Origin of the sequence: Maricaulis sp. (assembly GCF_034670125.1) — a bacterium.
Taxonomy (GTDB): domain Bacteria; phylum Pseudomonadota; class Alphaproteobacteria; order Caulobacterales; family Maricaulaceae; genus Maricaulis.
Map to the genome: position 1 here is coordinate 514,091 of NZ_JAXMOC010000001.1, position 53,700 is coordinate 567,790.

A 53,700-nucleotide genomic window follows, 5' to 3' on the forward strand; every position below is an offset into this window, starting at 1 on the left:
GGCCCTGGATCGTTCGATCTTTGCGCGCGGAGCCCTCGCCGCCTTGCGCTGGATGGCCAATGACGGTCAGGGGCGGACGGCTGGCCAGTATTCAATGCAGGACGTGGTGACCGGATAGGCCCGTCACAGCCGGCCGCCGGCATCCGGGCAGGTCCAATCACGTCACTATCCTGACATTATGACCATGTTGCACGTGAAACACCGTGACTTGTCCCGCCTCACAAATCCTGACATCATCCCGACAGTCCGGTTTTCAGGAGGTGTCAGTGCGCCGCGCCGAGCGTCTCATCCGCATTGTTCAAGCCCTGCGCGAAGCCGCGCCGGGTGCGGTGACCGCCCATGAAATGGGCCATCGCTTTGATGTGTCAGAACGAACGATTTATCGGGACATCGCCCATCTGATCGGGTCCGGAGCGCCGATCGACGGCGAGGCCGGCGTCGGCTATGTGCTGCGCCCCGGTTTTGACCTGCCGCCGCTGACATTCTCATTCGAACAACTCGATGCACTGGCGCTGGGAGCGCGCCTGGTCAAGGCGACCGGCGATCGGGATCTGGCATCGGCTGCGAATGAGGCCTTGGCCAAGATCGAACACGCCCTGCCGGACAGCCATCGGCAGCGCTTGCGCGACGTTCCGCTGTTTGCCGCCTTCCTGGACGATACCGTCCGGCCGGAAGCCTTTGGTCCGGTTCGCAATGCCATCGCCAACAAGCGCAAGCTTCGAGTGCGCTATCAGTCCCTGGCCGATGACACGACGATACGCGTGATCCGCCCGCTGGCGCTGACCTGCTTCGGCCGCGTCTGGCTGTTGTCGGCATGGTGTGAATTGCGTAATGATTTCAGACACTTCAGAACAGATCGTGTCGAGCGCCTGACCGTGTTGGCGGAGAGTTTCGAGGACGAGCCCGGCAAGCGCTATGAGGACATGCGTCGGGCCGCCTGACCGGTTACCAGCTACCCGTATTCTCCATCGACGCCCAGGGTTCCTGCGGTGGCAGATTGTCGCCGCGCTGGAGCAGTTCGATCGAGATCCCGTCCGGTGAACGGACAAAGGCCATATGGCCATCGCGGGGTGGCCGGTTGATGGTAACCCCCATGTTCATCAGGCGCAGGCAGGCCTCGTAAACATTGTCCATCCGATAGGCGAGATGGCCGAAATTGCGGCCGCCCTGATAGGTCTCCGGGTCCCAGTTATGGGTCAGCTCGACGCAGGGCAGACCGTCGGGGATCTTGCCACCCGTATAACCGGCCGCTTCGACATCTTCCGGTGTGGCAAGAAAAATCAGTGAGAAACGGCCTTTTTCACTGTCATAACGGCTGATTTCCGTCAGTCCGAGGCCCTCGCAGTAGAAACGCAAGCTGGCGTCCAGATCGGCAACCCGGACCATGGTGTGAAGATAGCGCATGTTCATTCCCCGGCCGTCAGCTGTCCGATGTCGACGAAGCGTCGGTTTTGGTGCCCGAAAGGGCGTCTACCGCCCATTTGGGACGTTTGCGCGGAATTGCAACATCGTCGAGGGGTTCGCCGCGCGCCCGGGCCAGGGCCGGGTTGAAGTTTTCCGGCGTCCGGGCGTGATGGATGCGGGCGACCACGGCACCGGCCAAGGCCCAGCAGCCACACAATCCGAAGAACATGTAGAACATCCACGGATAATAGCCGACATCATACCAAGGCCCGCCATCCAGCATCATGACGATATAGGGCCACAAGGCGATCAGGCCGATCCCGGCCGGCGGCGTGATGACAATCGCAAAGACCAGCGCCGCCGCGATATAGAGCGCGCCGCGCGGCTCATGGGCCGAGACATATATCCGTTCGAACGTCTCCGCGTCGACACCCCTCACCGTTGCCGGCTTGCTGGCACACCGCTCGGCATATTCCAGCCGCGCGTCTTCCATCAGCGACCGCCGGGCCGCCAGCCAGCTCAGGAAGAAGGCGGCCGCCAGGACCAGGGCGATACCGGCGGCGTAGAGAAAGGGATTGCTCATCCCGCCAATCTAACCCCTCGCGGTCTCATAGGCGAGCATCGCCCGCTTGCGATCCACACCCCAGTGATAGCCGGTCAGCTTGCCATTGGATGCCAGGACCCGGTGGCACGGGATCAGCCAGGAGATCGGGTTGGCGCCCACGGCCGCGCCCACGGCTCGCGACGCCTTGGGCGATTGCACGTGCTCGGCGATCGCCTTGTAGCTGGTGGTTTCGCCGGGCTGAATCGTCAGGAGCGCCCGCCAGACCTGGCGTTGCCAGGGCGTTCCGTAGAGCGCCAGGGGCAGCGTCTCGCGCTCGCTCGGGGTGAAAATGCGTTCGGCCCACTGACGCGTAACACCGTCATCACGTGTGTAGGCCGCAGCCGGATACCGCGCTTCAAGATCGGCGAACCCGCTTTCAATATCGGGGTCCGCAAAGGCCATGGCCGACAGGCCACGCGGCGCGACCAGCATCACAGCATCGCCAAACGGCGAGGGTGCGACTCCCCAGGTGAAGGTCAGACCCGCACCCCGCCGCTTGGCATCTCCGGGCGTCACCGCCTCGTGGGCGATGAACAGGTCGTGCAGGCGTCCGGGACCGGACAGGCCGGCCTCGAAGGCCGCATCCAGCATGCAGGCACCGTCATCCAGGGCTTCACGAGCGGCATCATGGGCCAGGGCGCCGACGAATTTCTTCGGCGACACTCCCACCCAGCGGGTGAAAACCCGTTGGAAATGATGCGGCGACAGGCCAGCCGCCCGGGCGGCCCTATCCAGGTCGGGATGATCCCGCCAGTTGTCACCCAGATAGGCCAGGGCACCAGCGATGCGGTGATAGTCCTTGGACGAAGCGTCGAGAGTGTAGAGTTCAGCTGTCATGAGACGGAGTGTACGCGCTCGCTGGCGCTGCTCCACCCGCTTCTTGCGGTCGGCTGTCGGCGCAGGAAGCGGGATGACTTGACCGATGGCCTTGCTATAGGTGACGCCATGACCAAGCCTCCCGCCCGGACGAAGACACGCACCAAGCGCCAACCGCGTGGCCTCAATCGCGAACAGGCCCACGACCTGATGGCCCGGCTGGCCCAGGATCGACCTGATCCCAAGACCGAGCTGGACTACACCAATCCCTACACGCTGCTGGTCGCTGTCGCCCTGTCGGCCCAGGCCACCGATGTCGGGGTGAACAAGGCAACCCGTCTCTTGTTCCAGGAAGCCGACACGCCGGAAAAAATGGTCACGTTGGGCGAAGACCATGTCCGCGACCGGGTCAAGACAATCGGCCTGTTCCGCACCAAGGCCAAGAATGTCATCGCCCTCTCCCGCCTGTTGATCGAACGACATGGTGGCGTGGTTCCGGCCGACCAGGCCGCGCTGGAAGCCCTGCCCGGCGTCGGTCGCAAGACCGCCAATGTGGTCATGAACGAGGCGTTTGGGGTCCCGACCATCGCCGTCGACACCCATATTTTCCGCGTCTCCAACCGAACCAGGCTGGCACCGGGCAAGGATCCGCTGGCGGTCGAACTGCGTCTGGAAAAGATCATGCCGGACGAATTCCGCCAGGGCGCGCATCACTGGCTGATCCTGCATGGCCGGTACCTGTGCAAGGCCCGCAAGCCGGAATGCTGGCGCTGCCCCGTCGAGGATATCTGCCAGTTCAAGGACAAGACACCCGCACCGAAAGGCGCCTGATCCACGCACCGATGGCGCCACGGCGCGATCGCCTGGCGTTTGGAAGGGAGGGAGCGGGATGTCGGCCGGAGCCGATAAAGCGCTGATTTTAAAACGGTAGGCTTCGACAAGCATCCCGCTCGCGGAGATTTCCCGGACGCTCTCGCCCCCGATTCCAATGCGTCAGGTAGATGGGGTCGGTCGTTTAGTGCCCCGCGACCTGGTCGCACGCCCTGCCGGAGTGTCGGGCTGTCATCCCCGCACGCGGACAGGCTCCGCTCGTTTCCGGGCACAAGTGACTGAGCTCGTGCCTCCCGTCCCGAAAACCAAAGCCATTATCGCCTGGTGGCGAGGGGTGGGGATAAGTTTGGTGATTTTATTTGCCAAAGCGCACTTTCCCTCTCCCTTGGGAGAGGGTCAGGGTGAGGGGTAAATCCCGGTGAGTGCAGCAGGAATCCCCCTCATCCGGCCTCCGGCCACCTTCTCCCAGGGGAGAAGGAAAGGGGTGCGTGGGCGGGGATAGGGTTTGGGTTCAGGCGTGTTTGTCACCCCATACGCCGCTTCGCCGCTCAAGGCCCGATCAAGCCGGTTGGCGTGCCAGGATTGCCGTCAGCCCCCGGGCAAAGACCTCGCCAATCCGCGGGCCTTGCTCGGGATAGAGATAGGGTTCGATCAGCTCGATCTCGATCAGGGCGAGTTTGCCGTCGAGGCCGCGCAGCATGTCGACCCGGGCGTAGAGGACATCGCCCTCGATACAATCGAGCACCGAGCGCGCCAGCACCAGTTCGTCGGCACTGGGCGTATGGACCTCTTCATGGCCGCCATATTCGGATTGGACGCGATAATCGCCGGTCGCCGGGATCTTGCGGGCGCAATGGGAAAATTCCCGGTTGAAAAAAAGGAAGGCGTATTCACCCTCTTCCGCCACAGCCGGCAGGAAAGGCTGAATCATGCAGTCGGCCGGCGGCAGCAGGTCCGCCGACGGAAGCGCATCGCCACGTTGCAGGCGGGCCTGACGCCAGGCGCCGGCACCGAGCACCGGTTTGACCACGATGTCGTCGGCCCCCAGCGTTTCGAACGCCGCCTGGATCGTGTCCGCATTGGCAGCGTCAGCCCACACGGTCGGGATCATCGGCGCGCCGCGCGCAGCCAGGTCCCGGAGATAGGTCTTGCGACTGTTCCAGCGCACGGTATCCAGCGGATTGAGCAGCCGCGTCTCACGGCTGCAACGCTCCAGCATCGCCAGGAACGCCTCGGGCTTCTCCATATAGTCCCAGCAGGTTCCGATCACGACAGCGTCGAAGGCCGACGGGTCGAAGGCCGGTGCGTCCCAGATGACCGGTTCGAGATCCAGGCCGATCGCCTTGCAGGCCGGCTGCAGGGCCGCAATTTCAAGCTCGTATTCCCAGTAGTCCTTGCGGGCATCCGGGTGGTCGCGCAGCATGCAGCTGGCGGTGAGGAAGGCGATCCGGGTCATGGAGTGCTGGCTAGCCGCGCGCCGGCGTGACGGCAAGTCTTGTTCTGGAGCGGCGCTGCGTTTAACCCTGCCAAGGAAACCAGCCGAAATGGATGACCCCGATGTCCGATGCCCGTTTTGACGTGCTTGCTGTTGGCAATGCCATCGTCGACGTTCTCTCGCCCGCCACCGATGCCTTTCTCGCCGCAGAAGGAATCGCCAAGGACGCGATGACCCTGATCGATGAAGATCGGGCCCGGACACTCTACGCCAGCATGCAGCCCGGCAAGGAAGCATCGGGTGGTTCAGCTGCCAACACGGTGGCCGGCATCGCATCACTGGGCGGAAAGGCCGCCTATATCGGCAAGGTCGCGGCTGACCAGCTGGGTGAAATTTTCACCCACGACATCCGCACCATCGGTGTTCATTTCGACACGCCGCCACTGACCGACGGTCCCGCCACGGCGCGTTGCCTGATCAATGTCACACCGGATGCCGGACGCTCGATGTCGACCTTCCTCGGCGCCGCCGCACTGGTCACGGAAGAGGATGTCGCAGCTGGCGCAGCCGCCCTGCAGGCCTCTGAAATCATTTATCTTGAAGGCTATCTCTTTGATCGCGAGGAAGCCAAGCGTGGTTATGTGGCAGCCGCTGAAATGGCCGCTGCCCACAAGCGCCGTACGGCGTTGACCCTGTCGGATGTATTCTGCGTCGAACGACACCGGGCCGCCTTCCGCCACCTGGTCGCCCACCATATCGACATCCTGCTCGCCAACGAGGCCGAGATCATCGCGCTCTACCAGGCCAGCGACTTCGATGCTGCCATGGCCCAGGCGCGCAAGGACGTGGCCATTGTCGCGGTGACCCGCTCGGAGAAGGGCGCCGTCATTGCCCGTGGCGATGAAATGGTCACCATCGCCGCCGAACCCGTCGCACAACTGGTTGATACCACAGGAGCCGGCGATCTTTTCGCGGCCGGTTTCCTGCTCGGGGTCGCGCGGGAAAAACCGCTGGCCGAAGCGGGCCGAATGGGGGCGATTTGTGCCGCCGAGGTGATCTCCCACTACGGTGCGAGACCGGAAATCTCACTGAAATCACTGGCAGCAACAGCCGGAATTGCCTTTGAATAAAGGGATGCCGACGATTTACCTCAAAACTTAATGAAACAATTCCGACATTTTAACCACAATTCAAGTGCTTGCTGACATTCTGGACGCTGAGAACGGGCGAGTGGCGACATTCACCCGGTGTTTGGTGGCGAATGCGCGACCCTCTCTGGGGAGCGTTCAGGGGTTAACATGGCACCCATCCGCAAAGCGGTTGCGCGAGTAATGCGGTCTCTGGTCATGAAGTTCACGCTTCTGACCGGCGCGTTGATTTTCGCAACGACACTCATGCTGATGACGTTGGAGAACGTGTCCGCACAACGCGAGACGCGTAATCTTCTGATCGAGCGGTCGGTTGCGACCTTGCAGGCGACCGCGAGTCGCCTCGCCAATCCGATCTCGACCAATGACGCCACCTATGTCGACATTTATGTCGAAGAGCTCATTGCCTCCATTGGTGCATCCCAGATGTATGTGCTCAACAATCGGCGCGAAGTGCTCGGCGAGGCCTATGATGATGGCCGGGAACAGGGCCATCTGCGAGCCGCCGACATCGCCGTGATGTCGTTGGGCGCAGGTGATCTGCGCTATGATCTTCACGACAGCATGCTGGAGGTTGCCGCTCCGGTTTACACCCAGTCCCGCCGTCTGGTGGGCGTGGTCTACATGCGGCAGCCACTCGTTGAGCTGGTCGCGTCGCGGAATGCCGCATTCCAGCGCCAGACACTGATCGCGCTGTTTGCCCTCGGCATCTTCCTGCCGCTGGCGGCGCTGGTCGTGGGCCGGGCCTTGCGCCCTGTGCAGACCCTGACGGACGCGGCCCGGCTGGCATCGTCGAAAAATCTCGACATGCGTATCTCGGTAAAGACCGGCGATGAGCTGGAAGTGCTCGCCAATGCCTTCAATCGCATGTTTGCCCGCCTCGATGGCAATCTCAAACGCATTCACCGACTGGCCTATGTCGACCTGGTCACCGAACTGCCCAACCGGGAACGTTTCCGCAAGGAAACGGAACGGGTGGCGCGCAAATCGCTGGAGGACGGCGGCTCGGGTGCGGTTCTCTTCCTCGATCTCGACCGGTTCAAGCGCGTCAATGACTCGCTCGGCATAGGCGAGGGCGACCGCCTTCTGGAAATGGTCGGACGCCGGCTGTCGGAAGTGACGCGTGGCTGTGACATGGCCTCGGGCCATACCGATGAACCGTCCATGGTGGCGCGTCTGGGCGGCGACGAATTCACCGTGCTCCTGCCAACCATCGAGGACAGCGCCGACGCTGCCAGGATCGCCAACAAGCTGGTCGACGCCATTCGCCTGCCGTTCGAGATTTCCGGCCACCAGGTGTTCCTGGGCGTGTCGATCGGTGTCGCGGTCTTCCCGCAGGACGGAGCCGACCCCGAAACCCTGATGCGGCACGCCGATCTCGCCATGGCGCACGCCAAGCGGGCCGGGGGCTCTGCCGCCCAATTCTTCGAACCGTCCATGAACCAGTCCGCTTTCGAGCGCCTGGTCCTGGAAAATGAACTTCGCGATGCTGTCGCCCAGGATCAGCTGGTGGTCTTCTACCAGCCCAAGGTGCTGATGACGGACGGCACCTGTGCCGGCTGCGAGGCCCTGGTGCGCTGGCAACACCCGACGGCGGGCCTGCTGTCGCCGGGTGCCTTTATCGAGGCCGCCGAGGAATGTGGCCTGATCGGCGAGATCGGAGACTGGGTCTTGCGCGCCGCCTGTCGTGAAGCGGCCGCCTGGCGTGATCTGGGGCTGGAAATTCCGGTCGCTGTCAACGTGTCAGCCATGCAGTTCGAGCGCGACGGTTTTGCGGACTCGGTGCTGGAAGCCCTCGCCGCCGCCAATCTGCCGCCACATCTGCTCGAGCTGGAGCTGACCGAATCCATTGCCATGGAAAACCCCGAGCGGGTGATCGAACAGGTCCAGCCCTTGCGCGATCGTGGCGTGAACTTCGCCATCGATGATTTCGGCACCGGCCACTCCTCGCTCGCCTATCTGACGCGGATGCCATTTGATGTGTTCAAGATCGACCAGAGCTTCGTGCGCGACATGACCACCGACCATCACGCCCGCATCGTGGTCGAGACGATCCTGGCGATGGCCAAATCGCTGAAGCTGGAAACGGTCGCCGAAGGCGTGGAGACGCCGGAACAGCACCAGATGCTGCGGGCCCAGGGTGCAACCCTGGCCCAGGGCTTCCTGTTCGCCCGTCCGATGCCGGCCAGCGACTTCGTGGCCTTTGCCACCGAGAGCCATTCCCGCCGCGCCGTCGGCGAGTAATTACCCCGGCCCGGCAGCTTGCCCCCTTGATCCGCTCCGCCGGGTCGGCCACATCGTGTGGACGACATCCTGCGGAGACCGGTCCATGACTCAACCTTCCCCACCCGACTATGCCGACGCCAGTCACTGGCGCGGCACCACTATCATCGCCGTCCGCAAGGGTGGCCGGCTGGTGGTTGCCGGTGACGGCCAGGTCTCGATCGGTCCGACGGTGATGAAGGGCAATGCCCGCAAGGTCCGCCGACTGGCCGGTGGTGACGTGATCGCCGGTTTCGCGGGCGCAACGGCCGATGCCTTCGCCCTGTTTGAACGCCTGGAAGCAAAGCTGGAGCAGTATCCCAAACAATTGGCGCGGGCCTGTGTTGAGCTGGCCAAGGACTGGCGAACAGACCGTTATCTGCGTCGTCTCGAAGCAATGCTGATTGTCGGCGACCGTAGCGAAACCTTCCTGCTGACCGGCGCCGGCGACGTCCTGGAACCCGAAGACGGCGTGGTTGCTGTGGGATCCGGCGGAAACTACGCCCTGTCAGCCGCCCGCGCGGTCTTTGACTATGAAGCCGATCCGGAAATCATTGCCCGCAAGGCCATGGAGATCGCCGCCCGGATCTGCGTCTACACCAATGAAAACCTGACGGTCGAAACCCTCGACGCGTAATCCGGGACCAGGCTGGCGTCCGGCCCTGTCCCAGACCCGTCCCAGACCCGTCCCGGGCTTGGTTCAGGCCTGGATCAAGTTCGGCCTGGATCAGGTTCGGCCCGGCCGCGCGCGGAATGCCGGCCGGTCGAAATACCCCTCGCCCCACAGCAACATCAGCGCCAGAAGCAGGGCCAGTTGCAGGATCAGCATCGGCGCAAAGGTCTCGAAGCCTCCGACGCCGTTGAACAGGTCATTCAGCGTCAGGAAGAAGCTGTCGAGGCGGTACAGGAAATAAGAGACGAGAAAGACCGGGATGATCAGTGCGCTGCGCTTGAAATGCAGCCAGATACTGAACTGGGCCAGGACGGTCGACGAAAAGAAGGCCACTTCCTGCCACACAGCCAGCGACGCGAAGAACGCCTCGCCGTCCCAGCCCCACAGGCCCGTTGGCCAGACACCCACGCGAACCGCGATATCAACCACGGCCCAGCCGGTGACATAGATCGTGTGAAGACCCAGCAACAGTAACGAAAAACGGGACAGCCACCGGACATAGGGTGACCGGCCGAGGTCATTCCGATCCATCCGGTACCCCTTTCGTCAGACTTGCGGAGCCGGATCACCACTGTCGGCGGATTCCACCCTTCACCGCAAGGGCGGGCCGGGCGCGATCAACCGGCGAAAACGTGCGCCTCATCTCGGAAAGTCTTGAATTCCAGTGCGTTGCCGGCCGGGTCACGAACGAAAAACGTGCCCTGCTCTCCGGCTTCGCCGGCAAATCTGACATAGGGCTCGATGATGAAGTCCTGCCCCGCCTCCCGCAGGCGTCCGGCCAGCGCCTCCCAGTCGGCCCAGTCGAGCAGGAGTCCGAAATGCCGGACCGGGACCTGCTTGCCATCAACAGCCCCTGTATTCACGCTGCCGCATTCCTGTGGCGCGAGGTGGGCCACGATCTGGTGGTCAAAAAAGTCGAAATCGACCCAGGTTTCGCTGGACCGGCCTTCCCGGCACCCCAACAGGTCACCGTAAAACTGCCGGGCCGCAGGCAGGTCATCGACCGCAAAGGCGAGGTGAAATCTCGGTCGGGTCATCGGCAAGTGCCTTTCAGGTCTGGTTTTGGAGCCTGCAGCTCATTACATCAGTTGGACGCGCAAGCAACGCAAAGACGATAATGACCGATTTTACCCCCCGCGAGATAGTCTCCGAACTCGACCGCTTCATCGTCGGACAGGCCGACGCCAAGAAGGCTGTCGCCATTGCCCTGCGCAATCGCTGGCGTCGCCGTCAGCTGGACGATGCGCTGGCCGAGGAAGTCACCCCGAAGAACATCCTGATGATCGGGCCGACCGGTGTCGGCAAGACCGAAATCTCGCGCCGCCTGGCCAAGCTGGCCGGCGCCCCCTTCATCAAGGTCGAAGCCACCAAATTCACCGAGGTCGGCTATGTCGGTCGCGACGTCGAACAGATTGCCCGCGACCTGGTGGAAATAGCCATCAACATCGTGCGCGAAACCAAACGCGAGAATGTGAAGGCCAAGGCCCATGCCGCGGCCGAGAACCGGGTGGTTGACGCCCTGGTCGGCCCCAATGCCAGCGAAAGCACGCGCGAAAGCTTCCGCAAGCGATTACTGGCCGGCGAGCTCGACGACAAGGATGTCGAGATCCAGCTGGCGGACACCGGGTCGGGCATGCAGATGCTCGATATTCCGGGCATGCCGACCGGCGGCGCGGGTGTAATCAATATCGGCGACATCCTGGGCAAGGGCTTCGGACAGAAGACCAAGACCGTGAGGATGAAGGTCAAGGACGCCTACGAACCCTTGATCAATGAAGAGGCCGACAAGTTGCTGGATGACAGCCAGATCACGGCAGAGGCGATCAAGCTGGCCGAGAATGACGGCATCGTCTTCCTCGACGAGATCGACAAGATCGCGGCCCGCGCTGACGCCCGTGGCGGCGACGTCTCCCGCGAAGGCGTGCAGCGCGACCTTCTGCCATTGATCGAGGGCACCACCGTTGCCACCAAGCACGGCGCCATCAAGACCGACCACATCCTGTTCATTGCTTCCGGGGCCTTCCATGTTGCCAAACCGTCGGACATGTTGCCGGAGCTTCAGGGACGCCTGCCGATCCGCGTCGAACTGTCTGCCCTCAGCGAAGCCGATCTCAAACAGATCCTGGTCGAGCCCGAAGCCAGCCTGATCAAGCAATATGTCGGGCTGCTGGCAACCGAGGGGCTGACCCTGACCTTCACCGACGACGCCATCGACGCGCTTGCCAAGCTGGCGGCAGACGTCAATGCCAGTGTCGAGAATATCGGCGCCCGGCGCCTGCAAACGGTGATGGAAAAACTGGTCGAGGACATCTCCTTTACCGCCTCCGACCGGTCAGGCCAGGAGATCACCATCGATGCGGACTATGTGGCCGAGCATGTCGGTGCGCTCGCGAAGAATGCCGACCTGTCAAAATTCATCCTGTAGCCGGTTCGCTCAGTCCCTGGCCCGGACCCTCAGCGTGACATAGAACGCGCCGCTTCCACCGTGCCGGGCGTGCGATCTCGCATACCCTGACACATACTGACTGAATTCTGGAAGTCCCAACCATTCCGGTAATTTGCGCCGAAGTACCCCCGGCTCTTCAACCTTTTCCCAGGGCGCCACTTCACGCTCACGGGATTTGAAGCCCTTGCCGGTGATGACCAGAACCGTCCGGTAACCGGCAGCGTGGCCCATTTGCAGGAAGTGACGGAGCGAACGCAGCGCCTGGTCCTGGGTCAGTCCGTGCAGGTCAATCCGCCCATCAATCGCGAGACGGCCCCGCCGGACCCGTTTTTCCCCGGTCCGGTCATGCGGGGTCGGGGGATCATAAGCCGCCACCGGACGGTCCCGCGGTGCGGGCTGGATGCCGGTATTGTAAGCCCGCGCCGCCGTATCCATCGACTTCTGGCCTGAGGGTTTTGGGGCTTGCGGTGCGGGCGGCACCGGGTCTTCAAGGGACCGAAGCCGATCCTGGGAGATCGGCTTCACCGATTTGGCAACGCGACTCCAGAGCGCTCGCTCCTCCGGGCGCATGGTCCGTTTGCGGCTCATCGATCAGTTCGGCTCAGGATCGGCAAACAGGCGCGCCACAACGGTATGGGGCAGCAGGATTGTCCACTCTGCACGGGCTCGTGTCGTGCCGGCACGTCGCTCGGCGGTTTCGCCCCAGCCCCAGAAGAAATCGCCGCGCAGCGGTCCGTTGATGGCGCCGCCGGAGTCCTGCGCGATCACCAGACCGGTCCACCCTTCCAGTTCCGACAAATCCGCCGACAACCAGACCGGCACGCCGTGCGCCATGACCCGGGTGTCCACGGCGAGGGATGCCATGGGCGTCAGAGCGACACCGGATGACCCGCGCGGGCCGAGCTCGGGATTGGCGAGACTTTCACTCTGGAAGAACACATAGCGCGGATTGACGCCAAAAAGTTCTGCGGTGGCTTCCGGCCCCCGGGAGGCCAGCCAGGCCTCAATGCCCTGTTTCGACGCGGCATGGGCTTCCAGCTCGCCGCGCTGGACCAGTTCGCGCCCGATCGACCGGTAGGGAAGGCCGTTATGCGCGGCAAACGCGGCGCGTTCTTCATGACCATCAGCGAAAACCAGCCGACCCGAGCCCTGGATCTGCAGGAAAAACACATCGACCGGGCGGCCCCAGGCGAAAATTTCACCGGCATTGTCAGCCTCGATCCGGGCTCGGTCCTTGTACAGGACCAGCTCTCCGTCACGGACCTCACCCACGATCCGGCGCCCCGCCAGGGAGTCGTCAAAACGCCCCAGATCCACCGTCACGAGGTCATCGGGCCGACGTCGCAAGGGCTGGATGAAGGCGCCCTGTCGCTCGCGCCGGACTTCCACATAAGGCTCGTAATAGCCGGTCAGCAGCCCGTCGGTCCGGGTCTCGGCCGTTTCCGCATCGCGAGCCAGCAGCCGGACCGGCGTGAACACGGCTTCCAGGCTGGCTCGCGCCGCCTCGGGACCGGGAACCGTCATCGCTGCCGCGGCGCAGGCGCCGCGCCAGTCCTCCACCCGACCAGCCCACCGGGCCTGGGGATTGAGCGGATCGGCATCGGCGCGCCGGTCAAGACGCTCGCAACTGCGCCGGAACGCCTGCAGGGCCGGCGCCAGGTCACGGTCCGGCCAGGCCCGCATTTCGGACCAGTCAACAGGTTGGAAATCCAGGGTTTCCGGTCGCTCGACAGCCGGCGGTTCCGGCTCGGGCAGCGGGTCAGGTTCCATCGGGCGCGGCTGGCATGACGCCAGCAACACAGCACCGATCAGGAGGCAGCGATCAAACCGCGGCAACACGGGTCAGCACCCAGTTGGGATCACCCTTGTTGGTCCGGCGTTCAAACACCCAGTCCTCGGTGACAGTGGACAGGCGGCCGATATCGCCGGCAATCACCACGTCATCACTGTCACGGGTCTCGGTCGCGATCTCAGCGACAAAGCGGACCTTGATACGGGCGGTATGGTCGGCGTGACCCGCCTCGATGATGTCGATGTCTTTCAGGCGCTCGACTTCCGTACGAACGCTTTCGCCACGATCAGCACGCTGGTCGATTGCCGTGGTGTAGCGCTGCAGGACATTCGGCGCCAGAAGCGGTTCGAGCGTCTTGCGGTCCCCGGCGGCGAACGCCTCCACGATCATCACATAGGCGTTCTGGGCGCCGTCCTTGAACGCGGTCGGGTCAAAATGCGTATCGACGGCCGCGATGGCCTCCAACCCGGCGGCGGCCGGTCCCTCGAATGCGGGTCGCAGATTGGGTGTCTTGTCGGAGTCAGACGCTGTTGCAGGCTTTGCCTGCGGGGTCGGGGCCTCCATATGGCCTTCCCGCCGCCCCAACACGGTATAGAGGCGATAGGCGAAGAAAATCGCGGCAACACCACCAATAAGGGTCCAGATATCCATGAGGACGGTCGTACCTTTGCTGAGCCAAACGCGCGTGACGTCCGCACGCGCGGACATGTCATCGCGTAAGATATAGGCTCAATTTGGTCGCGCGTCAGCCTTTGCACTGTGGTCTTGCCTGCTTGCCGCTGGCCGGTGGCCATGCTAACGGGCGCGCTCTCATTGACCCGGCCGTTCCAGGCCAGCCGTTTACAGACCCATCCGGGGAGTTCCATGACCGACGCACCCAACACGCCCGCCGACAATGCTGCAGCCCAAGCGCCGCAGCTGCGCGTTCTCGCGCAATATGTGAAGGACCTCTCCTTCGAAAACCCGGGTGCCCCGGAAACGCTGCGCCCCGGCCAGCCCGCTCCGGCCATTGACCTGGCCATCGACGTACAGGCTCGCACCGCTGGCGAGGACACGTTCGAAGTCGTCCTGACGGTCAATGCCAAGGCCTCGCGCGACGAGTCGGTCGTTTTCATCGCCGAGCTGTCCTATGCCGGCCTGTTCCAGCTCGCCAATGTGGGCGAAACCGATCGCGAGCCTTTCCTGCTGATCGAATGTCCGCGGCTGATCTTCCCGTTCGCACGCCGGGTTCTTGCCGACACCACGCGCGACGGAAACTTCCCGCCGCTCATGCTTGATCCGGTTGATTTCGCGGGCCTCTACCGCGCCCAGCTCGCCAAGCGCGCCGCTGCCGCTCCGGGCTCGGAAAGCAATGGCAATGGCGATCCGGCCGCTGCCAACTAGACCCGTTGACTGACCGGACGTTCCTACTGGATCGTCAGTTTCTTCCAGAGCGCGTTCTCGCCCATTTCGTCAACAAAGGCGGCATGGGCGGCGCGCTCTGAGTCTGTTTGGCGTCCGGGCAGGGGTTCCGCTCGCGGCGGCCTCGCCGGAAATTCAACCTTCCCGGCACCGCCACTTCCCTGGCCGCTGAGATCCAGCGCCCGGGTCCGCCCTCCCATCAATTCAAGATAGACCTCCGCCAACAACAGGGAGTCGATCAGGGCGCCGTGCTTGTCACGCGTGTCGAGCGATATGTCGAAGCGTTTGCAAAGTGCATCAAGCGAGACGTAGGAGCCGGGGAACTTGGCCCTGGCGATCCGTGCCGTGTCCTTGAAGCGGTCATCGGCATAGGTCTCCAGGCCCAGCCGGGCCAGTTCCATATTGATGAAGCCACGATCAAACGGCGCATTGTGGGCGACCATGGTCGCATCGCCGACGAACTCGACGAATTTCGGACCGACCTCGTCAAACAAGGGTTTGTCAGCGAGGAATTCTGTGGTCAGGCCGGTGATTTCGACCACTTCCTTGGGAACGGAACGCTGCGGATTCACATAGGCATGGAAAGTCCGGCCGGTGGGAATGAAGTCGACGAGCTCGACACAACCCAGCTCGGTGATCCGGTCACCCGAATTGGGATCGAGACCGGTGGTTTCCGTATCGAAGACGATTTCCCGCATAGCCCTGTCCCGCCTTGCTTTCCTTGCCTGTCCGGGTCACGTCGCCGATCCGGACCGGATCGTATTCAGGTCCGACTGGCCTGTGCTTTCAATAGTTTGAGGATATCACCGACCTGGCGTCTGGCATCGTCCATGCCAGCGGACGTCTCAATGACATGGTCAGCCCGTGCCAGCTTGGTCGAATCATCCATTTGACGGGCGATTATGGCGTCCAGCCTGGCTGCCGTCATGCCGGGCCGCTGCAATACCCGGGCGCGGCGGACATCATCGGGTGCGTGCACGACGATCACGCTGTCGACCTGCCTGTCACCGCCTGTCTCGAACAGAAGCGGCACATCGAAAACGACCAGCTCGTGCCCCAAGGCAGCCTCGGCGATGACAAAACGCTCGCGGGCTTCGTTGACCAGCGGATGGACAATGGTTTCAAGGTGCCCGAATCCGTCCGGATCGGCCTTCAGTGCCTCGGACAGCCTGGCCCGGTCAATCGCCCCGTCGACCACCACGCCGGGAAATGCCTTGGCCACCGGCGCCACCGCCGCGCCTCCCGGCGCGTAAAGCGCATGAACGGTCGCGTCGGAGTCGAAAACCGGTATGCCGGCATCCCTGAATAGTTGCGCCGTTGCCGATTTGCCCATGCCGATCGACCCGGTGAGTCCAACCCGCAACATCAATGCGCCTCGAGATGCTTGAGCAGACGGGTTCGCAGGTCGGTGAGGGCCGGGGCCGGGCGCTTGAAGAAGGCCTCGAAACTTGGACGGGCCTGTCCGATCAGCATGTCCAGCCCGTCGATCGCGGTCAGGCCACGCGCGCGGGCGTCGACGAGAAAGCGTGTTTTGACAGGCGTATAGATGCTGTCGAACGCAACACTACCGGGTCCGACCCGTTGCCAGTCGAGCATCAGATCGTCGCGACCAGCCAAACCGAGAGAGGTCGCGTTGACGATCAGGTTTCGGCCTTGCAGGGCATCGTCGCGGGCTTCCCAGGGAATTATGCGTGCCGCCGGGACAATGTCCCGCGCCAGCCCCTGGGCGCGGGTAATATTGCGGTTGCAGATGGCGATGTCTGTCACGCCGACTGTCAGCAGGGCATAGAGCATGGCCCGGGCGGCGCCACCCGCGCCAAAAACCAGCGCCCTAGCCTGGCTGAACTCAACATTGGCGGGAGCGAGGGCGTACAGAAAACCGGCAATGTCAGTATTGTCAGCATGGATTCCGGATGGCGTGAATGTCAGCAGGTTGGCGGCCCCGACCGCGCGGGCCGGACCGGACGCTGTCTGCGCCAGTTCCAGCGCCGCTTCCTTGTGCGGCAAGGTGACATTGAGACCGCGACAACCCGCCCGGGCCAAGCCGCGAACGACACTGTCAAAATTTTCGGCGCTGATCGGAAACGGCGCGTACAGCGCATTGATTTCCGCAGCATCGATCCAGTGGCGCATCACAACCGGCGACAGGGAATGCGCGATGGGATCGCCAGTCACACCGGCGACCAGGGCTGCTCCGGTGGGGATCATTGTGGCAGCACTCCGTGTTCGCGCAGGACCGCCGCCAGGGGCAGGAGCGGCAAGCCAAGAACGGCGTAGTAATCACCATCCACCCGGTCGAACAATTGCGCCCCCAAGCCTTCATAGGCATAGGCGCCAACACTGGCGGTGAGGGCAAATCCGGCCTGCTCGAGATACTGGTCGAGGAAGGCGTCACTGAACGCGCGGACATGCAGGGTCGAGGTTTGTTGATGCCGCCAGACCGGCTCTCCCGCCTGCAGCAGGGCCAGGCCCGAATGCAGGCAATGGGGCCGGCCGCGCATGCGTTCCAGCCGGGCCCTGGCCAACGCCGCGTCGGGTAATTTGTCCAGCAGGTCGCCATCCAGCTCCATGGTCTGGTCTGCGCCCAGGACCAGGGCGTCAGGATTGGCAATCGAGACAGGTTCTGCCTTGGCTTCGGCCAGGCACAGGGCCATGTCCCGCGGCGACAGGTCTGCCCGTTCAGCCTTGATCACACCTTCATCGACATTCGACTTGATGGTTTCAAACGGGATTTGCGCCTGGCGCAGGATGTCGGCTCGGATCTGGCTGCCCGAGGCAAGGATGAACCGGGTCATGCCGTCAGGTTCCGTTTTTCCATGAGCAGATTGATGATTTTGGCGGCTGTTTCCTCGATTGACCGCCGGGTCACATCGATGGTCGGCCATTTGTGCTTGGCGTACAGCCGCTTGGCGAACAGGATTTCCTCCCTGACCGCAAAATCATCAATATAGTTGGTGTCCCGGTCCTCGTTCAGGCTGAGCAACCGATTGCGGCGAATCTGGACAATACGCTCGGGCGACGCAGTCAGTCCCACCACAAGCGGATTGCGCAGACTGAACAATGCTTCGGGGATCGGGACATCTTTAACCAACGGAATGTTCGCGGCCCGGAATCCCCGATGGGCCAGGTAGACACTGGTCGGGGTCTTTGACGTTCGGCTCACGCCGAGCAGGACAATGTCGGCACCCTCGAAATCCTCGCCCTGGCCGTCATCATGGGCCATTGCATAATTGAGGGCGTCGATGCGTCGGTAATAATCGGCATCGAGCGAACGCTGTGCTCCCGCGCGGCTGGCAACCGGTCTGCCCAGATAGGCACTCAGGGTCGCCAGCATCGGGTCCAGGATGGCAATCGCCGGAACCCCGAGTTCGACGCAGCGTGTCTCCAGCTCCCGGCGCAGATCGGCATTGACGATCGTGTACATCACGACACCGGGATAGGCCTCGACCTCATCGAGAACCCGGTCGAGCTGTTTGGACGAGCGGACAAGCGCGTAGAGGTGTTCCAGCGGACTGGTTCCCTCGAACTGGGCAACCGAGGCCCGCATGACTTCCATCAGGGTCTCACCGGTCGAGTCGGACACCATGTGGATGTGAAAGCAGGTTTCAAAAGGAGAGTTGATGGGAGGCATGGGACCGATCACGGTTTGACGTTTACCATTTGTTAATAAGTTGGGCTGTTTTCCCCGCCTCGGCAATCCGGCTCGGACGGTTGTGGGTAGTGCCGGGTCTTACCACGAAAAACCCACATGAGTTTCCACAGTACCGGGATGCGTGGAGAAGGCTGTGAGCAATCCAGACCGACACCGGTTTTGCACAGTTCGTTATCCACTGCCATTCCACAATAGGTCTTGAAGCCTTGGGATTGAAAAACAACAGTGAATCAAACTTTCCCGCGAACCGTTCCTGACAGCCTGTGGATGGATAAACCCGTCAGGAGCGAGACGGGATTGCGGGGATAGTACGGGTCTTCCCCGACATTCACGGCACTACAATCTTCTACAATCCTTAGATTCTTTTTTTGAGAGATGAAGGGCACAGATTGATCCTGTGGGAAGACATGCCTAAGCAGGGCGGATGAATGACATGACACACAAGCCGATGCTCCGGGTCCTGGCCGGAGAAACCGTCTCCCCGCCACCCGTCTGGCTGATGCGCCAGGCCGGTCGTTATCTCGCTGAATATCGGGAGGTGCGCTCACGGGCGAAGAACTTCATCGATTTCTGTTTTTCTCCGGATCTCGCGGCGGAAGTGACTCTGCAGCCGATCCGTCGCTTTGGCTTCGACGCCGCGATCCTGTTTGCTGACATCCTGCTTGTGCCGATCGCGCTGGGTCGCAAGGTCTGGTTCGTCACCGGTGAGGGTCCCCAGTTGGAGCCCTTCGATCCGCGCCAGTTTGAAGCGCTCCGGCTTGATCAGACCGAAGCCGTTCTCGGCTCGATCGGCGAAACCCTCCAGCGCGTGGTTCCCGAACTGCCCGATACCACCACCATGATCGGCTTTGCAGGATCACCCTGGACGGTCGCGACCTACATGGTCGAGGGAGGCGGGTCGAAGGACCGTTTCCGGACCCGGGTCGCGGCCTGGGAACATCCCGAGGCTTTCGACGGCATGCTGGACCGTATCGCCGATGTCACCGCCGAGTACCTGATCATGCAGGCCCGCTGCGGTGCCGAAGTTCTCAAACTGTTTGACAGCTGGGCCGAAGGCTTGCCGGAACCGCTGTTTGAACGGGTCGTTATCCGGCCGACCAAGCGGATTGTTGACGCGGTACGAGCTGCCGGCATCGAAGTTCCCATTATCGGGTTTCCGCGCGGTGCAGGCACTCTCTATCCCCGCTATGCGCGGGAAACCGGCGTGACCGCGATCGCGGTGGACACTGGCGTTGATCCGGTCTGGATTCAATCTGTCCTGCCGGAAGGCATGCCGGTACAGGGCCATCTCGATCCGTCCGTTCTGCGGGCCGGCGGGTCGGCGCTGGATGGCGAGATTGACCGATTGTTGGACCATTGGGCCGGTCGACCCCATATCTTCAATCTTGGCCACGGCATCACGCCGGACGTGCCGGTTGCCCATGTCGAGCAGCTTCTGGCACGCATTCGCGACCGCACCTGATCCGGGAGAACGGACATTGGACAAAGCACGCCAGAAACTCGCTGTGGTCCTGTTCAACCTCGGAGGACCGGACGGGCAGGAGTCAGTTCAGCCCTTTTTACGGAACCTGTTCCGCGATCCGGCAATCATCCAGGCTCCGGGTTTGGTGAGAGAAGCGCTTGCCTGGTTCATTTCGATGACCCGCGCGAAGGAAGCCAAGGCCAACTACGCCAAAATGGGTGGGGGTTCTCCTTTGCTGCCGGAAACGATCCGCCAAGCCAACATGCTGGCGGAGCAGCTGGGTGCTCGCTGGCCCGACCACGACGTCCGAATATGGCCGGCCATGCGATACTGGCACCCCTTCACCGAGGATGTGGCCGATGAGGTGAAGGCCTGGCAGCCGGACGAGACCGTTTTGTTGCCGCTTTATCCGCAGTTCTCGACAACGACTACGGCATCCTCGCTGAAGGCCTGGCGCAAGGCGGGCGGTCCGGAAACCCGGACAGTGTGTTGCTATCCGACCGAGCCGGCTTTTCTGGATGCCCATGCAAGCCTGATCCGCAAATCCTGGGAGAAAGCCGGACGGCCCGACAATGTGCGCTTGCTGTTCTCGGCCCACGGCCTGCCCAAGAAGATAATCGAGGCCGGCGATCCCTATCAATGGCAGGTCGAAAGGACGGTTCAGGCTGTTGTTCGGCAATTGCCCGAGTTTCCGGATTATCAGATCTGCTATCAGAGCCGTGTGGGGCCGCTGGAATGGATCGGGCCGTCAACGGATGTGGCGATCAGACAGGCCGCCGATGACGGCAAATCGATTTTGCTGTCGCCGATTGCCTTTGTCTCCGAGCATATTGAAACCTTGGTCGAGCTCGACGAAGAATATGCGGAAATCGCTGAGGAAATGGGTATTGAAACCTATATTCGGGTGCCGGCGCTCGGTCAGGACCCGGTCTTTATCGAGGGCCTGGCGAATCTGGTCAGCGAGGCCCTGAAACGACCGGCCGGGCTGCATTCCGCTGATGGTGAGCGGATTTGTCCGGCTGACTGCAGCGGGTGTCCGTGCAAATCTGCGGCCTGACGAAACCGGGACTTCATCATCATGCTGCTGGCTGCCTATGACTGGCTGAGAGCCTTCCACATCCTGGCTGTGATCGCCTGGATGGCGGGGCTGCTCTATCTGCCGCGTCTCTATGTCTATCATTGTGCGGCCATTCCCGGCGGCGAGCTGGACGAGACGTTGAAGCTGCAGGAACACCGGCTTTTGAAGATCATCATGAACCCGGCCATGATTGTCGCCTGGGTAATCGGGTTGGCGCTGATCTGGGCCAATATGGAGCGGGCCGGTGGTTGGTCTGTCTTTTTGAGCCTGGCCTGGCTCGGGAAATTTGTGCTGATCAGTGCAATGACAGGCCTGCATCATGTATTCGCGATCCGATACAAACGCTTTCAGGCCGGTACCAATGACTGGTCGGACAAGCGCTATCGCATGCTCAACGAAGCCCCGTTCGTGTTGGCAATTGCCATTGTTCTGGTGGCTGTTGTGGCCTTGAACTGATCGGCGGGGATTGGGGTCCGAGCGGCTTGCGCTTGACGATGGGCGGGCTGCATGGCAAGGGTTTCTCGACTCCTTTTACAGGATCCCTTCTTTCGTGACGTGAGACGCGTAAACCACAGCGCGCCCGTCTGCTCCTCAATTCTCGGGTCTTCCTTGCTTTGGCGGCACCCGGCTTGCTTGATCGCGTAAGGCCTGTCCGGGGCCACGCTCTTGTGCTTGAGCTGATAGTATCATCATGACCGACGAAATTTCCTTACCTGTTCCCGCCTTGCTTGACGGTCTGGAGCGCATGTCGCTGCAGGGTCTCAAGGAGAAGAAGCCGACCGAACTGGTCGAGTTTGCGGAAGCCCTCGAGATCGAGAATGCCTCCTCGCTTCGCAAACAGGCCATGATGTTCGCCATCCTCAAGGCGCTCGCCGAACGGGATGTCGAAATTCATGGCGGCGGTGTGCTGGAAGTGTTGCAGGACGGGTTCGGTTTCCTGCGGTCGCCGGAATCCAATTATCTCGCCGGCCCGGACGACATTTATGTGTCTCCGACCCAGATCCGCAAATTCGGTCTGCGGACTGGTGACACGGTCGAGGGCGAGATCCGCAGCCCGCGTGATGGCGAGCGCTATTTCGCGCTGCTCAAGGTCTCGACCATCAATTTCCAGGATCCGGAATCAGCCCGTCACAAGGTTCATTTCGACAATCTGACACCGCTTTACCCCGAAAGCCGCTTCAACATGGAGCTGGCCGATCCGACGGTGAAGGATCGTTCCGGTCGGGTCATCGACATCGTGTCTCCGCTCGGCAAGGGCCAGCGTGGCCTGATCGTCGCCCCGCCGCGGACCGGTAAAACCGTACTGCTGCAGAACATCGCCCATGCCATCGAAAGCAATCACCCGGATTGTTACCTGATGGTGCTTTTGATCGATGAACGGCCGGAAGAAGTGACTGACATGCAGCGTACCGTGAAAGGCGAGGTGATTTCCTCGACCTTTGACGAGCCACCGACGCGTCACGTGCAAGTGGCTGAAATGGTGATAGAAAAAGCCAAGCGTCTGGTCGAGCACGGCCGCGATGTCGTGATCCTGCTGGATTCGATCACGCGTCTGGGACGGGCTTACAACACCGTGGTTCCGTCCTCGGGCAAGGTTTTGACCGGTGGTGTCGATGCCAATGCGCTGCAACGCCCGAAACGTTTCTTCGGCGCTGCCCGGAATATCGAGCATGGCGGTTCTCTGACCATCATTGCCACTGCGCTGATCGATACCGGTTCGCGGATGGATGAAGTCATCTTCGAGGAATTCAAGGGTACGGGTAACTCGGAAGTCGTGCTCGATCGCAAGGTTGCGGACAAGCGCGTCTTCCCGGCCATCGACATTCTCAAGTCCGGAACCCGGAAAGAAGAATTGCTGGTGGATCGCGGTCAGTTGCAGAAAATGTACGTGCTGCGCCGCATCCTCAACCCGATGGGCGCCCAGGATGCCATCGAGTTCCTTCTCGACAAGCTGCGTCAGACCAAGACCAATGACGAGTTTTTCGACTCGATGAATACCTGATCATCGACCGTTTCAGGGGCCGGGTTGCCGGCCCCTGGCGATCGTTGTCGCATGCAGATCAGCGGTGCGGGATCCGGTCGGCCACCCGGTCGGATGGGTCACAGGGCCGTCCCTAACCACGGCAGGCGGCGATCTGGTTATGCAGGGTCTCGGCACCGCCAAGCGCTCGGACTGCAGTTTCCACATCATCCACAGCGATCAGTTCGATATTGGCGTCGCGCGCTTCCAGATAGAGCTCCGGACGGCCATTCTCGCGGCGAAAGAGGCCTGCTGACGTTTCCAGGCCAAGATCGGCCAGACGGGTATCGGCGACAGGGTCGAGCGAACCGGTTCCCATCCAGACATAGCTGGCGTCCAGATTGAGCCCCGCGCGGCGGAGCGCGGGCAGATCGTTCGGAACGGACAGGAGCAGGCCGGGATCAAGGTCGTGAACGGCGGCTGCATCAGCCACGGTATAGGTGATGATGGCCAGCTGATCGCGGGCATCCTGATCATGGACGAACGCGACAATATCCCCGGCCGGAATTGATTTGAGATCGAGATTGAGGACGAGGCCGGTCCGACGTGCAAGAGCAATCGCGTCTGCGAGGGTGGGCAGGGTTGCGTTGGTCGGTCTGCCGTTATTGTCGTGAAGCCGAAGGCCTGACAATTCCTCCCAGGTCAGCCCGTCAAGGGGTCCCGATCCGGATGTTGTCCGGTCCAGGGTATCATCATGCAGCAGGAACAGGACGCCATCGGCGGTCCGGCGGACATCGATCTCGGCGTAGAGCACGCCCAGCTCGATCAGTCGGTCCAGGCTGGTGAGGGCGTTTTCAGGATAGCCGGGAGCCGGTCCACCGCGATGGGCGGCGAGCATGGATATATCAGCGTCGCGGAAACAATCCATGGCGATGGCGGGCGCTGCCCGTTCCATGGACGGGGCGTTCGCGGCTTGCGTACAGGCAGTCAGCAAGGCCAGGGCGGCGATTGGGGTCTGTCGCATGATGGATCTCCAGGCTGGGCAGTGGTCCGGAATGTCAGTCTGGCAGGACTGTATCAGTGGCATGCGTCTATTCGTGGTGGCTTGCAGGGACGGGTATGCTTTCAATGACAGCCTGTCGAGGCCATCATAAGCGGAAGCTTGTTCCAGAACACGGGGAGAAACATCGTGGTCGATCATTCAGATTTGCGTCTCTATCACGCACCGCGCACCCGCTCGATCCGGGTGCGGTGGTTGCTGGAGGAAATGGGTCTGCCTTACACCCTGGAAAACGTGGCGTTTGCCCAACGGCCAGCTGGTGACGAGGCCTATGCCGACGTGCACCCCCTGCGCAAAGTACCGGCATTGGCGGACAAGGGTCGCGTCATGTTCGAGTCGGTTGCCATCCTGCAATACGTAATGGGTCGGTATGGACCGACGGATCTCGACGTCAGGCCGGACGAGGCGGATTACGATCTTTTCCTGCAATGGCTGCATTTCGGGGAAAGCGGGATGATCATGCCGGTCACCCTTCTGTTGGCGCACACGGTCCTGCTGCCCGAAAAGGCGCGCAATGCGGCAATCGCCAAGTCGGCCAAGGCGGACACCGTCAAAGTGCTCGACCTGTTGGCCAACCATGGTCTGAAGGATCGGGACTATCTGGCCGGTGGTCGGTTCACCGCGGCCGATATCTCGGTTGGATACATGTTGTTCCTGCTCAAGATCATCAAACAGTTCGACGATGCGCCCGAGCCTGTGAAAGCCTATTTTTCGCGATTGACGGCTCGGCCCGGGTGGGTTGCTGCCAGCGCGGCTGAGGCGGTCCCGGCCTAATTGCGGGCGTCAGTGAGGTCAGCCGAGAACGCGTTGGTCAAGGCGCTCGCGGACGTCCGCCCGATACCGGTCCGAGACCGGCAACCGGGCACCATTGGTCAGTTCGACCATGCGAAAACTCTCGCCGCGGGAGCGGGCGACACGGACGCATGACGGATTGACCAAGTGGGAGCGGTGTATGCGGACAAAGCCGGCCCCGGACAAGGCGGTCACGAGTTGGGCCATGGTGGTCCGGTGCAGGACATCCCGATCGTTGAGGTGGAGGGCGATGTAATTGCCCTGGGCCGTGGCGCCCAGGATTTCGGCGACAGGAACATAGTCCACGCGGCCGCTGGATTTCACCGCCAGGGACCCCTTTTGAGGTGTCTGGGCGGTTTGTGGATCCGGGGGAGGCCGCATCTGGCGGCCGACCAGGAAGGCCATGGCGAACAGGACCACGTCCCAGAGGAAGTCCCGGACCCCGAAACTGCTCAGGGTCTGGAGCGGCGTTCTGTCAGTGCCGATTGAAAATGCGATCGCGGCGTAGGCCAGAATGGCGACCATGCTGGTGATGCCGGCCAGAACAGCCGAGCCCGCGCTCTCGCGCAGATTGGAATGGCTGTCGCGGGCGCCGAGTTTGAAGACGATCGGAAACAGGATCAGCCAGGGCAGGAGACCGCGCGCCCAGGCCAGCAGGTAAAGCGTGTAGTCGGCCTGAGGGTCCTGGCGCACCGCGTCGAGCCAGGCGGCGGTCGTGAATATGAGGAGGCAGGCCAGCCACGTCGTTGACGTGATGGCGAGGAAAGGTGCACGGAGCGGGAAGCCGCTGCGTCGGACGTCGCGTATTTCGTCTGCGAAAGCCAAAGTCAAATCCCGCTGTAGGCCGTCCCGGTGTCGAAGCGTCAGGCGGTCAGTCTCGCAGGCTGGGCCTGTTCAGCAAGGGGCCAGCGTCTGACAATTGCGCGAGATGGTGCGGGCCTGTGATCGGGCCAGGCATGACGTTTCAGTCTTGTCGGCGGATACCCCTGCCCACCAGCCGGGGATGCCGCTATGTTGTCGGGTGAACGGGCCTGTCAGGGTGACAGGCCGCAACCCTGTGCAAGCGAGGCCGGTATGAAGGTCAAGATCGATATTGATTGTACGCCTGAAGAAGCGCGGCACTTCCTGGGCCTTCCGGACGTGTCGCGGATCAATGATGCGATGGTCGATGAAGTGGTCAAGCGGACCGAAGCCAATCTGGACTCCATGGAGCCAGAGGCCCTGATGCGCCAATGGTCGGCGGTTGGTGGTCAAATGACCAATCAATTCATGGAGATGATGCGTCAGGCCGGGGGCGTGAGCGGGACCGGTAAGGACAAGTAGTATCGTGAATACAACGGTTTATGCTCTCGCAACGCCAGCCGGGCGCTCGGGAGTGGCGGTTATCCGGCTGTCGGGTCCGGACTCCGGCGGGATTCTGGACGCCTTGGCGGGGCGGCCCCGTCCGGTACCGCGGCAGGCGGCCCTTCGGGCTTTGCGCGACAGTCATGGCTCGGTCATGGATCGGGGCCTTGTGCTGTGGTTTCCCGGACCTGGGAGTTTTACCGGTGAAGATTGTGCCGAGTTTCAGGTTCATGGCGGCCCTGCGGTCATTGATGCTGTTCTCGCCGCTCTGGATGAAGCGGGGGCCCGCCCGGCTGAGGCCGGGGAGTTCACCCGCCGCGCTTTTGAAAACGAGAAGATAGACCTGACCGAGGCCGAGGGCCTGGCCGATCTGATCGATGCCGAGACCGAGGGTCAGCGGGTCCAGGCGCTGGCACAAATGTCGGGGTCGCTGCGTCGTCTCTATGATGGGTGGCGGGATGCGCTGATCACCGCGATGGCCTCGATCGAGGGCGAGATTGATTTTCCCGACGAGGCTGATGTACCGGACGCGCTGTCACATGCGGCCTATGACCCGCTGAGTGAACTCATCGCGTCCATGATCCGCCATCTCGATGACGGGCGGCGGGGCGAGCGGATCCGGACCGGATTCTCCATTGTCTTGATTGGAGCACCCAATGCCGGCAAGTCGAGTTTGCTGAATTGTCTGGCCAGGCGTGACGCCGCCATTGTTACGGACATTCCGGGTACCACCCGCGACATCGTCGAGGTGCAGTTGACCATGGGCGGCTTCCCGGTCGTGATCTCGGATACGGCCGGGTTGCGCGAAGCCGTCGATGCGATCGAGGCCGAGGGTGTGCGCCGGGCGCTCGATCGGGCCGAACACGCGGATCTGAGGATCGGGGTGGCGGATGCTCGTTCGACCGACGATTTGCGAGATCTGGAGGGCCGCCTGACCGATGGAGACCTGCTGGTCCTGAACAAGCTGGATCTTGGGGCAGCGGCGCAGCGTGACGGCGCCTATCGGCTCAGCGCCAAATCCGGTGATGGTGTCGAGGCGCTGGAGGCCCGGATCGAAGAGATTGTCCGGGATCGGTTGTCGGCCAGGGAAATGCCGGCCTTGAGCCGAGCCCGTCATCGGCGAGCGGTGGAGACGGCGCTGGAGGCACTGGCGCGCTGTCGCGATCAGCTGGCCGATGCGCCTGAACTGGCCGGCGAAGATGCACGGCTGGCAGTCCGGGCCTTGGAAAGTCTCACCGGTCGGGTGGATGTCGAGGACATTCTCGATCGGGTGTTTTCCCAATTCTGTATCGGGAAGTAACCCGGCATCAATCCTGGTCGCTGTTTCACGTGAAACATTCGTCGGACGATCTCGACTCAGATGGGTGAAGGCCCTATGTAGGCCGACTTCTTCTTGAGCCTGAACCGAACGGATCGATCCCCATGCAAACCTGGGACGTCATTGTCATTGGCGGTGGACATGCCGGCTGCGATGCCGCGGCCGCGTCGGCGCGGCTGGGTGCCCGGACCCTTTTGCTCACCCACAAGATCGAGACCATTGGTGAAATGTCCTGCAATCCGGCGATCGGGGGGCTCGGCAAGGGTCATCTGGTGCGTGAGATCGATGCGCTTGATGGATTGATGGGGCGGGTCGCGGATGCGTCCGGGATCCAGTTCCGTCTTTTGAACCGTTCCAAGGGTCCGGCGGTACGCGGGCCGCGGACCCAGTCAGATCGGGCGCTCTACCGGTCAGCGATGCAGGGCGAGCTCGCCGATCTGCCGGGGCTGGAGATCCGGGCGGCTGCGGTCGAGGACCTGATGTTCGATGGCGACCGCTGCGTCGGGGCTACCGATGCGGTCGGGAATGCCTATCATGCGGCTGCCGTCGTGCTGACGACCGGAACCTTTCTTCGAGGCCTGATCCACAAGGGTTCCGAGCGTATCCCCGCAGGGCGAGCCGGTGAAGCACCGTCCATTGGCCTGTCAGACACGCTGTACGGCATGGACCTGCAGATGGGTCGGCTCAAGACGGGGACCCCGGCCCGGCTTCTCCGGTCGTCGATTGACTGGGACAGTCTCGAGCAGCAGGCCGCCGACGATGTGCCCGTGCCCTTTTCTTTCCTGAGCGGCCGGATCGATGTGCCGCAGATCAGCTGTGCTGTGACCCGCACCACCGCGGAAACGCACAGGATCATCGCTGACAATCTCGGTCAGTCTGCGGTCTATTCCGGTGCGATTGCCGGTCGGGGTCCGCGGTATTGTCCGTCAATCGAGGACAAGGTTGTCCGGTTTGCAGACCGGTCGGCGCACCAGATCTTCCTGGAGCCGGAAGGATTGGAAGACGACACTGTCTATCCCAACGGGATTTCCACCTCGCTGCCGGACGCGGTCCAGCAGGCATTCCTGGAGACCATTCCGGGCTTGGAACAGGTCGCGGTCAAGCGGTACGGCTACGCCATCGAGTATGATTATGTTGATCCGCGCGAACTGGATACGACCCTGCAGCTTCGCAAACGGGCGGGACTGTGGCTGGCCGGTCAGATCAACGGAACAACCGGGTATGAGGAAGCGGCCGCGCAAGGGTTGATGGCCGGTGCCAATGCCGCGCTTTCGGCGACGGGGCGCGAGCCATTCGTGTTGGGGCGATCGGATGCCTATATCGGTGTGATGATCGACGATCTGATCACGCGCGGCGTCAGCGAGCCCTATCGGATGTTCACGTCGCGGGCTGAGTATCGGCTGACCTTGCGCGCCGATAACGCGGATCAGAGGCTGACGCCGAAAGCCCTGGAGCTGGGGCTCGCCGGACGCGAACGCCGCAAAGCATTTGACAGCAAGATGGACGAGCTGTCCGCAGCTCGGGCCCTGTCGGAGCGCCTATCGCTGACGCCAAATGAAGCGCGGGACAGGGGTTTGTCCGTCAATGCTGATGGCAAGCGTCGGACCGTCAGCGAATTGCTGGCCTATCCCGATGTGAACTGGAATCGCCTGTGCGCGATCTGGCCGGAGTTGGCATCGGTGTCGGCTGGTGTCGCCGAGCAGATCGAGATTGACGCGCTGTATGCGGGCTATATCGACCGGCAACAGGCCGATATCCTCGCCTTCCGCCGTGACGAAGCCGTTCGGCTTCCTCGGGGGCTCGACTATGGCGGAATCGGCGGGCTCAGCAATGAGGCGCGCGAAAAGCTGGAGCGGGCCCGGCCGGAAACGCTGGGGCAGGCGGCCCGGATCGAGGGCGTCACCCCCGGGGCACTGACGGCCGTCCTCGCCCACGTCAAACGGCGTTCGCAGGAGGCGGGCTAAATGGATCGTGAAGCGTTTGGCCGTGACACCGGTGTTTCACGTGAAACACTCGACGGGTTCGAGACCTGGCGCAGGCTATTGGTCGAGACCAATGCTCACACCAATCTGGTAGGGCGATCCACGCTCGACCAATTCTGGGCCCGGCACGCCATGGACAGCTTCCAGCTGCTTGACCATGTCGGGCCTGATGTCAGCAAGGTCGCGGACCTGGGAGCGGGCGCCGGCTTTCCCGGTATCGCCCTGGCCCTCGGATTTCGTGACCGTGGGCAGGCTGCGCATGTGACCCTGGTCGACTCGGTCGGGAAGAAGGTCGCCTTTCTTCGCAAGACGATCGCGACTTTGGGTCTGGATGCGGACGCCCGATCGGTACGCGTCGAGACACTGGACCCTGGCGAAGGCTTTGACCTGGTCACCGCCCGGGCTTTCGCGCCGTTGAATAAATTATTGGGGTATGTCTCACCCTTGTTGAAAAACAGGGCTCAAGGGCTTTTTTTCAAAGGCCAAAACTATCGCGATGAATTGACCGAGGCCCGTAAACACTGGACATTCGATTGTGAAGTCATACCCAGTCGTACCAGTGATGGGGTGATCCTGCGCATTCATGAGGTAGATCGTGCCAACTGACGTCCAGCGTTCCAAGGCGCCCCGGGTAATCGCCGTCGCCAACCAGAAGGGCGGTGTGGGCAAAACCACCACCGCCATCAATCTCGGCACGGCGCTCGCGGCCATCAAGCAAAAGGTCGCGATCATCGACCTTGACCCGCAAGGTAATGCCTCCACGGGCCTGGGCGTGCCTCCTGCCAAGCGCACCCTGACATCCTATGATGTGCTGGTTGGCGGGGATTCCCTCAAGTCTGCCATGGCCCCAACGGTGGTCCCTGGATTGAGTATCGTGCCATCGGACGAGCTTTTGTCAGGAGCCGAGCTCGAACTGGCCGATGACCAGCGTCGCTCCTATCGGCTTAAACGCGCGATCGATCAAAGCATGCAAGCTCTGGGGCCGGATGCTGCCGCGCTTGATTACATCCTGATTGACTGTCCGCCATCCCTGAACGTCCTGACAGTGAACTCGCTCACTGCCGCCGACTCGATCCTCGTTCCGCTGCAATGTGAGTTCTTCGCCCTGGAAGGGCTGTCCCAACTGCTCAAGACGGTCGAGCGTGTCCGGGGTCACCTGAATTCGCGTCTGGATATCCAGGGCGTTGTCCTGACCATGTATGACAGCCGCAACAACCTGTCGGCCGAAGTGGCGGCCGATGTGCGCGAGCATTTCGGCGACAAGGTCTACAAGACGGTCATTCCGCGCAATGTTCGGGTGTCGGAGGCGCCGTCAGTCGGCAAGCCGGTTCTCCTTTACGACCTGCATTGCTCCGGATCGCAGGCCTATATCAGCCTGGCCAAGGAAATCGTCCAGCAGGAACGCAAACGTCGTCGTGAAACACAGGGTGAAATGGCATGAGCGCCAGCGAAAAGAACAAGCGCCTTGGTCGTGGCCTCTCGGCTCTCCTGGGTGAGACCGATACGGGCGGCTATAGCGCGCCCGAAGCTGATGCGCCGCCGTCTTCAGTCCCATCGCGCGATGGCGTCCGGATGATCCCGATCGAACTGATCGCACCGAATCCGGATCAGCCTCGCAAGACGATTACCGAGCCCGAGCTCAATGCGCTGGCGGAATCCATCGCCGACAAGGGGATTGTCCAGCCGATCCTGGTGCGTCCTGTCGATGGCGGTGATCGCTTCCAGATCGTTGCTGGGGAACGTCGCTGGCGTGCGGCGCAGAGGGCGCGACTGCATGAAGTACCCGCCCTGGTGCGGGAACTCACCGATCGGGAAACGCTGGAAATCGGCATCGTCGAGAATGTTCAGCGTGCTGACCTTAACCCGGTCGAAGAAGCGCAGGCCTACCGCCAGTTGATCGATCGTTTCGGGCACACCCAGGAAGATGTCGCCCATGCGGTGTCCAAGAGCCGCAGTCATGTTGCCAACATGATGCGGCTGCTGTCCCTCCCGGATCCGGTTCTTGCCCATCTGGCAAGCGGACAGATTTCGGCCGGCCATGCGCGTGCGATCGCCAATGCGCCTGACCCGGAAGCGCTGTGCGAGCGTATCATCGCAAGTGGATTGTCAGTTCGCGATGCCGAGAAGCTGGCGCGGGACTCACACAGTCCCCGTGCCCCGGAGACCAAGGCGGGTGACCGCGGACCGGTCTCCAAGGATGCGGACACCCGGGCGCTGGAAGCCGATATCACGGCGCGTCTCGGTCTCGCTGTCGAGATCAAACATGGCGCCAAGGGCGGCGAACTGCGCGTGCAATACAGGACGCTCGAGCAACTTGATGATGTCTGTCGACGGCTCAGTGCCGATGGCGGACGCTGATCAGCGGTCCATCTGCGCGGCGCCACGAGCGAGCCGCAACAGCAGATCACCCACCAACGCTTCTGCCGGCGCGCCTGAGGATTTGACGGCGCGCTCAGCGTCGAAGGCGAGCTGGCGGGCATGGTCCAACCTGCGACCACGCCATAGCGATAATTGCCGCCTGAAGGTATCGGCTTGCGGGCCGTATCGGGGCGCGCCGCTTCGAGCCATCGCCCCGTCATTCCCGCCAGCGGCATGGACCGCACCGAGTTGATCAAGTCGCCGTTGCAGGGCCCGCAATATTCCAACGGCTGATCCGCCCGCCGTAATCGACCGGTGATAGGCACTGTCAGCCTTGGTCAGCAATCCGAGCAGGGCTGGAGCGAGAACTGCATCGAGTTGTGCCTCTCCCTGGCCGGCGGCAATCGCCTCAACGTCCTCACGCGTGACCGTGTTGTCATCTTCGGCGCGCTGAAATCGGAGCCCTTTATAGAGGATCAGTTTTTCGATCTCGCCGCGAGCAAGGGCGCGGTCACCCTCCAGTCGGGGCAGCCAGGCCGCGCGCGCTTCGCGTGCAAGCTCAAGACCTTCTACTTTCAGCATGCTTTCACACAGCGATTCGAGTGACTGCGAACTGTCAGCATAACATGCTATAGTAATTGCTTTTTTTGCCGGTTCGAAGGTCTTTCGAAGCTTCCCTCGCGGCGCTAGATCTCCGGATTCGACCACCAGCACAGCTTCGGCCGTCTGAGAGCCACTCTCCAGACCCTCAATCATGTCGATGACCGGCCCGCTTCCGCTCTCACCGGTCAGCCTGACCCGGACAAGCCGCTTTCCTCCCGTCAGTGACATCGCGGCCATGGCGTCAGCGAGACCGGCCGGGTCCGCCTTCAGATCGTCCTCGGTCAATTGGGTCAGAGCGAAGGGGTCGTCCGGATCTTCCAGGATCGACCGGACCAGTGTCTGGGCGCGTTCATGGGTCAACCCGCGGTCCGGGCCGTAGATCAGGTAGGCGCGAATGGACGGGTCGGGATTTTGTACCCGGGCGTCGGCTTCGCGTGCGGAGGCCTTCACTGGGTGTCGGCGTCCCGAAGCGCTCGCACGAGCTGGTTGGCGATCCGTTCAGCTGCGAGCTGGGCCGCGCGCTCGGTCGCGTCACGCTCGGCGGCGACCGAGGCATAGACCGATTGCGGGACGTTGTAGGACGCTTCAGTGCGTACGGTTCCGGCGACGACCGGAACAACATCACCGTCGCGGAACAGGCCATACTCGACGGACAGTCCGATTGCATAGCGCGACACCGCGGCATCAGTCCCTACTCCGAGCGCGGACCGGCTGGTAGTGCTTTCGGTCCGCAGCGTCAGGGGACCAGACGCATGGCGCGCACCCATCCGGTCGAGCAGGGCTTCCTGCAGGTGGAAATCAACCTGTTCGCGACCGGTCTCAATCTGGATGTCGGCCAAGGCGCTGTTGACACCCGCCCCGCCATACATCGGCGAAAAGCCGCAGGCTGACAGGCTCAATCCCGCCGAAACGACGAGACCGACAAGAAGTGCACGGCGGCTGGAACGCATGATTTTATCCTGCGACGATATTCACGATACGATCAGGTACCACGATAACCTTGCGAACGGTAAGCCCCTCGAGGGCGCGCTGGACGGTTTGGTCGGCCATCACCATGTCCTGGACCACATCCTGCGCAGCCCCTTTTGGTGCCGTGATCTCGGTACGACGTTTGCCATTGACCTGGACCGGCAGGGTAACGCTGTCTTCGACCAGCAAACCGGTGTCGACCTCGGGCCAGGCCGCATCGATCACCAGCCCCTCGCCTCCAAGTCGTTCCCAGCTCTCCTCGGCCAGGTGCGGCACGAAGGGCGCGATGATCCGGACCAGAATGCCCAACGCTTCAGCCTTGGCGGCAATACCGGTTTGGTCGGCCGGCTCGAACTTGCGAAGCACATTGACCAGGTCATGGACCTGGGCCACAGCGGAGTTGAACCGGAAACCCTCGATCGCATCGGTGACCGCGTGCAGCGTCTTGTGCGCAGCACGACGGATATCGAGCGCCGGTCCGGTCGCGTCGCTGGCAACAGTGAGCGGGCCGGGTGCTGTATCGGGCAGGGATGTCACGGTCGTCCAAAGCCGCTGAACAAAGCGCCAGACACCTTCGACACCGCTATCGGTATACTCGACGTCCCGTTCCGGAGGGGAATCCGAAAGAACAAACCAACGCACGGCGTCAGCGCCATAACTCTCGATAAAGGCGTCCAGGTCGACCACATTCTTTTTTGACTTGGACATCTTCTCGATGGCGCCGACAGAGACCGGTTTGCCCGTCGCCAGCTCCACGGCGCGCTCCTTGCGGAGGTCCACTTCCTCGGGCGACAGCCATTTGCCTTCTGCCGACTTGTAGGTTTCGTGCGTCACCATGCCTTGGGTGAACAGGCCGGCAAACGGTTCTCCGGACTTCATGTTCATCAGTCCGGCATCATTCAGGGCGCGGGTAAAGAAGCGGGCGTAGAGCAGATGCAGGATTGCATGCTCGATACCGCCGACATACTGGTCAACCGGCATCCAGTGCTCGGCATCACTGGCGAGGAAGGGTGTGTCCTCGGCCCAGGGCGATGTGAAGCGCAGGAAATACCACGACGAGCAGACAAAGGTGTCCAGCGTGTCGGTCTCCCGGCGGGCCGCTTTGCCGCAGGACGGACAGTCGGCATTCTTCCAGGTGGGATGGCGTTCAAGCGGATTGCTCGGGTGATCGAAGGTGACATCCTCCGGCAACACCACAGGTAACTGGTCCTCGGGAACCGGGACGACGCCGCAATCGGCACAGTGGATGACCGGAATCGGGCAACCCCAGTAGCGTTGACGCGAAACCAGCCAGTCCCGCAGACGATAGCTTGTCGCGCCCTTGCCGAGCCCAAGGCTTTCCAGCTCGGTGATCGCGCGCTCCAGCGCGTCCACTGTCGAAAGCCCGTCAAGGAAACGGGAGTTATAGATGGTTCCCGGCCCGGTATAGGCCTCATCCTCGATCACATGCGTGTCGGCACTCGCCTCCGGCGGCAGGACGACCGGCTGGACGGCGAGGTCGTATTTGCGGGCAAAGTCGAGATCGCGCTGGTCGCCGGCCGGTGAGCCGAAAATCGCGCCGGTGCCATAGCCGGACAGAACGAAGTTGGCCGACCAGACAGGCAATTCCCAATTCTTGTCGAACGGGTGGCGGACGGTAATGCCGAGGTCCACACCGCGCTTGGGGGCTTTCTCGATTTCCTCCGCCGTCGTTCCCATTCGGGCGCATTCGCGCATGAAACGATCAATTTCCGGATCGTCCGCCGCGAGCGCCTTGACGATCGGATGGTCGGGTGCAAGTGCCAGGAAGCTGGCGCCGAACAGCGTGTCGGGTCGTGTCGTGAAAACGTCGATCGTGGCACCGAACTGATCGGCCAAACCTGTGTCCGTGAGCGGAAAGGAGACTTCTGCGCCGCGCGAACGACCGATCCAGTTGGACTGCATGGTCCGGACCTTGTCCGGCCAGCGGTCCAGCTCGTCGAGCGCGTCGGTCAATTCGTCGGCGTATTCGGTGATCTTGAAGAACCACTGATCCAGCTCGCGCTGCACGACCAGGGCACCGGAGCGCCAGCCGCGACCGTCGATCACCTGTTCATTGGCCAGCACGGTCTGGTCGACTGGATCCCAATTGACCTTCGCCGTCTTTCGGTGGAGCAGACCGCGCTCCATCAGCTTCAGGAAAATGGCTTGCTGGTGTCGGTAGTAGGACGGATCGCAGGTCGCGATCTCGCGGCTCCAGTCGAGCGCCAGCCCGAGCCGTTGCAGCTGGCCGCGCATGGCGTCGATATTGTCGTGGGTCCAGGCACCGGGATGCACGCCGCGATCCCGCGCAGCGTTCTCGGCCGGCAGGCCGAAGGCGTCCCATCCCATCGGGTGCAGAACGTCGAATCCGCGCGCCCGTTTATAGCGGGCCACCACGTCGCCCATCGTGTAATTGCGCGAATGGCCGACATGGATCCGCCCGGACGGGTAGGGAAACATCTCGAGGACATAGTATTTCGGTTTGTCGTTCGACGCGCTGGGGCCAATGGCCTTGAACGCATCACAGGCGTCCCAGGCCGATTGCCACTTGGGTTCGGCTTCGCGAGGATTGTATCGTGTCATGTCTGGCCCGCGGCCGCGCCGCGCCCCCGGTATGCGATCAGCCTGTGCAGCCGGTCTAGTTGTCCAGTTGCGAGATACGCAGCTGGCGTGCACGGGTCAGGATCGCGTTCTCGATGTCGTACGCCGTCTGGGCGCCGGTTTCGGCATCAATCCACTCGCCACTCTCGCTCCGCACCTGGCGGAAGACGCTGACAGCGAGCGCATCGGCCCGCAGTCGCGTATCAAGAATGTAGACCGTCAACTTGAAGCGTTCGGTGGCCATTTGTGGATTGGCATACCAATCGGTGACGATGACCCCGCCAAACGGATCAAGCTCGGCCAGGGGCATGAAGCTGATCGTATCCAGGCTGGCGCGCCACAGATAACCGTTCACGCCGATGCCTTCCGGCTCGACCACACGATTGCTGGCGAGCGGGTTGGGAAGGGAAGGCAGGCGGAATCCGGACGATTCCGATGATGATTCCGCCGCTTCGGCATTGCGCGAGGCGCAGGCCGGAAGTGCAAGAATGGCGGCAGAAAGGATCAATCCAAGAATCCGACGGTCCGACATGTGCCGTGACTCCTTCGAAACAAGACGGCGAAAACGCACGAGAAACTGCAGGACGCGAATGCGCCTCAGATTTAGAGTGGTTTGTATAACACGCGAATCCGTGCGCGCCAGCGATGAAAGGCACCCATCCAGGAGTGGCAAACCTGCAACATGTTTGCGTGAACACGCATCCAACCCGATCCGGACGCTTGACCGGAGGGCCGTGCTCACCTCCTGTAAGGCGCGACGTCCGGGGGGACGGGGCCGATCGGCGGGACCGCGAGCGATGAAACGGACTACAAGCGCGATACTTTTCGCGGCTCTGTCCGGAACACTTGCGGGCCCGCCGGCATCGGCACAAGACACTGATTTTCCTGAACATGATCCGTTCTCCGTTGACGATGTCAGCGCCGTCAGCTGGCGCGCTGATATCGGGCTGGTCCTGCTGGCCGGCGACACGCCAGACGGCGGTGTTGAAGGGCTCGCGGATATCGAGCTGGGTCTGGATTTCGAAACCTTCACTGACACCGGGCGCCGCTGGGGCCTTGTGCTGACGGGGCACGCGGAGCGCGACCTGACATCCGATACCCATGGCGGCCGGGTGGGGGACTGCCCGCCGGGCATTGCCGATTGTGCCACCGCAGGCACCAGCGCCTCGCCACTGACCCCGATCGCTCCCGGCAGCGGGCTTTTCAGCGCCGGTACCGGTTCCGGCGACCGGGTCAGGGCGATGATTGCCGACGCCTATGTTTATGCGGATACCGGTTGGGGCGAGTTGCGCTTGGGCTATGGGCAGGGTGCGGCCCGGCTGGACCCGGTTGGCGGCCCGGCCGCGGCCCGGCTCGTGCGCGCTGATGGCGGCCACCTGCCGGGCGGCGGCCTGTCGGCGATCCGCACCGAATCCCCTTACTCCGGTCATGATCCCAAACTGGTCTTCCGCTCGATAGCGCTCGGTCAGGAAGTGTCGGTCGGCACGCTCCGCGCTGCGATATCCTTTGCGCCGGAGGTCCGACAGTGCGGCATTGACTATTGTCCCCGGCGGACCGGTCATTCCGGCCAGTCGGGCGCTATCAACAAGGATGTCGTCGAGCTGTCGCTGACCTACAATGTCCGTCGTGGCGATCAGGAGTGGGGGTTGAGCCTTGCGGCAAGCGAGGCCGGCCGTGTCGACGGCGCGGTCGGTTTCCAGCCTGTTTCCAGCCTCGATGCGGGCCTTTCCTGGCGCTGGAATGACTGGTTGGCGGGCGGTCGTTGGCACCGCAGCAATAATGGTGTGACGGGGAACGGGGCCCTGGAAAACTGGTCAGCGTCCATCGGTGTGGAACAGGGCGACTGGCTTACGGCGGTTGAATTTTCCGCCCTCAGCGATGACTACGTCCACGCCGACGCCCAGACCTGGCAGGTCGCAACCTCGCGATTGGTCGGAGAGGCCGGTCTGGTCGCCGTCGGCCTGCGGGCGTCAACCACGCGCGAGCCGGTGATCCAGGTGTCGGGCCGGACCCGGCAAACCGGACGGTCAACAATCGCTTTTGTCGAGCTTGGCTGGCGATATTGACAATTCCGCCACAGGACTCGGACTTCTTTCATTATTTGCGCAGAATCTGTTGGGTCGGTAGGCAGCGCTGCGCTACTAATAGAGGGCGTGAGGGAGTAGTACGATGATCCGGCGGCAGAAACCGTTTGAAATCATTGGAAAAAAGTTGACCGTGGCAGGCGCTGCCGCGGCCGTCCTTCTTTGCGCGCCCGGCGCAATGGCCCAGGATGTGAGTGCGGAAACCGAGGTTGCCGCGCCGTGGTACGAGGCTTTCACCCTGTCGATGGCCGAGGCGCCGACGCCGGAGCTCGATGAGGGCACCACCTACGATCTCGAACTGGGCGAGCACTGGGGTGTGACACTCGGGTATCAGGATCGCAGTGACTCCCGTGCCAATGACGATCTCTCGGCCGGCGCCTTTGTGACCTTCGGGGATCGCATCCGTTTGGGTGGTCAGGTCCGCTTTGCGTCGCCGGATGACAGCTTCTTCGTGCGCAACATCGATGACGAAGAGCGGCAGCCGGAAATCAAGTTTGAGTCGGCCCTGCGCTTCTGATTGCGCTGACGACTGCCACCCCCGAAATTCCAAGTCCGCTGAGTCTGAGCGCATTCATGTGGTTGATGCCGCCGAGTGCATAGACCGGCAAAGCCGTGCGTCGGACCCAGGCGGAAAGCGCCATCGGTCCCATGGCACGGCGCGCTGTTGGACTTTGACTGGCAAAGACCGTTGAGACCAGCACTGCATCGAGGCCGGCCCGGTCTGCTCGAGACAGCGTGGACGGCGCATGCGCAGCCGCTGAGAACAGCAAGCGGCAGCCGCGCGCCCGAGCACGCCCGGCCTCGCCTATCATTCGTTCGGGCCAGTGCACGCCGGCCGCGCCGCTGCCCATTGCCAGGTCCAGGTCGGACGACACCAGGACCGTAACACCCCGTTCACGGGCGATGGCCACGGCGGCACAGGCGATGGCCTGTCGGTCATGATGTCCGAAATGCCGGTAGACCAGACCGGAACCGGGCGGCAAGGCCCCTGCCAGTGCAACCGGGTCCGGCAGCCGTTTCGGGTCGGTGAGGACCAGGAGTGGCGGCAGGGCACACGGCAGGTCGCCGCGTACTGACAGGGCAGCGCTTGCCAAGCGTGTGGCTGCGTCGTAGGGCGGTTTCATGACCGGAATTCTCGACATGACGACACGTCGCAACGCGCTCCTTGCGGAAATGGCTGAGCTGGCCGTACAGGTGGGCCGGGAACCAGACTGCATCAAACTGGTCGCGGTTTCCAAACGCCAGCCCGAAGAGCGGTTGGAGTCTGCCTTGGCGGCCGGACACCGGGTGTTCGGTGAGAACCGGGTGCAGGAGGCGATGGCCCACTGGGCCGACCGCCGCACGATCTATCCCGACCTCGAATTGCGCCTCATCGGGCCCCTTCAATCCAACAAGGCCGCCGATGCGGTCGCCCTGTTTGACGTCATCGAAACGCTCGACCGGGTCAAGCTGGCTGCCGCGTTGCGAAAGGAAATGGACCGGCAGGGCCGTGCCCCCCGGCTGTATGTACAGGTGAATACGGGTGCTGAAGACCAGAAGGCCGGCATTTTGCCGACCGATTTGCCCGCTTTCCTGAAACGGCTGGGCGACGATTACGGTTTCGCGATCTCGGGGCTGATGTGTATTCCGCCAATTGATCAGCCACCCGGGCTTCATTTTGCCTTGCTCGCCAAGCTGGCAGCCGAAAACGGCCTAGACCACCTGTCGATGGGGATGAGTGCCGATTATCCCGCGGCGATCGCGCTTGGCGCGACGTCAGTGCGGATCGGCACCGGACTGTTTGGCACCCGGACCGAATAGGGCCGCGTGGTTCCGGGTTTGCGACGTCCAAGAGGCAAGCGCCTAGCTGATGGTGATCCAGTCCCCGGGCCCGGAAGCCGCCAGCAAGGCTCGGACATGGTCCGGGTCGAGCGCAATACACCCTTCCGTCGGCTCATAATTTCCCCGTTTGCAATGCAGGAAGATGGCTGAACCGGCACCCCTGGCCGGCGGGTCGTCATTGTGCCCGAGCACGAGGATGATGTCGTACAATCCGTCTTCGCGCCACAGGGCCTCGTGAGAGGCCGGGTAGGGACGACGGACAGGCCGGTTATAGGCCGGGTCACCGGGGGCATCACACCAGCCGTCATCGGGCTGCAGAGGCCGACAGGGAAGGGCGGTTGCCGGCGCGTCCACGCGGTCGGCCCGGTACAGGACCCGACGCAACGGGTAGCGACCCAAGGGCGTGGCGCCATCGCCTTCACGCTTGTCTGACGCCTTCGTGACTCCCGCACGCCCCAGCGCTGCGGGTACGGTGCCGCCATCCGGCTTGGAAGATAATGTGATGTGGCCGTTCCGGCTGACTTGCCAATCCATGGGAAACCCGTTGCCGGAGAAGCGGTGGTCGGCGAGGGACATCCGGAACGACACTGTTCGGATGTCCGCTTCGCCTCCCCCACCACGGAGGTTTGTCCGGGCATCCGGACCTGCCATTAACCAAGCAATTTCGGGACCAGACCTTACGTCAAGCCAGGCTGGGCAAATTTGACCAAACCTGCAATTCCTGCCGGGCAGAATATGCCGCCCGGCAGGAATTGCCTTGTGAAACGAAATGGGCACAATCAACGCATGAACGCGCAAAAAACCATTCTGATCGTCGATGACGATGAAGATCTCCGTGAAGCCTTGGTCGAACAGTTCGCCCTGCATGAGGAATTTCGCACCCTGTCGGCTGACACGGCCGGTGCTGGCATGGGGATCGCCCGCAATGAGCGAGCCGACCTGATCCTTCTGGATGTCGAACTTCCCGACATGGATGGCCGTGAGGCCTGCCGGCTGATGCGCAAGAACGGCATCACGGCACCGGTGGTGATGCTGACCGGTCAGGACACCGATGCCGACCAGATCCTGGGTCTTGAGTCCGGCGCCAATGACTACGTCACCAAGCCGTTCAAATTCTCGGTTCTACTGGCCCGGGTCCGCGCCCATCTACGCAGTCACGAGCAAAGCGAGGATGCAGTCTTCCAGGTCGGACCCTACGAGTTCCGGCCGTCCATGAAGCTTTTGCTGACCTCGGACGAGAAGAAAATCCGCCTGACCGAGAAAGAGACCAACATCCTCAAATACCTCTACCGAGCCGGCGGCAAGCCGGTCCCGCGCGACGAGTTGTTGCACGAGGTATGGGGATATAATCCGGCCGTGACGACCCACACACTGGAAACCCACATCTATCGGCTCCGCCAGAAAATCGAACCCGATCCAGCGCATGCACGACTGCTGGTGACCGAAAGCGGTGGCTACCGGCTACAGAGCTAGCTGCCCAGGGTCAGCACGACCGGTGCGTGATCCGACGGTTTTTCGCGGCTGCGTTCGTCTTCCCAGATGCGGAACGCGTCGCGCCCGCCAGCCAGAGCGCGGTCGCGCGCGGCCGGTGATGCCCAGATGTGGTCGAGCCGGCGACCGCGATTGGCGGCCCGCCAGTCCTTCGCCCGGTAGCTCCACCAGGTGTAGATCTTCTCGTCCATGGGAATGAGCTCGCGCGCCACGTCCGAGAACTGCCCGGCCTGGCGGATACGCTCCAGCGCTTGCACCTCGACGGGCGTATGGGAGACCACTTTGAGCAATTGCTTGTGTGACCAGACATCGTGCTCATAGGGCGCAATGTTGAAATCGCCGACCAGCACCAGCGGTGCATTTTCATTGGCGCGTCCGGCGAAATAGCGTTCGATTCGCTCCAGGAACTCCAGCTTGTGGGCAAAGCGCGGATTGATGGCCGGGTCCGGCTCGTCGCCGCCGGCAGGAATGTAGAAATTGTGCAGTTCGATGCCCTCGACGCCGACCCGTTGATGCCGGGCCTCGCCGCGCGGGCAGAGATCGACATCGCCCAGATCCTCAAGCGGGTATTTCGATGCAATCGCGACCCCGTGCATGCCTTTCTGGCCGCGCACGTGGAAATGCCGGAATCCCATCTCCCGGAACGCGTCTTCGGGAAACTGTTCTGCCAGGCACTTGATTTCTTGCAGGCACAGCACATCCGGATCCGCCTCCCGAACCCAGTCAGAAATGAGCGGGACGGCGCGCAGGCGCACGGAATTGATGTTCCAGCTGGCAAGGGTCAGGGTCATGGCACGGTCTCGTCTGTGTGCAGGATCAAAGGATATTGTAGGTCGAGCCGGCGATGCCGACCGGCCAGCGACCGCGCGCAAACAGGCGCCAGCGGGCCAGGAACGGGTGTGGCGGCTGATCGTCTTCGGCTTCGGCCAGCACAACCAGGGCCGCCCCATTGGCCGCCTGGGCGAGGGCCCCGGCGGCGGCATTGACCAGCGCCATGTCCTCGACATCATCCATCGCCGCAGCGTCTTCGATGATATCGCGGGCGCTGTCGCCGGTTTTCTGAGCGACCATCGACAACGCCGCATGTACGGCTTCCTCGTCGAGACGCTCCAGCACCCGTGAGACCAGACCGGTGCGCAGCATCTCTTCGGCCTCCCAGCTGACCGGATCGCGATCCAGCGTTTCCGCTGCGCCGGCGGCTTCTTCCCAGTCGGTGAGGAGGCCTGGCTCGGCATCAGGAAAACCAAGTCCGTCCAGATAGGCGCGGGCCAGGTATTTCTCGCGATCATCCAGGGGCTCGCCCAGGCGGGCAAACCAGGAGTTGGAGTTCAGGCTCTCGGCGAAGGCCTTGGCCTTGTAGAGGAGCGGAATTTCTTCGAGCAGGCGCGGAATGTCAGCGTCGTCGGGATCATCATGGAACTGCATGGGGCGTATTTAACCCTCAATCCGTCGCCGTGACAGGGGTGCAGGTGCGACAAACGGGGGATAGCGCGGAAGAAGAGGTCCCAAAATGAAATGCGCCCGGTCTCGAGGGGGAGGAGACCGGGCGCAAAGCCATGCGCTTGTCTGTGTGAGCGCAGCGCCGGGAGGGGATCGATCCGGCGCGACTGAGATGAGGATCCGCAAGCGGGGGGACGACGCCGATCCATTGCCTCTCAGTCAGCGTAACAATAACGCCACAGCGTCCGGACTTTTACAAATAAAAAATGAGAAAGAAATTGCGTGTGTCCAAAAAGCCGCAATCACTTAGCGGCCACGTCTCGAATCACGCCGGGTTTCAGGTTCGGGAATTACAAATATCCGCGGATTGAGGCGCACGTCGGACTGCACATCGGTCAGGCTGACCCGTGTGATCTCGCCCAGCGCATCGGTGACAAACCATTCGCGTAGCGCGTGATCCGCGTCCGAAAAAACGAACATGATCTCGCCCTCCATCTCGTCGGACGGGTCGCGCAATGTCAGATACAAAAAACCGAACTCGCGTTCCAGCGACACGATCGCCGCATCCTCCGCGATGTCGATTTCAGGCTTCAACAACCACCAGAGCGGCGTCGACCGCAGGGGAATCCGGTCGACGGTCTCAAGGGCCCTGTCCTCCACGGCGACTGTGGTCCCGTCGGCGATGATCCGCAGCGGGTTGGGCGCGTCATAATCCAGCCGCAGGCGGCCGGGGCGGGACAGGGCAAGATTGCCTTCGGCCGACGAACCGTCCGGTGCGATCTGGATGAAGCGTGAGCGCAGGGTCTCGATTGAATTGAGCGCCGCATTGATCCCGGCCAGGGCAGCCTCACGGTCCAGCGGCGCCGGCTCGGGCGCCTGCTGAATGGCTGCGGAATCCTGGACAGCTTCGTCGGGAAGCGGCGCCGGGTCGGTCGCCTGCAAAAGGGCGAGAGTGGCAAGCAGTGTGATCATGGCGCCAAGCTGTACCCGGATTGCGGCGTGAGCAAGACCCTGATGTTCATGATCCGCTCACGCGCGAGGTTTCCGGCTGGGCGGGTCGGGCTATCGGGTCGGGTAGTGAATCTCGTAGGCGGAGAGCATCGAGCTCGACCAGTGCGGCGCGAAGATGAAGCGTCCGTCCGGCGTACCGCCAATCGAGTTGAGCATGACCTCCTCATCCTCATATCCGTCAAGCACCGTCAGGCCGCTGGCCTCGGACCAGTGCAGAAGGCGACCTCGCAAGTCGCTCAACACCAGTCCGCCGCGACCGTCGGTGACCACACCATCAAGCGATCCCTCGCCTTCCAGCAGTACGGTCGTCGCCAGCGTGTCGGGTTGGACGCGGATCAGATTGCCGACGCCACTGGAGCAAACGACATAGATCCAGCCATCGACAAACTCGATGCCATTGGCACCGGTAAAGGGCGCGCCCACGAACAAGACGCGCCAGGATCCTTCCACAAGACCGAACACCCGGCCGCCTCGCGTATCGGTAACCCAGATCCGCCCGTCCGGGTCGATCGCGATATCATTGAGGAAGATGTTGTCGACCTCCAGCGTCCAGCGATCAAGCTCCTCGCCGCTGTTGGTATCGAGTGCGATCACGTGCCGACCGGCATCGACCAGGTAGAGGCGGCCGTCCTGGGAAACGATGCCGAGCGGGTCGTCAAATCCGTCAGCCCAGCGGGCCTGCCACTGGCCGGAAACCAGATTGAGGCGAGACACATAGCCCTGTCCGGGCGGGTCAGTTTCCTCCCCCGCACCGGACTGGTTGCCGATATAGGCCCAATCGCTGCCGACGGGCACATGAACGGCCTCCGGCCGGTCGACAGTCTCACTTCGCCACAGGGCTTCCGCCCGGGGCACAGATTGCCCATGAGCCGACGGCCCCAGCAGCGCCAGGCCAGCGGCCATCCAGATGAATTTCATGTTGTGTCCCTCGGTCGTCACGCTCCCCCAAGCCGGATGACCTTCGCAGCGCGTGGGCTGGCCGGCCATTCACGTTGGGGTGAGGTGCCTGTCGTCGGGAGCCGGCTCAGGCGCCTTCATTCTCGGGCAGATAGATCTCGCGTCGGCCGGCATGGTCTGCCGGACCGATCATGCCTTCTTCTTCCATCTGCTCGATCAGCGTCGCCGCACGATTATAGCCAATCTGCAGGCGGCGCTGGATGTAGGAGGTCGATGCCTTGCGATCGCGGGCGACCAGCGCCACCGCCTGGTCAAACAGACTGTCGCCACTGTCTCCCAGGTCCATGCCGGACTGGCCGTCCTCGTCGTCATCGCCGCCGGCGGTGACCGCATCAAGATATTCGGGCGCGCCCTGCTTTTTGAGGAAGGCCGCGACGTCCTCGACTTCCTTGTCCGATACGAAGGGGCCGTGCAGCCGCCGAACCCGGCCGCCCGAGGCCATGTAGAGCAGGTCACCCATGCCAAGAAGCTGCTCAGCGCCCTGCTCGCCCAGAATGGTGCGACTGTCGATCTTGGAGGTCACGGAGTAGGAGATCCGGGTCGGGAAATTGGCCTTGATCGTGCCTGTGATCACATCGACGGAGGGACGCTGGGTGGCCGTCACAAGGTGGATGCCGGCGGCCCGGGCCATCTGCGCCAGACGCTGGACGGCGCCCTCGATTTCCTTGCCGGCGACCATCATCAGGTCGGCCATCTCGTCGATCACCACGACGATATAGGGCATCTTTTCAGCCGCGATGGTCTCGGTCTCGAAAACCGGTTCGCCGCTTTCCTTGTCATAGCCGGTCTGGACCGTGCGCGAGAGCGGCTCGCCGGTCTCCAGCGCCTCGGCGACGCGCTCGTTGAAGCCGGCGACATTGCGGACCCCGACCTTGGACATGCGCAGATAGCGGCTCTCCATCTCCCGCACCGCCCATTTCAATGCCACGACGGCCTTCTTGGGGTCGGTGACAACGGGAGAGAGAAGGTGCGGGATGCCGTCATAGACTGACAGTTCCAGCATTTTGGGGTCGATCATGATCATCCGGCAGTCTTCCGGCGGAAGCCGGTAGAGCAGGGACAGGATCATGGCGTTGATACCGACCGACTTGCCCGAGCCGGTCGTACCGGCAATCAGCAGGTGCGGCATGCGTGTCAGGTCAGCGACAAAGGGTTCCCCACCAATCGTCTCGCCCAGCGCAAAGGGCAGTTCCGCCTTGGCGTCCTCGAAGGCCTTTGAATTGAAGAGCGCCCGCAGAAAGACGGTTTCCCGCTTCGGATTGGGCAGTTCGATACCGATCGCATTCCGTCCGGGAACAACCGCCACACGGGCTGCCATCGTACTCATTGACCGGGCGATATCGTCAGCGAGGTTGATGACCCGCGACGATTTCACCCCCGGGGCCGGTTCGAACTCATACAGTGTCACAACCGGCCCTGGCCGGACCTGGACGATCTCGCCCTTGACCCCGAAGTCCGACAATACGCCCTGCAACAGCTCGGCATTCTGTCTCAGGGCCATCTCGTCGATGGCGTCATTGCGAACCGACGGCTTGGCCAGCAGGTCGAGGCGGGGCAGCTTGAATCCGGCATTGCGGGCGAAGGGCAACGCGCCTTGCGCCTCGCGGCTATCACGATCGGAAGCCTTTGACTTGCGAGACGGCGCAACCTTCACGGCGGGATTGTAGTTTGGCGCGCCGGGCTCGTCGTTTCGGGCCGTCGCGGCCGCGGCCGGTGCGGAATCCGCCGCTCGCATGGCCCGCTTCAGGACCGGTTCATTGCGGGGTTCATTGTCAGATTCATCGGCAAACGCGGCTTCGGCATCATCCGGCCAGCGGCCCGCCAGGCGTTCGCGCAGGCGATCAAACCAGACCCGTAGCGTCGCCCAGGCCAGCCCGCCGACATCCACGGCTGCAGTCAGGTCGCGGGCGCGCAGTCCGAAAGTGAAAAAGATCCCGGCAATTGACAGCAGCAGCGCGAAGCCAGCCGCCAGTACAGTCGCGCCGGGCAGTTCAAACTGCAGTGGCAAGGACGCAAGCATTCCCAGAAACGCATCACCGATCACGCCACCGAGGCCCGGTGCCAGGGGCCAGGCTTGCGGAACCGGCAGCGAGGCCACTGCGGCCGCGAATCCAGCCGTTCCCAACGCCGCGAAAAACCAGCGGAAAATGGCGATGGATCCCGAACGCTGCTGCGGTGTCCGCCAGATCAGGATGCCGCCCCAAATGACCAGTGCGATTGCCGGGCCACCGGCCGCCCAACCCAGGGCTTGCAACAGAGCGTCGCTGGCGGTAGCGCCCGGCCGCCCCATCCAATTGCCGATCTGCCCGTCCGAGGCGACATTCCAGCTCGGGTCGAGGACATTGTGTGACAACAGGGACGCCATCAGGAACGCCCCTGTCACCAGCATGACGGTGCCGAACAGGAGGTCGGTCAGCCGCAAGCGCCAGGGCGGTGTCGCCTTGGCGGCTGATTTGGGCGTCTTGGCTTTGCGGGTCGAAGGTTTGCGGCTCATGCCTACTTCCTAACGCTGCAAGTCTTCCCGGTCGGTAAACAAAGGTTAACAGCACTGCGACGCTCTGGCCGCTTTTCAGCGCGTCCAAACCGCCTATTCTGCACCCATGACCCAGACACCATCCTATCAAGGCGATGTTGTGATCGTCGGCGGCGGCCTGGCCGGAATGACATTGACACTGGCCATGGACCAGGCGGGCCTGACGGTCGCCTTGGTTGATGTGCTGCAGATGGACGAGCAGATCGCACCGGAATTCGACGGCCGCGCCTCGGCGCTGGCCTATACCTCCTGGCGCATGTTCGAGGCGCTCGGTGTTGCTGAATTCCTCAAACCGCACACCCAACGGATCGAACACATCCTGGTGTGTGACGGACGCCCCTATGGTGGCGACAAGCCGGGTGGACCGGGCCCGCACAGCCTGCATTTTGACCGGCGCGAGATTTCCGAAGGCGAGGATGGCGAACCCCTCGGTTGGATGGCCGAGAACCGTCACTCCCGCTTTGCATTGATCCAGACCCTGAAGTCCAGGCCCGGAATCTCGGTATTTGCGCCCGCCAAGGCCGATCGATACGAGACCCGCGGTGACGGCGTTGATGTGTTCCTCGACGATGGCCAGCTGCTATCAGGTCAGCTGCTGGTAGCGTGTGACGGCAAGTTTTCACGCTTGCGCAAACAGGCCGCGATCCGGACGGCGGGCTGGCAGTATGGTCAAAAAGGTGTAGTGGCAACAGTCCGTCATTCGGAGCCGCACAATGGCGTGGCTTATGAATACTTCCTGCCATCCGGCCCCTTCGCCATCTTGCCACTTCCTGACAACCGGGCCTCGCTTGTATGGACCGAACCCGACGCTATTGCCGATGCGCTGAAGAACGCGCCGGAAGCCGTTTTCCAGGAAGAGCTTGAGAACCGGTTTGGCGATTTCCTGGGCGAGGTAAGACCGGAAGGTCCCCGTTTCACCTATCCGCTCGGATTGCGTTACGCCGAGCGCTTCTGCGACGACCGGATCGCGTTTGTCGGTGATGCGGCGCGTGGCATTCACCCGCTGGCGGGACAGGGCTTCAATCTGGGAATCCGCGACGCTGCCGCACTGGCGGAGGTTGCCGGTGAAGCCAAAAGGGTCGGTCTTGATATCGGCGCGCTGATCACGCTGCGCCGCTACGAAGATTGGCGCAAGTTCGACAGCGCGTCCCTGGCTGCCGGAACCGACATCTTCAACCGCCTGTTCTCGAATGATATCGAGCCGGTCCGCCAGCTTCGAGGACTGGGCATGTCATTGGTCAACAAGATCGGCCCGGCCCGGCGCTTCTTCATGCGCCAGGCGGGTGGCGAAACCGGTGATCCGCCACGCCTTCTCAAGGGGCGACGCCTGGACGCGGCCTGAAACAGGGCTCAGAACGGGTTCAGCGTATAACCGCCCTGTTGCAACAGGGCGTGAGCGGTCATCGCTGACAATGCCATCTCGACGCCGGGCTGCAAATCGTTGCGTCCCACATCGTGGTAGGCCGCGCTCTGACCACAGATGATCACCCGGACATTGTGTTCGAGCAGGGAGGCGATCAGGTCGGCATTGGCGCCAGCGGTTGCTGTCGCCATGTCGTGGACAGCGCCTCCGTGCACCACAATCGCGACCCGCAACGAGTCCGGGGCGACGCCGTTGGCGACATGCATGTTCAGGAATCGGGCGGCGGTGGTCAGCGTCCGGTTCAGACCGTCCGCGTCAGCCCGCGTCGCCGTATCAAAAGCGACGGCAAAACTGGCCCCGTCCGGGATGACCAAGTCGGATTCAACAGGCGCGATCTGGCCATAGGTCTCGATCAGCGGGCCCGGGCCAAACGCGTCCGGCCCGGCCAGGGCGCCGGTGCCGAGAACGGAGCCTCCGAGAGCGGCCAGGCAAAGCGTCGCGACCAGGCGACGGGGTGCAGGAAAAAGGGACATGGCGGGGACGCCTCCTGGGTATCTGTGGCTTCGCTTGCCCGGACGTCAGCGCCGCGCCGGACTGGTGGGGCAGTTTGGACGTGGCCGACGGGTCTGGCGTACCTGACGGAAGTCAGCGGGTGGATTCACCCAGCCCGTACAGATAATCCCATGTGAACAGGCCGCTGTCATGGCCATCATCGAACAGGATGCGGACGGCGTATCGACCAACCGGTTCAGCCGCCTTGACGCCGACACCCTGTTTGCCGGTTACAACCTGTTTCTGCCCCGGCCCATGGCCCTGGACCTCGGCGCTGGGGCTTTCGACCCGCAGGGTTTCAAACGGAATCTCGAACGCGTGGCCGTCGTCAAACCGGACACGCAACATCTTGTCGGCGCTGGAAAAGTCCAGCGTTTCAGGCCAGGGGCGAGCCATGTCAGTCGTCCAGTTGCCGGGCTTCGTCCGGCAGCATGATCGGAATGCCGTCCCGGACCGGATAGGCCAGGCCCGCACCTTCGGAGACCAGTTCGCGCGCATCGCGGTCATAGCGCAGTGTTTCGCGGGTTACCGGACAGACCAGGATCTCGAGCAGTTTGGGGTCAACATCGCGGGTTTCTGTATCGGTCATCGGGCAGGTCCTCAGGAAAACAGGATGGCTGAAAGGCGGCGGCGCCCGTCTCGTGTGACATCGGATGCCGGGCCGGCGGCCTCAAAGACTTTCAGCAAGAGTGTACGGGCCGCCTGTTCATTCCATTCGCGATCGAGTGCGGTGATGGCTATCAGCTGGTCGACGGCACCCTTGTGGTCGCCGCCGGTCAGCAGCGCTTCAGCCAGGTCATACCGGGCCTGAAAATTACCGGCATCAGCCGCCACTGCCTGGCGAAGGGCTGCAGTCTCCGCATCATCCACCGGTGCACCGGTCGCCAGTTCAAGCGCGGCCCGGGCGCCGTCGATCGCGGGATCATCAGCCCGGTCGGCGGGAATCTGGGCCAGAATGGCGGCGGCCTTCTCGGTGTCACCGGCCTTGATCCAGAGCCTGACCAGCGCGCCGATGGCACCGGGATGGCCCTGATCAGCCTGCAGCACACCCGCCAGGTCCTGGGAGGCGCCGTTGAGGTCGCCGGACTCGATGGACGCAAGGGCCCGGTCGACAAGGGCTCGAAGCTCGGCCTCGCTTGGACCCTTGCCGGAAATGCGGGCGATGAAATCCTTGATCTGGCTCTCGGGCAATGCGCCGGTAAACCCGTCGACAGGCTGGCCTTCCTTGAAGGCAAATACGGCCGGGATCGACTGCACCCGCAATTGCTGGGCGATGCCCGGGTTCTCGTCGATATTGATCTTGACCAGCTTGACCGCGCCCGCCGCCTCCATCACGCATTTCGCGATGAGCGGACCGAGCTGGCGGCACGGGCCGCACCAGGGAGCCCAGAAGTCGACGATGACCGGAACGTCTTGCGATGGCTCGATGACGTCCTGCATGAAGGTCTGGTCGGATGAATCCCGAACCAGGTCATTCGTGTCGGTCTCGTTGTCGCTGGTTCCACCGATCAGGGTCATGCTGCCGTCCTTGTCATTGCCGGGTCGTTTGGGGGCCACGTTCTAAGTGGCCTCTGCACGCCATTGATGCAAGCGGTCACTCTGCCGAAGCGCGGCTGATGTCCAGCGTGCTGAAATCCATGATCAAGGGCTCGTGACCGGTGTTGCGGACGAAACGGATCAGGTCGCGGCTGGCAACCGCCGTGGTGGCATCATTGGAAAGCGGGTGAAAATTGACCCGCTCGTGACGCATCAATCCCGCATCGAGGACGAATTGAACCCGCGCTGCGGCATCATTGACGAGGGCAAAGGCGCTGACCGATCCGGGCCGTACACCCAATGTCCCGTAGAGCAGGTCCGGTTTGCCAAAGGACAGGCGACCGCAACCGAGTACAGGGTGAAGCTTGTTGATCGGGATCGCGGTTTCGCCCAGGGCTGACACCAGGACGAGGTGGCCCTTCTTGTCGTTCAGGAACAGATTCTTGGTGTGACCGCCGGGCATGGAGCGCTTGATGTCCTCACCGTCCGCCACCGTGAAGATCGGCGCGTGGTCGCGGGTTTCATGTGCAATACCAAGCGCATCGAAGCGCTCCAGGAGCTCGGTTCGGCCAATCATCATCCCCGTGTTGAAGCCCGGCTGCGCGTGATGTGCAAGAGGATGGAGACAGGTGCTTGCAATCTTCGAAACTTTGCGCGATATACCCCGCTCCCCGGCGCGGCCTGACCGCGCCAATCGTGAGCGGGCGTAGCTCAGGGGTAGAGCGTCACCTTGCCAAGGTGAATGTCGTGAGTTCGAATCTCATCGCCCGCTCCATTCTCTCCATGCATTTCGCATTCTTTCAGGCATGTCGGGCAATGGCATGCATCTCCGGCTACGGCAGGCATGTCCGGCAACGGACTGTGGCCCGCCAGAGGCGTGCCGACTTCCACTGATCGACGTGTTGGCCCGGGATGCGCGTACCGCTCGCCCCATCTTGAAGCGTCGGACCAAGACAGGCTGGTGTGTCAGGCCAGTTTCAGCTCGCGAATGGTGACATAGACCGCATGACGCGGATCCGGCCGGACCTGGCGCTTCGGCGTGTCCTGCATCAGGTGCGGCAATCCAAGCCGCAGCGCGGCCGGTGCCTGTAACGGGGGTCGGAATTGCTTGTCTGGTCGCTCACCCATGTCGGCCTCCTTGGACTGGAGGTGACATCGTCGCGGTCAGGCGCGGCAGGGGCGGGGCGGCGGCAAGGCCATTTTCTGGCCGTTTCATTCATCCGGGCGTCATGCCGGACCCACCGGCGGGTCCGGTCGGCTCGATTGTGGCGGGTCTGTTGACGGCAGGGAAGAGTGCGCCCGACCACCGCGGCCGGGCGCGAACGTGTCAGTCGGCCAGCGAGCGCAGCAGGTCGATGACCCGGCGGCGGACAGTCTGGTCCTTGATGGCGGCGAAGGCCGAGGCCAATGCCAGGCCATCGGGGCTGGCGATGAAATCGTAAAGCGTGTCGGAATCGCCGCCCTTCAGCTCGGATGAGCCGTCTTCTTCGAGCCCTTCGAAGAAATAGGACACCGGAACTTCGGTGACTTTGGCGACATTGAACAGGCGGCTTGCGCCTATACGGTTGGTGCCACGTTCGTATTTCTGGACTTGCTGGAAGGTCACACCAAGCTTTTCGCCCAGTTCAGACTGGCTCATTTCCAGAAGGCTGCGCCGCAGGCGCAGTCTGGCCCCCACATGCTGGTCAATACTCGTTGGGCCTCGTGCACTCATTGCGTCCTCACGTCTGTGGTTTGATGACTTCCACGTCGCAAAACTCACTGGGGTGGCAGAACTCTTCGCGGAACCAAGGGTGGAGTCTACGGTTGAACAGTTCGGCAATCCAGTCGGCAACGCACTTTATTCGGGTTATTCCAAGGCTACCCGGCGAGTTCTTGAGCCAGAAGCGGACGTCTTGATGAAAGTCATAATCAAGAACGACCAATTCATCCGGGTACAAGGATGCAAGATAGGTTGGCGCCATCGCAATTCCACCGCCATGACGTATGGTTTCAAATAGCACCGAACTGATGTCCGCCGTGAAGGAATATCTTACAACCTCATCCGTTGCCGTGGCTTTTCGCTGCCACAGGTGGAGTGACGGATCATACTGTTCGAGGCGAAGGAAGCGCAGGGTCAACACGTCTTCCAGGGAGCGCGGCGCGCCATAGGTGGCAATGAAATCCCGCGACGCCATGGGCATGTAGTGCACGCTGCCGAGTGAGCGGGCCTCCGTGTCCATGGCCTTGTCGGGCGTGAAAGTCAGGCTGAGCGCCGCCGCTGTATCGCTGGCGGGCGCCGAGCGGTCATTGATGATCTTCAGCACAATCTCCGGATTAACCCGTTGAAATTCCGGGATATGTCGGGCTACCCAATAGGTCGCCAACCCGTCGGGCACCCGCAAGGAAACCTGGCCGGCCAAGCTCCGGTCCATCCCCGCCAGCTCGGTCTCGAGGCGCTGCGCCGAGCGCTGCATGGTGACGGCATAGTCAAGCGCCGCCGACCCGGCCCGGGTCAGCACCACCCCATCGGCCCGGCGCTCGATCAGCTGTGCGGCCAAACGGCTTTCCAGCTGACGCATCCGTTTTGAGACGGTCGATTGCTGGCAGCCGAGAACGGTCGCTGCGGCGCTCATCGAGCCCGTGGTCGCGACCGCGTGGAAGATCTGCAGATCATCCCAATCAAAAACATTGCGCCGGAGATCGTTGTCCATTTCCAGAATACCCCACATGCCAACTTCGCTGAAGAACAGCTAGGCCGGCAGTGTTAACGAGGAATTAACTACATGTCGGAGCGTGCGTTATGGTGAGTGATGAGCTGAAATCCGGCTCGCTGGCGTCGGGCTTCAACTTCCCGCTTGAACGCCTCGACAAGGCCTTTGGTTCCTTGGATTTCCGGCCTGTCCAGCAGTCGGAAATAGGTGATTTCCACGCCCTCGCCG

The 53,700-nt window shown here is 62.5% G+C and carries 60 protein-coding genes and 1 tRNA gene (2 of these 61 only partly in view); 26 read left to right on the plus strand and 35 right to left on the minus strand.

Annotation, left to right across the window (positions count from 1 at the left end; all coding sequences use genetic code 11):
- Positions 1 to 118 carry the end of a 4-hydroxy-tetrahydrodipicolinate reductase gene (gene dapB / locus VOI18_RS02160; protein WP_323760762.1) on the plus strand. Its footprint begins 707 nt before the window's first position, so the window shows 118 of its 825 coding nt (coding positions 708–825); its start codon lies off the left edge, out of view; the stop codon is at positions 116 to 118.
- A gap of 148 nt (positions 119 to 266) precedes the next feature.
- On the plus strand, positions 267 to 941 hold the full coding sequence (locus VOI18_RS02165; protein WP_323760763.1) for a YafY family protein: 675 nt from the start codon (positions 267 to 269) through the stop codon (positions 939 to 941).
- Between the two features lie 4 nt (positions 942 to 945).
- On the opposite strand, the gene VOI18_RS02170 is transcribed toward VOI18_RS02165, so the two are convergent.
- From VOI18_RS02170 to VOI18_RS02180, 3 genes are read right to left on the minus strand one after another with little or no spacing between them, the layout of a single operon-like run.
- Complete coding sequence (locus VOI18_RS02170) at positions 946 to 1,404, minus strand: VOC family protein (protein ID WP_323760764.1); 459 nt, start codon at positions 1,402 to 1,404, stop codon at positions 946 to 948.
- A 16-nt stretch (positions 1,405 to 1,420) separates the two neighbouring features.
- Positions 1,421 to 1,987, minus strand: a complete 567-nt coding sequence (locus tag VOI18_RS02175; protein ID WP_323760765.1) for a hypothetical protein — start codon at positions 1,985 to 1,987, stop codon at positions 1,421 to 1,423.
- 9 nt (positions 1,988 to 1,996) lie between these two features.
- Positions 1,997 to 2,845 (minus strand): methylated-DNA--[protein]-cysteine S-methyltransferase, encoded by an 849-nt coding sequence (locus VOI18_RS02180; protein ID WP_323760766.1) that lies wholly within the window; start codon positions 2,843 to 2,845, stop codon positions 1,997 to 1,999.
- A gap of 108 nt (positions 2,846 to 2,953) precedes the next feature.
- On the opposite strand from VOI18_RS02180, the gene nth reads away from it, so the two are divergent.
- Complete coding sequence (gene nth, locus VOI18_RS02185) at positions 2,954 to 3,655, plus strand: endonuclease III (protein ID WP_323760767.1); 702 nt, start codon at positions 2,954 to 2,956, stop codon at positions 3,653 to 3,655.
- Between the two features lie 559 nt (positions 3,656 to 4,214).
- Here the strand turns inward: nth and VOI18_RS02190 are convergent.
- Positions 4,215 to 5,111, minus strand: a complete 897-nt coding sequence (locus VOI18_RS02190; protein WP_323760768.1) for a hypothetical protein — start codon at positions 5,109 to 5,111, stop codon at positions 4,215 to 4,217.
- A 92-nt stretch (positions 5,112 to 5,203) separates the two neighbouring features.
- Here VOI18_RS02190 and VOI18_RS02195 point away from each other — a divergent pair, with 92 nt between their 5' ends.
- The 3 genes from VOI18_RS02195 to hslV all read left to right on the plus strand — a co-directional run bounded on the left by VOI18_RS02195 (position 5,204) and on the right by hslV (position 9,137).
- Positions 5,204 to 6,220 (plus strand): adenosine kinase, encoded by a 1,017-nt coding sequence (locus tag VOI18_RS02195; RefSeq protein WP_323760769.1) that lies wholly within the window; start codon positions 5,204 to 5,206, stop codon positions 6,218 to 6,220.
- Positions 6,221 to 6,436: 216 nt separating this feature from the next.
- Positions 6,437 to 8,482, plus strand: coding sequence for a putative bifunctional diguanylate cyclase/phosphodiesterase (locus VOI18_RS02200; protein WP_323760770.1), 2,046 nt, complete (start codon positions 6,437 to 6,439; stop codon positions 8,480 to 8,482).
- 85 nt (positions 8,483 to 8,567) lie between these two features.
- Positions 8,568 to 9,137 carry an ATP-dependent protease subunit HslV gene (gene hslV / locus VOI18_RS02205; RefSeq protein ID WP_323760771.1) on the plus strand — a complete coding sequence of 190 codons (570 nt, stop codon included), beginning with the start codon at positions 8,568 to 8,570 and terminating at the stop codon, positions 9,135 to 9,137.
- 90 nt (positions 9,138 to 9,227) lie between these two features.
- Here hslV and VOI18_RS02210 read toward each other — a convergent pair whose 3' ends face one another.
- On the minus strand, positions 9,228 to 9,704 hold the full coding sequence (locus VOI18_RS02210) for a hypothetical protein (protein WP_323760772.1): 477 nt from the start codon (positions 9,702 to 9,704) through the stop codon (positions 9,228 to 9,230).
- Positions 9,705 to 9,790: 86 nt separating this feature from the next.
- Positions 9,791 to 10,210 (minus strand): VOC family protein, encoded by a 420-nt coding sequence (locus tag VOI18_RS02215; RefSeq protein ID WP_323760773.1) that lies wholly within the window; start codon positions 10,208 to 10,210, stop codon positions 9,791 to 9,793.
- Positions 10,211 to 10,290: 80 nt separating this feature from the next.
- Here VOI18_RS02215 and hslU point away from each other — a divergent pair, with 80 nt between their 5' ends.
- Positions 10,291 to 11,598, plus strand: coding sequence for an ATP-dependent protease ATPase subunit HslU (gene hslU / locus VOI18_RS02220; RefSeq protein ID WP_323760774.1), 1,308 nt, complete (start codon positions 10,291 to 10,293; stop codon positions 11,596 to 11,598).
- Between the two features lie 9 nt (positions 11,599 to 11,607).
- Here hslU and VOI18_RS02225 read toward each other — a convergent pair whose 3' ends face one another.
- From VOI18_RS02225 to VOI18_RS02235, 3 genes are read right to left on the minus strand one after another with little or no spacing between them, the layout of a single operon-like run.
- Complete coding sequence (locus VOI18_RS02225; protein ID WP_323760775.1) at positions 11,608 to 12,207, minus strand: Smr/MutS family protein; 600 nt, start codon at positions 12,205 to 12,207, stop codon at positions 11,608 to 11,610.
- Positions 12,208 to 12,210: 3 nt separating this feature from the next.
- Positions 12,211 to 13,389 carry a murein transglycosylase A gene (locus VOI18_RS02230; protein ID WP_323760776.1) on the minus strand — a complete coding sequence of 393 codons (1,179 nt, stop codon included), beginning with the start codon at positions 13,387 to 13,389 and terminating at the stop codon, positions 12,211 to 12,213.
- Between the two features lie 52 nt (positions 13,390 to 13,441).
- The gene (locus tag VOI18_RS02235; RefSeq protein ID WP_323760777.1) at positions 13,442 to 14,062 is read right to left on the minus strand and encodes a Tim44/TimA family putative adaptor protein; all 621 of its coding nucleotides are present in this window, start codon (positions 14,060 to 14,062) and stop codon (positions 13,442 to 13,444) included.
- Positions 14,063 to 14,275: 213 nt separating this feature from the next.
- Between VOI18_RS02235 and secB the strand changes: the two genes are divergently transcribed.
- Positions 14,276 to 14,794 (plus strand): protein-export chaperone SecB, encoded by a 519-nt coding sequence (gene secB, locus VOI18_RS02240; protein WP_323760778.1) that lies wholly within the window; start codon positions 14,276 to 14,278, stop codon positions 14,792 to 14,794.
- A 23-nt stretch (positions 14,795 to 14,817) separates the two neighbouring features.
- Here the strand turns inward: secB and dnaQ are convergent, their stop codons facing one another.
- From dnaQ to VOI18_RS02265, 5 genes are all read right to left on the minus strand, one after another.
- On the minus strand, positions 14,818 to 15,510 hold the full coding sequence (gene dnaQ, locus VOI18_RS02245) for a DNA polymerase III subunit epsilon (RefSeq protein ID WP_323760779.1): 693 nt from the start codon (positions 15,508 to 15,510) through the stop codon (positions 14,818 to 14,820).
- Positions 15,511 to 15,575: 65 nt separating this feature from the next.
- On the minus strand, positions 15,576 to 16,178 hold the full coding sequence (coaE, locus tag VOI18_RS02250) for a dephospho-CoA kinase (protein ID WP_323760780.1): 603 nt from the start codon (positions 16,176 to 16,178) through the stop codon (positions 15,576 to 15,578).
- Positions 16,178 to 17,020, minus strand: a complete 843-nt coding sequence (locus VOI18_RS02255; protein ID WP_323760781.1) for a shikimate dehydrogenase — start codon at positions 17,018 to 17,020, stop codon at positions 16,178 to 16,180. Before VOI18_RS02255 ends, coaE begins: the two co-directional genes overlap by 1 nt.
- On the minus strand, positions 17,017 to 17,607 hold the full coding sequence (locus VOI18_RS02260) for a nucleoside triphosphate pyrophosphatase (protein ID WP_323760782.1): 591 nt from the start codon (positions 17,605 to 17,607) through the stop codon (positions 17,017 to 17,019). Before VOI18_RS02260 ends, VOI18_RS02255 begins: the two co-directional genes overlap by 4 nt.
- Complete coding sequence (locus tag VOI18_RS02265) at positions 17,604 to 18,443, minus strand: pyruvate, water dikinase regulatory protein (protein WP_323760783.1); 840 nt, start codon at positions 18,441 to 18,443, stop codon at positions 17,604 to 17,606. Before VOI18_RS02265 ends, VOI18_RS02260 begins: the two co-directional genes overlap by 4 nt.
- Positions 18,444 to 18,888: 445 nt before the next feature.
- Between VOI18_RS02265 and hemE the strand changes: the two genes are divergently transcribed.
- The 4 genes from hemE to rho all read left to right on the plus strand — a co-directional run bounded on the left by hemE (position 18,889) and on the right by rho (position 23,006).
- A complete protein-coding gene (gene hemE, locus VOI18_RS02270) occupies positions 18,889 to 19,926 on the plus strand; it encodes a uroporphyrinogen decarboxylase (RefSeq protein ID WP_416374844.1) in 1,038 nt (345 codons plus the stop codon).
- 16 nt (positions 19,927 to 19,942) lie between these two features.
- Positions 19,943 to 20,983 carry a ferrochelatase gene (gene hemH, locus VOI18_RS02275; RefSeq protein ID WP_323760785.1) on the plus strand — a complete coding sequence of 347 codons (1,041 nt, stop codon included), beginning with the start codon at positions 19,943 to 19,945 and terminating at the stop codon, positions 20,981 to 20,983.
- Between the two features lie 21 nt (positions 20,984 to 21,004).
- Complete coding sequence (locus VOI18_RS02280; RefSeq protein WP_323760786.1) at positions 21,005 to 21,460, plus strand: CopD family protein; 456 nt, start codon at positions 21,005 to 21,007, stop codon at positions 21,458 to 21,460.
- Between the two features lie 235 nt (positions 21,461 to 21,695).
- Entirely contained in the window at positions 21,696 to 23,006 is a 1,311-nt protein-coding gene (gene rho / locus VOI18_RS02285; protein WP_416374845.1) for a transcription termination factor Rho, read from the plus strand.
- A 112-nt stretch (positions 23,007 to 23,118) separates the two neighbouring features.
- On the opposite strand, the gene VOI18_RS02290 is transcribed toward rho, so the two are convergent.
- A complete protein-coding gene (locus VOI18_RS02290; RefSeq protein ID WP_323760787.1) occupies positions 23,119 to 23,988 on the minus strand; it encodes a glycerophosphodiester phosphodiesterase family protein in 870 nt (289 codons plus the stop codon).
- Between the two features lie 165 nt (positions 23,989 to 24,153).
- Here VOI18_RS02290 and VOI18_RS02295 point away from each other — a divergent pair, with 165 nt between their 5' ends.
- Positions 24,154 to 24,798 (plus strand): glutathione S-transferase family protein, encoded by a 645-nt coding sequence (locus VOI18_RS02295; RefSeq protein WP_323760788.1) that lies wholly within the window; start codon positions 24,154 to 24,156, stop codon positions 24,796 to 24,798.
- An 18-nt stretch (positions 24,799 to 24,816) separates the two neighbouring features.
- Here VOI18_RS02295 and VOI18_RS02300 read toward each other — a convergent pair whose 3' ends face one another.
- Entirely contained in the window at positions 24,817 to 25,641 is an 825-nt protein-coding gene (locus tag VOI18_RS02300) for a LytTR family DNA-binding domain-containing protein (RefSeq protein ID WP_323760789.1), read from the minus strand.
- 249 nt (positions 25,642 to 25,890) lie between these two features.
- Between VOI18_RS02300 and VOI18_RS02305 the strand changes: the two genes are divergently transcribed.
- The 6 genes from VOI18_RS02305 to VOI18_RS02330 all read left to right on the plus strand — a co-directional run bounded on the left by VOI18_RS02305 (position 25,891) and on the right by VOI18_RS02330 (position 31,818).
- On the plus strand, positions 25,891 to 26,139 hold the full coding sequence (locus VOI18_RS02305; RefSeq protein ID WP_323760790.1) for a DUF6489 family protein: 249 nt from the start codon (positions 25,891 to 25,893) through the stop codon (positions 26,137 to 26,139).
- A 4-nt stretch (positions 26,140 to 26,143) separates the two neighbouring features.
- Positions 26,144 to 27,460: a tRNA uridine-5-carboxymethylaminomethyl(34) synthesis GTPase MnmE gene (gene mnmE / locus VOI18_RS02310; protein ID WP_323760791.1), complete on the plus strand. Its 1,317-nt coding sequence runs from the start codon at positions 26,144 to 26,146 to the stop codon at positions 27,458 to 27,460.
- Positions 27,461 to 27,582: 122 nt separating this feature from the next.
- A complete protein-coding gene (gene mnmG, locus VOI18_RS02315) occupies positions 27,583 to 29,442 on the plus strand; it encodes a tRNA uridine-5-carboxymethylaminomethyl(34) synthesis enzyme MnmG (protein ID WP_323760792.1) in 1,860 nt (619 codons plus the stop codon).
- Entirely contained in the window at positions 29,443 to 30,066 is a 624-nt protein-coding gene (gene rsmG, locus VOI18_RS02320; protein WP_323760793.1) for a 16S rRNA (guanine(527)-N(7))-methyltransferase RsmG, read from the plus strand. It begins immediately after the preceding gene.
- A complete protein-coding gene (locus tag VOI18_RS02325) occupies positions 30,056 to 30,901 on the plus strand; it encodes a ParA family protein (RefSeq protein ID WP_323760794.1) in 846 nt (281 codons plus the stop codon). Before rsmG ends, VOI18_RS02325 begins: the two co-directional genes overlap by 11 nt.
- Positions 30,898 to 31,818 carry a ParB/RepB/Spo0J family partition protein gene (locus tag VOI18_RS02330; protein ID WP_323760795.1) on the plus strand — a complete coding sequence of 307 codons (921 nt, stop codon included), beginning with the start codon at positions 30,898 to 30,900 and terminating at the stop codon, positions 31,816 to 31,818. The genes VOI18_RS02325 and VOI18_RS02330 overlap by 4 nt, the downstream gene beginning before the upstream one ends.
- Here VOI18_RS02330 and holA read toward each other — a convergent pair whose 3' ends face one another.
- The 4 genes from holA to VOI18_RS02350 are packed head-to-tail and all read right to left on the minus strand — an operon-like array spanning position 31,819 to position 36,523.
- On the minus strand, positions 31,819 to 32,871 hold the full coding sequence (gene holA, locus VOI18_RS02335) for a DNA polymerase III subunit delta (protein WP_323760796.1): 1,053 nt from the start codon (positions 32,869 to 32,871) through the stop codon (positions 31,819 to 31,821).
- Positions 32,868 to 33,371, minus strand: coding sequence for an LPS assembly lipoprotein LptE (lptE, locus tag VOI18_RS02340; protein WP_323760797.1), 504 nt, complete (start codon positions 33,369 to 33,371; stop codon positions 32,868 to 32,870). Before lptE ends, holA begins: the two co-directional genes overlap by 4 nt.
- Positions 33,372 to 33,375: 4 nt before the next feature.
- Complete coding sequence (leuS, locus tag VOI18_RS02345; protein ID WP_323760798.1) at positions 33,376 to 35,973, minus strand: leucine--tRNA ligase; 2,598 nt, start codon at positions 35,971 to 35,973, stop codon at positions 33,376 to 33,378.
- Positions 35,974 to 36,028: 55 nt separating this feature from the next.
- Entirely contained in the window at positions 36,029 to 36,523 is a 495-nt protein-coding gene (locus VOI18_RS02350; RefSeq protein ID WP_323760799.1) for a DUF3576 domain-containing protein, read from the minus strand.
- Between the two features lie 265 nt (positions 36,524 to 36,788).
- Here VOI18_RS02350 and VOI18_RS02355 point away from each other — a divergent pair, with 265 nt between their 5' ends.
- Positions 36,789 to 38,057, plus strand: coding sequence for a hypothetical protein (locus VOI18_RS02355; RefSeq protein WP_323760800.1), 1,269 nt, complete (start codon positions 36,789 to 36,791; stop codon positions 38,055 to 38,057).
- 151 nt (positions 38,058 to 38,208) lie between these two features.
- Entirely contained in the window at positions 38,209 to 38,592 is a 384-nt protein-coding gene (locus VOI18_RS02360) for an NtrZ family periplasmic regulatory protein (protein ID WP_323760801.1), read from the plus strand.
- Here the strand turns inward: VOI18_RS02360 and VOI18_RS02365 are convergent.
- Entirely contained in the window at positions 38,564 to 39,199 is a 636-nt protein-coding gene (locus VOI18_RS02365; protein WP_323760802.1) for a thiamine phosphate synthase, read from the minus strand. The genes VOI18_RS02360 and VOI18_RS02365 overlap by 29 nt on opposite strands.
- Between VOI18_RS02365 and VOI18_RS02370 the strand changes: the two genes are divergently transcribed.
- Positions 39,198 to 39,875 carry a YggS family pyridoxal phosphate-dependent enzyme gene (locus VOI18_RS02370; protein WP_323760803.1) on the plus strand — a complete coding sequence of 226 codons (678 nt, stop codon included), beginning with the start codon at positions 39,198 to 39,200 and terminating at the stop codon, positions 39,873 to 39,875. The two genes, VOI18_RS02365 and VOI18_RS02370, sit on opposite strands and share 2 nt — an antisense overlap.
- A 42-nt stretch (positions 39,876 to 39,917) precedes the next feature.
- On the opposite strand, the gene VOI18_RS02375 is transcribed toward VOI18_RS02370, so the two are convergent.
- Complete coding sequence (locus VOI18_RS02375) at positions 39,918 to 40,430, minus strand: L,D-transpeptidase family protein (protein ID WP_323760804.1); 513 nt, start codon at positions 40,428 to 40,430, stop codon at positions 39,918 to 39,920.
- A 252-nt stretch (positions 40,431 to 40,682) separates the two neighbouring features.
- On the opposite strand from VOI18_RS02375, the gene VOI18_RS02380 reads away from it, so the two are divergent.
- Positions 40,683 to 41,369, plus strand: coding sequence for a response regulator transcription factor (locus tag VOI18_RS02380; RefSeq protein ID WP_323760805.1), 687 nt, complete (start codon positions 40,683 to 40,685; stop codon positions 41,367 to 41,369).
- Here VOI18_RS02380 and xth read toward each other — a convergent pair.
- The 5 genes from xth to VOI18_RS02405 all read right to left on the minus strand — a co-directional run bounded on the left by xth (position 41,366) and on the right by VOI18_RS02405 (position 47,289).
- On the minus strand, positions 41,366 to 42,178 hold the full coding sequence (xth, locus tag VOI18_RS02385; protein WP_323760806.1) for an exodeoxyribonuclease III: 813 nt from the start codon (positions 42,176 to 42,178) through the stop codon (positions 41,366 to 41,368). The two genes, VOI18_RS02380 and xth, sit on opposite strands and share 4 nt — an antisense overlap.
- A 25-nt stretch (positions 42,179 to 42,203) precedes the next feature.
- Positions 42,204 to 42,812 (minus strand): hypothetical protein, encoded by a 609-nt coding sequence (locus VOI18_RS02390; protein ID WP_323760807.1) that lies wholly within the window; start codon positions 42,810 to 42,812, stop codon positions 42,204 to 42,206.
- A 321-nt stretch (positions 42,813 to 43,133) separates the two neighbouring features.
- Positions 43,134 to 43,799, minus strand: coding sequence for an outer membrane lipoprotein carrier protein LolA (locus tag VOI18_RS02395; RefSeq protein ID WP_323760808.1), 666 nt, complete (start codon positions 43,797 to 43,799; stop codon positions 43,134 to 43,136).
- A gap of 90 nt (positions 43,800 to 43,889) precedes the next feature.
- Entirely contained in the window at positions 43,890 to 44,756 is an 867-nt protein-coding gene (locus VOI18_RS02400) for a hypothetical protein (protein ID WP_323760809.1), read from the minus strand.
- Positions 44,757 to 44,862: 106 nt separating this feature from the next.
- On the minus strand, positions 44,863 to 47,289 hold the full coding sequence (locus VOI18_RS02405) for a DNA translocase FtsK (protein WP_323760810.1): 2,427 nt from the start codon (positions 47,287 to 47,289) through the stop codon (positions 44,863 to 44,865).
- A 106-nt stretch (positions 47,290 to 47,395) separates the two neighbouring features.
- On the opposite strand from VOI18_RS02405, the gene VOI18_RS02410 reads away from it, so the two are divergent.
- The gene (locus tag VOI18_RS02410) at positions 47,396 to 48,670 is read left to right on the plus strand and encodes a UbiH/UbiF/VisC/COQ6 family ubiquinone biosynthesis hydroxylase (RefSeq protein WP_323760811.1); all 1,275 of its coding nucleotides are present in this window, start codon (positions 47,396 to 47,398) and stop codon (positions 48,668 to 48,670) included.
- 8 nt (positions 48,671 to 48,678) lie between these two features.
- Here the strand turns inward: VOI18_RS02410 and VOI18_RS02415 are convergent, their stop codons facing one another.
- The 5 genes from VOI18_RS02415 to VOI18_RS02435 form a co-directional block, all read right to left on the minus strand.
- Complete coding sequence (locus tag VOI18_RS02415) at positions 48,679 to 49,224, minus strand: DsrE family protein (RefSeq protein ID WP_323760812.1); 546 nt, start codon at positions 49,222 to 49,224, stop codon at positions 48,679 to 48,681.
- 112 nt (positions 49,225 to 49,336) lie between these two features.
- Entirely contained in the window at positions 49,337 to 49,639 is a 303-nt protein-coding gene (locus tag VOI18_RS02420; protein WP_323760813.1) for a DUF971 domain-containing protein, read from the minus strand.
- Between the two features lies 1 nt (position 49,640).
- Positions 49,641 to 49,832, minus strand: coding sequence for a Trm112 family protein (locus VOI18_RS02425; protein ID WP_323760814.1), 192 nt, complete (start codon positions 49,830 to 49,832; stop codon positions 49,641 to 49,643).
- A gap of 11 nt (positions 49,833 to 49,843) precedes the next feature.
- The gene (trxA, locus tag VOI18_RS02430) at positions 49,844 to 50,761 is read right to left on the minus strand and encodes a thioredoxin (RefSeq protein WP_416374850.1); all 918 of its coding nucleotides are present in this window, start codon (positions 50,759 to 50,761) and stop codon (positions 49,844 to 49,846) included.
- 76 nt (positions 50,762 to 50,837) lie between these two features.
- Complete coding sequence (locus VOI18_RS02435; protein WP_323760816.1) at positions 50,838 to 51,359, minus strand: prolyl-tRNA synthetase associated domain-containing protein; 522 nt, start codon at positions 51,357 to 51,359, stop codon at positions 50,838 to 50,840.
- A gap of 120 nt (positions 51,360 to 51,479) precedes the next feature.
- On the opposite strand from VOI18_RS02435, the gene VOI18_RS02440 reads away from it, so the two are divergent.
- A tRNA-Gly gene (locus VOI18_RS02440) sits at positions 51,480 to 51,554 on the plus strand.
- Positions 51,555 to 51,745: 191 nt separating this feature from the next.
- Here the strand turns inward: VOI18_RS02440 and VOI18_RS02445 are convergent.
- From VOI18_RS02445 to VOI18_RS02455, 3 genes are all read right to left on the minus strand, one after another.
- A complete protein-coding gene (locus VOI18_RS02445) occupies positions 51,746 to 51,907 on the minus strand; it encodes a hypothetical protein (RefSeq protein ID WP_323760817.1) in 162 nt (53 codons plus the stop codon).
- A 199-nt stretch (positions 51,908 to 52,106) separates the two neighbouring features.
- Positions 52,107 to 52,493: a helix-turn-helix transcriptional regulator gene (locus VOI18_RS02450; protein ID WP_323760818.1), complete on the minus strand. Its 387-nt coding sequence runs from the start codon at positions 52,491 to 52,493 to the stop codon at positions 52,107 to 52,109.
- 7 nt (positions 52,494 to 52,500) lie between these two features.
- Positions 52,501 to 53,472, minus strand: coding sequence for a LysR family transcriptional regulator (locus VOI18_RS02455; RefSeq protein WP_323760819.1), 972 nt, complete (start codon positions 53,470 to 53,472; stop codon positions 52,501 to 52,503).
- Between the two features lie 89 nt (positions 53,473 to 53,561).
- Here VOI18_RS02455 and VOI18_RS02460 point away from each other — a divergent pair, with 89 nt between their 5' ends.
- Positions 53,562 to 53,700: the 5' portion of a hypothetical protein gene (locus VOI18_RS02460; RefSeq protein WP_323760820.1), read on the plus strand. The gene runs 500 nt beyond the window's last position; 139 of the gene's 639 nt are visible here — the first part of the coding sequence; the start codon lies at positions 53,562 to 53,564; its stop codon lies beyond the right edge, outside the window.

What these genes read in the sequence shown, in the direction of transcription:
- VOI18_RS02170 (WP_323760764.1), bottom strand. Translation starts at nt 1,404, where the DNA reads ATGCGCTATCTTCACACCATGGTCCGGGTTGCCGATCTGGACGCCAGC.
- VOI18_RS02175 (WP_323760765.1), bottom strand. Translation starts at nt 1,987, where the DNA reads ATGAGCAATCCCTTTCTCTACGCCGCCGGTATCGCCCTGGTCCTGGCG.
- VOI18_RS02180 (WP_323760766.1), bottom strand. Translation starts at nt 2,845, where the DNA reads ATGACAGCTGAACTCTACACTCTCGACGCTTCGTCCAAGGACTATCAC.
- nth (WP_323760767.1), top strand. Translation starts at nt 2,954, where the DNA reads ATGACCAAGCCTCCCGCCCGGACGAAGACACGCACCAAGCGCCAACCG.
- VOI18_RS02190 (WP_323760768.1), bottom strand. Translation starts at nt 5,111, where the DNA reads ATGACCCGGATCGCCTTCCTCACCGCCAGCTGCATGCTGCGCGACCAC.
- VOI18_RS02195 (WP_323760769.1), top strand. Translation starts at nt 5,204, where the DNA reads ATGACCCCGATGTCCGATGCCCGTTTTGACGTGCTTGCTGTTGGCAAT.
- VOI18_RS02200 (WP_323760770.1), top strand. Translation starts at nt 6,437, where the DNA reads ATGAAGTTCACGCTTCTGACCGGCGCGTTGATTTTCGCAACGACACTC.
- hslV (WP_323760771.1), top strand. Translation starts at nt 8,568, where the DNA reads ATGACTCAACCTTCCCCACCCGACTATGCCGACGCCAGTCACTGGCGC.
- VOI18_RS02210 (WP_323760772.1), bottom strand. Translation starts at nt 9,704, where the DNA reads ATGGATCGGAATGACCTCGGCCGGTCACCCTATGTCCGGTGGCTGTCC.
- VOI18_RS02215 (WP_323760773.1), bottom strand. Translation starts at nt 10,210, where the DNA reads ATGACCCGACCGAGATTTCACCTCGCCTTTGCGGTCGATGACCTGCCT.
- hslU (WP_323760774.1), top strand. Translation starts at nt 10,291, where the DNA reads ATGACCGATTTTACCCCCCGCGAGATAGTCTCCGAACTCGACCGCTTC.
- VOI18_RS02225 (WP_323760775.1), bottom strand. Translation starts at nt 12,207, where the DNA reads ATGAGCCGCAAACGGACCATGCGCCCGGAGGAGCGAGCGCTCTGGAGT.
- VOI18_RS02230 (WP_323760776.1), bottom strand. Translation starts at nt 13,389, where the DNA reads ATGGAACCTGACCCGCTGCCCGAGCCGGAACCGCCGGCTGTCGAGCGA.
- VOI18_RS02235 (WP_323760777.1), bottom strand. Translation starts at nt 14,062, where the DNA reads ATGGATATCTGGACCCTTATTGGTGGTGTTGCCGCGATTTTCTTCGCC.
- secB (WP_323760778.1), top strand. Translation starts at nt 14,276, where the DNA reads ATGACCGACGCACCCAACACGCCCGCCGACAATGCTGCAGCCCAAGCG.
- dnaQ (WP_323760779.1), bottom strand. Translation starts at nt 15,510, where the DNA reads ATGCGGGAAATCGTCTTCGATACGGAAACCACCGGTCTCGATCCCAAT.
- coaE (WP_323760780.1), bottom strand. Translation starts at nt 16,178, where the DNA reads ATGTTGCGGGTTGGACTCACCGGGTCGATCGGCATGGGCAAATCGGCA.
- VOI18_RS02255 (WP_323760781.1), bottom strand. Translation starts at nt 17,020, where the DNA reads ATGATCCCCACCGGAGCAGCCCTGGTCGCCGGTGTGACTGGCGATCCC.
- VOI18_RS02260 (WP_323760782.1), bottom strand. Translation starts at nt 17,607, where the DNA reads ATGACCCGGTTCATCCTTGCCTCGGGCAGCCAGATCCGAGCCGACATC.
- VOI18_RS02265 (WP_323760783.1), bottom strand. Translation starts at nt 18,443, where the DNA reads ATGCCTCCCATCAACTCTCCTTTTGAAACCTGCTTTCACATCCACATG.
- hemE (WP_416374844.1), top strand. Translation starts at nt 18,889, where the DNA reads ATGAATGACATGACACACAAGCCGATGCTCCGGGTCCTGGCCGGAGAA.
- VOI18_RS02280 (WP_323760786.1), top strand. Translation starts at nt 21,005, where the DNA reads ATGCTGCTGGCTGCCTATGACTGGCTGAGAGCCTTCCACATCCTGGCT.
- rho (WP_416374845.1), top strand. Translation starts at nt 21,696, where the DNA reads ATGACCGACGAAATTTCCTTACCTGTTCCCGCCTTGCTTGACGGTCTG.
- VOI18_RS02290 (WP_323760787.1), bottom strand. Translation starts at nt 23,988, where the DNA reads ATGCGACAGACCCCAATCGCCGCCCTGGCCTTGCTGACTGCCTGTACG.
- VOI18_RS02305 (WP_323760790.1), top strand. Translation starts at nt 25,891, where the DNA reads ATGAAGGTCAAGATCGATATTGATTGTACGCCTGAAGAAGCGCGGCAC.
- mnmG (WP_323760792.1), top strand. Translation starts at nt 27,583, where the DNA reads ATGCAAACCTGGGACGTCATTGTCATTGGCGGTGGACATGCCGGCTGC.
- rsmG (WP_323760793.1), top strand. Translation starts at nt 29,443, where the DNA reads ATGGATCGTGAAGCGTTTGGCCGTGACACCGGTGTTTCACGTGAAACA.
- VOI18_RS02330 (WP_323760795.1), top strand. Translation starts at nt 30,898, where the DNA reads ATGAGCGCCAGCGAAAAGAACAAGCGCCTTGGTCGTGGCCTCTCGGCT.
- lptE (WP_323760797.1), bottom strand. Translation starts at nt 33,371, where the DNA reads ATGCGTTCCAGCCGCCGTGCACTTCTTGTCGGTCTCGTCGTTTCGGCG.
- leuS (WP_323760798.1), bottom strand. Translation starts at nt 35,973, where the DNA reads ATGACACGATACAATCCTCGCGAAGCCGAACCCAAGTGGCAATCGGCC.
- VOI18_RS02350 (WP_323760799.1), bottom strand. Translation starts at nt 36,523, where the DNA reads ATGTCGGACCGTCGGATTCTTGGATTGATCCTTTCTGCCGCCATTCTT.
- VOI18_RS02355 (WP_323760800.1), top strand. Translation starts at nt 36,789, where the DNA reads ATGAAACGGACTACAAGCGCGATACTTTTCGCGGCTCTGTCCGGAACA.
- VOI18_RS02370 (WP_323760803.1), top strand. Translation starts at nt 39,198, where the DNA reads ATGACCGGAATTCTCGACATGACGACACGTCGCAACGCGCTCCTTGCG.
- VOI18_RS02365 (WP_323760802.1), bottom strand. Translation starts at nt 39,199, where the DNA reads ATGAAACCGCCCTACGACGCAGCCACACGCTTGGCAAGCGCTGCCCTG.
- VOI18_RS02375 (WP_323760804.1), bottom strand. Translation starts at nt 40,430, where the DNA reads ATGGATTGGCAAGTCAGCCGGAACGGCCACATCACATTATCTTCCAAG.
- VOI18_RS02380 (WP_323760805.1), top strand. Translation starts at nt 40,683, where the DNA reads ATGAACGCGCAAAAAACCATTCTGATCGTCGATGACGATGAAGATCTC.
- xth (WP_323760806.1), bottom strand. Translation starts at nt 42,178, where the DNA reads ATGACCCTGACCCTTGCCAGCTGGAACATCAATTCCGTGCGCCTGCGC.
- VOI18_RS02390 (WP_323760807.1), bottom strand. Translation starts at nt 42,812, where the DNA reads ATGCAGTTCCATGATGATCCCGACGACGCTGACATTCCGCGCCTGCTC.
- VOI18_RS02395 (WP_323760808.1), bottom strand. Translation starts at nt 43,799, where the DNA reads ATGATCACACTGCTTGCCACTCTCGCCCTTTTGCAGGCGACCGACCCG.
- VOI18_RS02400 (WP_323760809.1), bottom strand. Translation starts at nt 44,756, where the DNA reads ATGAAATTCATCTGGATGGCCGCTGGCCTGGCGCTGCTGGGGCCGTCG.
- VOI18_RS02405 (WP_323760810.1), bottom strand. Translation starts at nt 47,289, where the DNA reads ATGAGCCGCAAACCTTCGACCCGCAAAGCCAAGACGCCCAAATCAGCC.
- VOI18_RS02410 (WP_323760811.1), top strand. Translation starts at nt 47,396, where the DNA reads ATGACCCAGACACCATCCTATCAAGGCGATGTTGTGATCGTCGGCGGC.
- VOI18_RS02415 (WP_323760812.1), bottom strand. Translation starts at nt 49,224, where the DNA reads ATGTCCCTTTTTCCTGCACCCCGTCGCCTGGTCGCGACGCTTTGCCTG.
- VOI18_RS02420 (WP_323760813.1), bottom strand. Translation starts at nt 49,639, where the DNA reads ATGGCTCGCCCCTGGCCTGAAACGCTGGACTTTTCCAGCGCCGACAAG.
- VOI18_RS02425 (WP_323760814.1), bottom strand. Translation starts at nt 49,832, where the DNA reads ATGACCGATACAGAAACCCGCGATGTTGACCCCAAACTGCTCGAGATC.
- trxA (WP_416374850.1), bottom strand. Translation starts at nt 50,761, where the DNA reads ATGACCCTGATCGGTGGAACCAGCGACAACGAGACCGACACGAATGAC.
- VOI18_RS02435 (WP_323760816.1), bottom strand. Translation starts at nt 51,359, where the DNA reads ATGATGATTGGCCGAACCGAGCTCCTGGAGCGCTTCGATGCGCTTGGT.
- VOI18_RS02445 (WP_323760817.1), bottom strand. Translation starts at nt 51,907, where the DNA reads ATGGGTGAGCGACCAGACAAGCAATTCCGACCCCCGTTACAGGCACCG.
- VOI18_RS02450 (WP_323760818.1), bottom strand. Translation starts at nt 52,493, where the DNA reads ATGAGTGCACGAGGCCCAACGAGTATTGACCAGCATGTGGGGGCCAGA.
- VOI18_RS02455 (WP_323760819.1), bottom strand. Translation starts at nt 53,472, where the DNA reads ATGGACAACGATCTCCGGCGCAATGTTTTTGATTGGGATGATCTGCAG.